Annotated in this window: 42 protein-coding genes, 1 pseudogene and 1 riboswitch (2 of these 44 running past the window's edge); of the genes and pseudogenes, 23 read left to right on the forward strand and 20 right to left on the reverse strand. The window is 64.7% G+C overall.

What is annotated here, in order from left to right; all coding sequences use genetic code 11:
- Both ACCQ09_RS04155 and ACCQ09_RS04160 read left to right on the forward strand, forming a co-directional pair.
- Positions 1 to 667: the 3' portion of a glycosyltransferase gene (locus ACCQ09_RS04155; protein WP_040940697.1), read on the forward strand. The gene continues 446 nt to the left of window position 1, outside the view; the window shows 667 of its 1113 coding nt (coding positions 447–1113); its start codon lies off the left edge, out of view; the stop codon is at positions 665 to 667.
- Positions 648 to 1982, forward strand: coding sequence for an O-antigen ligase family protein (locus tag ACCQ09_RS04160; protein ID WP_040940698.1), 1335 nt, complete (start codon positions 648 to 650; stop codon positions 1980 to 1982). The genes ACCQ09_RS04155 and ACCQ09_RS04160 overlap by 20 nt, the downstream gene beginning before the upstream one ends.
- Positions 1983 to 2227: 245 nt before the next feature.
- Here ACCQ09_RS04160 and ACCQ09_RS04165 read toward each other — a convergent pair whose 3' ends face one another.
- Positions 2228 to 3148 (reverse strand): LpxL/LpxP family Kdo(2)-lipid IV(A) lauroyl/palmitoleoyl acyltransferase, encoded by a 921-nt coding sequence (locus tag ACCQ09_RS04165; protein WP_223646555.1) that lies wholly within the window; start codon positions 3146 to 3148, stop codon positions 2228 to 2230.
- Positions 3149 to 3577: 429 nt separating this feature from the next.
- Between ACCQ09_RS04165 and waaA the strand changes: the two genes are divergently transcribed.
- On the forward strand, positions 3578 to 4897 hold the full coding sequence (gene waaA / locus ACCQ09_RS04170) for a lipid IV(A) 3-deoxy-D-manno-octulosonic acid transferase (RefSeq protein WP_228427750.1): 1320 nt from the start codon (positions 3578 to 3580) through the stop codon (positions 4895 to 4897).
- Positions 4898 to 5308: 411 nt separating this feature from the next.
- Here waaA and ACCQ09_RS04175 read toward each other — a convergent pair whose 3' ends face one another.
- From ACCQ09_RS04175 to ACCQ09_RS04185, 3 genes are all read right to left on the reverse strand, one after another.
- Positions 5309 to 6682, reverse strand: a complete 1374-nt coding sequence (locus ACCQ09_RS04175) for a TolC family outer membrane protein (RefSeq protein WP_012437435.1) — start codon at positions 6680 to 6682, stop codon at positions 5309 to 5311.
- Between the two features lie 20 nt (positions 6683 to 6702).
- The gene (locus ACCQ09_RS04180; RefSeq protein ID WP_040940699.1) at positions 6703 to 7359 is read right to left on the reverse strand and encodes a protein-L-isoaspartate O-methyltransferase family protein; all 657 of its coding nucleotides are present in this window, start codon (positions 7357 to 7359) and stop codon (positions 6703 to 6705) included.
- A gap of 128 nt (positions 7360 to 7487) precedes the next feature.
- Positions 7488 to 8141 carry a TetR/AcrR family transcriptional regulator gene (locus tag ACCQ09_RS04185; RefSeq protein ID WP_011038433.1) on the reverse strand — a complete coding sequence of 218 codons (654 nt, stop codon included), beginning with the start codon at positions 8139 to 8141 and terminating at the stop codon, positions 7488 to 7490.
- Positions 8142 to 8347: 206 nt separating this feature from the next.
- On the opposite strand from ACCQ09_RS04185, the pseudogene ACCQ09_RS04190 reads away from it, so the two are divergent.
- Positions 8348 to 11347, forward strand: a pseudogene (locus ACCQ09_RS04190) (two-component regulator propeller domain-containing protein).
- 19 nt (positions 11348 to 11366) lie between these two features.
- Here ACCQ09_RS04190 and ACCQ09_RS04195 read toward each other — a convergent pair.
- Positions 11367 to 12269, reverse strand: a complete 903-nt coding sequence (locus ACCQ09_RS04195; RefSeq protein ID WP_040940701.1) for a LysR family transcriptional regulator — start codon at positions 12267 to 12269, stop codon at positions 11367 to 11369.
- Between the two features lie 124 nt (positions 12270 to 12393).
- Here ACCQ09_RS04195 and leuC point away from each other — a divergent pair, with 124 nt between their 5' ends.
- The 4 genes from leuC to leuB all read left to right on the forward strand — a co-directional run bounded on the left by leuC (position 12394) and on the right by leuB (position 16438).
- Positions 12394 to 13833: a 3-isopropylmalate dehydratase large subunit gene (gene leuC, locus ACCQ09_RS04200; RefSeq protein ID WP_016944422.1), complete on the forward strand. Its 1440-nt coding sequence runs from the start codon at positions 12394 to 12396 to the stop codon at positions 13831 to 13833.
- 64 nt (positions 13834 to 13897) lie between these two features.
- Positions 13898 to 14545, forward strand: a complete 648-nt coding sequence (gene leuD / locus ACCQ09_RS04205) for a 3-isopropylmalate dehydratase small subunit (RefSeq protein WP_011038429.1) — start codon at positions 13898 to 13900, stop codon at positions 14543 to 14545.
- A gap of 32 nt (positions 14546 to 14577) precedes the next feature.
- Positions 14578 to 15327: a class I SAM-dependent methyltransferase gene (locus tag ACCQ09_RS04210; RefSeq protein ID WP_228427748.1), complete on the forward strand. Its 750-nt coding sequence runs from the start codon at positions 14578 to 14580 to the stop codon at positions 15325 to 15327.
- 37 nt (positions 15328 to 15364) lie between these two features.
- Positions 15365 to 16438: a 3-isopropylmalate dehydrogenase gene (leuB, locus tag ACCQ09_RS04215; RefSeq protein ID WP_050911280.1), complete on the forward strand. Its 1074-nt coding sequence runs from the start codon at positions 15365 to 15367 to the stop codon at positions 16436 to 16438.
- 1105 nt (positions 16439 to 17543) lie between these two features.
- Here leuB and ACCQ09_RS04220 read toward each other — a convergent pair.
- The 5 genes from ACCQ09_RS04220 to ilvC form a co-directional block, all read right to left on the reverse strand.
- A complete protein-coding gene (locus ACCQ09_RS04220) occupies positions 17544 to 19106 on the reverse strand; it encodes a 2-isopropylmalate synthase (protein WP_228427746.1) in 1563 nt (520 codons plus the stop codon).
- Positions 19103 to 20221: a threonine dehydratase gene (locus tag ACCQ09_RS04225; protein WP_011038425.1), complete on the reverse strand. Its 1119-nt coding sequence runs from the start codon at positions 20219 to 20221 to the stop codon at positions 19103 to 19105. The genes ACCQ09_RS04220 and ACCQ09_RS04225 overlap by 4 nt, the downstream gene beginning before the upstream one ends.
- Positions 20222 to 20296: 75 nt before the next feature.
- Positions 20297 to 20554, reverse strand: a complete 258-nt coding sequence (locus ACCQ09_RS04230; protein ID WP_011038424.1) for an ACT domain-containing protein — start codon at positions 20552 to 20554, stop codon at positions 20297 to 20299.
- Positions 20538 to 22259, reverse strand: coding sequence for an acetolactate synthase 2 catalytic subunit (gene ilvG / locus ACCQ09_RS04235; RefSeq protein WP_116901866.1), 1722 nt, complete (start codon positions 22257 to 22259; stop codon positions 20538 to 20540). The genes ACCQ09_RS04230 and ilvG overlap by 17 nt, the downstream gene beginning before the upstream one ends.
- A 45-nt stretch (positions 22260 to 22304) precedes the next feature.
- Positions 22305 to 23306, reverse strand: a complete 1002-nt coding sequence (gene ilvC / locus ACCQ09_RS04240) for a ketol-acid reductoisomerase (RefSeq protein ID WP_070689794.1) — start codon at positions 23304 to 23306, stop codon at positions 22305 to 22307.
- A gap of 639 nt (positions 23307 to 23945) precedes the next feature.
- Between ilvC and ggt the strand changes: the two genes are divergently transcribed.
- Both ggt and ACCQ09_RS04250 read left to right on the forward strand, forming a co-directional pair.
- On the forward strand, positions 23946 to 25655 hold the full coding sequence (gene ggt / locus ACCQ09_RS04245; protein WP_228427744.1) for a gamma-glutamyltransferase: 1710 nt from the start codon (positions 23946 to 23948) through the stop codon (positions 25653 to 25655).
- Between the two features lie 78 nt (positions 25656 to 25733).
- A complete protein-coding gene (locus ACCQ09_RS04250; protein WP_228427740.1) occupies positions 25734 to 27572 on the forward strand; it encodes a methyl-accepting chemotaxis protein in 1839 nt (612 codons plus the stop codon).
- A 12-nt stretch (positions 27573 to 27584) separates the two neighbouring features.
- Here the strand turns inward: ACCQ09_RS04250 and ACCQ09_RS04255 are convergent, their stop codons facing one another.
- Both ACCQ09_RS04255 and ACCQ09_RS04260 read right to left on the reverse strand, forming a co-directional pair.
- On the reverse strand, positions 27585 to 29519 hold the full coding sequence (locus ACCQ09_RS04255) for a S9 family peptidase (protein WP_228427737.1): 1935 nt from the start codon (positions 29517 to 29519) through the stop codon (positions 27585 to 27587).
- 41 nt (positions 29520 to 29560) lie between these two features.
- Positions 29561 to 30001 (reverse strand): hypothetical protein, encoded by a 441-nt coding sequence (locus ACCQ09_RS04260; RefSeq protein ID WP_228427731.1) that lies wholly within the window; start codon positions 29999 to 30001, stop codon positions 29561 to 29563.
- A gap of 115 nt (positions 30002 to 30116) precedes the next feature.
- A riboswitch (TPP riboswitch) is annotated at positions 30117 to 30215 on the forward strand.
- 114 nt (positions 30216 to 30329) lie between these two features.
- On the opposite strand from ACCQ09_RS04260, the gene thiC reads away from it, so the two are divergent.
- The 4 genes from thiC (at position 30330) to ACCQ09_RS04280 (ending at position 38861) form a co-directional block, all read left to right on the forward strand.
- Positions 30330 to 32207 carry a phosphomethylpyrimidine synthase ThiC gene (gene thiC / locus ACCQ09_RS04265; RefSeq protein ID WP_228427729.1) on the forward strand — a complete coding sequence of 626 codons (1878 nt, stop codon included), beginning with the start codon at positions 30330 to 30332 and terminating at the stop codon, positions 32205 to 32207.
- A gap of 394 nt (positions 32208 to 32601) precedes the next feature.
- A complete protein-coding gene (locus ACCQ09_RS04270) occupies positions 32602 to 34956 on the forward strand; it encodes a winged helix-turn-helix domain-containing protein (RefSeq protein WP_228427727.1) in 2355 nt (784 codons plus the stop codon).
- 119 nt (positions 34957 to 35075) lie between these two features.
- Positions 35076 to 35969 (forward strand): helix-turn-helix domain-containing protein, encoded by an 894-nt coding sequence (locus tag ACCQ09_RS04275; protein WP_011038416.1) that lies wholly within the window; start codon positions 35076 to 35078, stop codon positions 35967 to 35969.
- A 48-nt stretch (positions 35970 to 36017) separates the two neighbouring features.
- Positions 36018 to 38861 (forward strand): TonB-dependent receptor plug domain-containing protein, encoded by a 2844-nt coding sequence (locus ACCQ09_RS04280; RefSeq protein ID WP_040940705.1) that lies wholly within the window; start codon positions 36018 to 36020, stop codon positions 38859 to 38861.
- Positions 38862 to 39041: 180 nt separating this feature from the next.
- Here ACCQ09_RS04280 and ACCQ09_RS04285 read toward each other — a convergent pair whose 3' ends face one another.
- From ACCQ09_RS04285 to ppa, 3 genes are all read right to left on the reverse strand, one after another.
- Positions 39042 to 39335, reverse strand: coding sequence for a hypothetical protein (locus tag ACCQ09_RS04285; protein WP_012437450.1), 294 nt, complete (start codon positions 39333 to 39335; stop codon positions 39042 to 39044).
- 324 nt (positions 39336 to 39659) lie between these two features.
- Positions 39660 to 40772, reverse strand: a complete 1113-nt coding sequence (locus ACCQ09_RS04290) for an HDOD domain-containing protein (RefSeq protein WP_040940706.1) — start codon at positions 40770 to 40772, stop codon at positions 39660 to 39662.
- 146 nt (positions 40773 to 40918) lie between these two features.
- Positions 40919 to 41455 (reverse strand): inorganic diphosphatase, encoded by a 537-nt coding sequence (gene ppa, locus ACCQ09_RS04295; RefSeq protein ID WP_002804918.1) that lies wholly within the window; start codon positions 41453 to 41455, stop codon positions 40919 to 40921.
- A gap of 199 nt (positions 41456 to 41654) precedes the next feature.
- On the opposite strand from ppa, the gene ACCQ09_RS04300 reads away from it, so the two are divergent.
- Positions 41655 to 42137: a hypothetical protein gene (locus ACCQ09_RS04300; protein ID WP_012437452.1), complete on the forward strand. Its 483-nt coding sequence runs from the start codon at positions 41655 to 41657 to the stop codon at positions 42135 to 42137.
- A 309-nt stretch (positions 42138 to 42446) separates the two neighbouring features.
- Here ACCQ09_RS04300 and ACCQ09_RS04305 read toward each other — a convergent pair.
- Together ACCQ09_RS04305 and ACCQ09_RS04310 are read right to left on the reverse strand one after the other, a co-directional pair.
- Positions 42447 to 43245 (reverse strand): IS5 family transposase gene (locus ACCQ09_RS04305; protein WP_087942923.1). Its coding sequence is split into 2 segments (ribosomal slippage): positions 42447 to 42975 and positions 42974 to 43245, totalling 801 coding nucleotides; the frame shifts between segments, so codons are not numbered across the junction.
- A 141-nt stretch (positions 43246 to 43386) separates the two neighbouring features.
- Entirely contained in the window at positions 43387 to 45414 is a 2028-nt protein-coding gene (locus ACCQ09_RS04310; protein WP_040940707.1) for a sodium-translocating pyrophosphatase, read from the reverse strand.
- 268 nt (positions 45415 to 45682) lie between these two features.
- Here ACCQ09_RS04310 and ACCQ09_RS04315 point away from each other — a divergent pair, with 268 nt between their 5' ends.
- The gene (locus ACCQ09_RS04315; protein WP_040942239.1) at positions 45683 to 46171 is read left to right on the forward strand and encodes a hypothetical protein; all 489 of its coding nucleotides are present in this window, start codon (positions 45683 to 45685) and stop codon (positions 46169 to 46171) included.
- A gap of 429 nt (positions 46172 to 46600) precedes the next feature.
- Positions 46601 to 47272 (forward strand): PA4824 family protein, encoded by a 672-nt coding sequence (locus ACCQ09_RS04320; RefSeq protein WP_228427725.1) that lies wholly within the window; start codon positions 46601 to 46603, stop codon positions 47270 to 47272.
- 174 nt (positions 47273 to 47446) lie between these two features.
- Here the strand turns inward: ACCQ09_RS04320 and ACCQ09_RS04325 are convergent, their stop codons facing one another.
- Entirely contained in the window at positions 47447 to 48244 is a 798-nt protein-coding gene (locus ACCQ09_RS04325; RefSeq protein WP_040940709.1) for a hypothetical protein, read from the reverse strand.
- A 283-nt stretch (positions 48245 to 48527) separates the two neighbouring features.
- On the reverse strand, positions 48528 to 49784 hold the full coding sequence (locus ACCQ09_RS04330) for a 6-phosphofructokinase (protein ID WP_040940710.1): 1257 nt from the start codon (positions 49782 to 49784) through the stop codon (positions 48528 to 48530).
- Positions 49785 to 49943: 159 nt separating this feature from the next.
- On the opposite strand from ACCQ09_RS04330, the gene ACCQ09_RS04335 reads away from it, so the two are divergent.
- From ACCQ09_RS04335 to ACCQ09_RS04350, 4 genes are all read left to right on the forward strand, one after another.
- Complete coding sequence (locus ACCQ09_RS04335) at positions 49944 to 50507, forward strand: adenylate kinase (RefSeq protein WP_012437457.1); 564 nt, start codon at positions 49944 to 49946, stop codon at positions 50505 to 50507.
- A 355-nt stretch (positions 50508 to 50862) separates the two neighbouring features.
- Positions 50863 to 52221, forward strand: a complete 1359-nt coding sequence (mpl, locus tag ACCQ09_RS04340; RefSeq protein WP_012437458.1) for a UDP-N-acetylmuramate:L-alanyl-gamma-D-glutamyl-meso-diaminopimelate ligase — start codon at positions 50863 to 50865, stop codon at positions 52219 to 52221.
- Positions 52218 to 52817 (forward strand): LON peptidase substrate-binding domain-containing protein, encoded by a 600-nt coding sequence (locus ACCQ09_RS04345; protein ID WP_016944428.1) that lies wholly within the window; start codon positions 52218 to 52220, stop codon positions 52815 to 52817. Before mpl ends, ACCQ09_RS04345 begins: the two co-directional genes overlap by 4 nt.
- A 141-nt stretch (positions 52818 to 52958) precedes the next feature.
- Positions 52959 to 53843 (forward strand): bestrophin family protein, encoded by an 885-nt coding sequence (locus tag ACCQ09_RS04350; protein WP_228427724.1) that lies wholly within the window; start codon positions 52959 to 52961, stop codon positions 53841 to 53843.
- A 384-nt stretch (positions 53844 to 54227) separates the two neighbouring features.
- On the opposite strand, the gene ACCQ09_RS04355 is transcribed toward ACCQ09_RS04350, so the two are convergent.
- On the reverse strand, positions 54228 to 56309 hold the full coding sequence (locus ACCQ09_RS04355; RefSeq protein WP_040940711.1) for a bifunctional DedA family/phosphatase PAP2 family protein: 2082 nt from the start codon (positions 56307 to 56309) through the stop codon (positions 54228 to 54230).
- A gap of 148 nt (positions 56310 to 56457) precedes the next feature.
- Here ACCQ09_RS04355 and ACCQ09_RS04360 point away from each other — a divergent pair, with 148 nt between their 5' ends.
- Positions 56458 to 57117 carry a serine/threonine-protein kinase gene (locus ACCQ09_RS04360; protein ID WP_012437461.1) on the forward strand — a complete coding sequence of 220 codons (660 nt, stop codon included), beginning with the start codon at positions 56458 to 56460 and terminating at the stop codon, positions 57115 to 57117.
- A 173-nt stretch (positions 57118 to 57290) separates the two neighbouring features.
- Positions 57291 to 57671, forward strand: partial view of an SDR family oxidoreductase gene (locus tag ACCQ09_RS04365; RefSeq protein WP_011038387.1) — the 5' end (the start) only. 435 nt of this gene lie beyond the right edge of the window; the window shows 381 of its 816 coding nt (coding positions 1–381); its start codon is at positions 57291 to 57293; the stop codon falls past the right edge of the window.

Genomic DNA, 57671 nt, shown 5'->3' on the forward strand with positions numbered 1-57671 from the left:
GCATTACCCGCACACCGATACCGCGCGCCTGCGGGTGATCCCGCGCGGCGTGGAGATCGCGCAGTTCCCACGCCGTCCGCAGCCAGACCGGCGCGCACGCACGTGGGCGCAGACGCTGGTGCCCGGCTTGCCAGCCGATGCACCGTTGCTGTTGCTGCCCGGTCGCGGCACGCGCCTGAAAGGGCATGCCGATGGCCTGCAGCTGCTCGCCGCTGTGCGCGCCGCCGGTCTGCCGGCCTGGTTGTGGCTGCCCGGTGCGCGCGAGCCGGGGCGCGAGGCCTATATCCGCGAACTGGAAGCCGAGGCGGCCAGGCTGGGTGTGGCCGATGCCGTGGCCTTCACCGAACCCACTGCCCGCATCGCCGAGGCCTACGCCGCCAGCGACCTGGTGCTGCAACTCTCGCGCAAGCCCGAAGCCTTCGGCCGCACCGTGATCGAAGCGCTGGCCGTGGGCCGGCCGGTGCTGGGCTGGGCGCACGGCGGCGCTGGTGAACTGCTCGCCGAACTGCAGCCCGCCTGCGCGGTGCCGCCATTCGATGCCCAGGCACTGGCGCAGCAGACGCTTGCGTTACTGCACCACCGCCCGGCACCGCCGGCGCGGCTTCCCTACACGCTGCAGGCCATGCAAACGGCCACCTTGAAGGTCTATGACGAACTCCGCCGCTGAGGCCGCGCCGCGCGCGCCCGTGCTGACGCCCGATGCCGGCCGCTGGGCGCCGGTGTGGGTGCTGCTGTTTGTGGCCCTGTGGCCCACCCCGGGCCTGGCCGAAACGGTGCTGTCGCTGGGCGCCGTGTTCGCGGCCTACCGGCTGCTGCACACGCGCTTCCGCGGCGGCACCAGGCTCTTGAGCGGCGCTGCCTGGGCGCTGACCAGTGTGTTGTTCTTCGCCTACTGGTTGCCGCAGATGCTTTCGGCCGTGGATGCGGTGGACGTGGGCCGCGCGCTGCGCAAGTCCGCCACCGACCTGCGCTATCTGCCTTTCATGTGGCTGTGCGCCATCGCGGTGGCCAACGCGCAACGGCGGCGGCGCACCTTTCTCGGCCTGGCGGTGATCGCCGGGGTGTGGACGCTGGACGCCTTGCTGCAGGTCGCGCTGGGCAGTAGTCCGCTGTTCTTCGCACTGGATCAGGTCAAACAGCTGATCAGCGGGCACAGCCTGTGCACCGCGCAGGAGCTGGCCGTGGTCGACCGGCTCAGCGGCGTGCTGGGGCCGTGCAATCTCAAGTTCGGCCAGACCCTGGCCAGCCTGTCACCGTTCCTGCTGCTGGCGCTGGGCCGGCGCAGCGCCTGGGCGTGGGCCGGCGCGGCGGCGGCGGTGGGCGTGGTGCTGGTGCTGGCCGGCTCGCGCGCCTCGTGGATCACCTACGGCGTGATCGTGCTGCTGTCCGGTTGGCAGTTGCTGGGCGGCCGCAAGGTGATCGCAGTGGCGGCGCTGGGCGCGGTGTTGGCCGCAGGCGTGGTTGCCGTGGCACCGCAGGCCCGCGAGCGCCTGCAACGCACCACTTTGGCCTTTACCGATGGCGAGCAGGGCGTGGATCAGGCCTTGTCCGGGCGTGCGCAGATCTGGGGCGCGGCGCTATGCATGATTCGCGAGCATCCGCTCAATGGCGTGGGCGCGCGCGGCTTCCGTCAGGCGTACCCGGCCTGTAACCCCGCACCCGATCAGGCGCCGGCCTGGGGCGATGGCCCGGCCTTCCACGCGCATCAGATCCTGCTGGAAATCCTGGCTGAAACCGGGGTGATCGGCCTGCTGCTGTGGCTGGCCGGCGCGGCGCAGGCGTGGCGCGCATGGCGCTATTCGAGCCCGGCAGCCCGCGCGCAGGCACGCCCGGCGATGATCGCCCTGGTGGCCACGGTGTTCCCGCTTAACACGCATCTGGCGTTCTATTCGAGCTTCTGGGGCGGTCTCAGCCTGATGCTGGCCGGCCTGTATGCCGGTGCGTTGCTCAATGACGATGGGGATCGTTCGCCGCCTGCCTGAGTGGATGTTTGGTTCTGGCGAGGTGTGTGGTTTACGTCGGGGTTCAACCGGCTGAATGACTCTGCAGCTGTATGCGGCACTTATGTGGTGGCGCGGATGCCTGGCAAGAGCGCCGTATCCGTTTGACGCGCCATCGCTGCCTGCAATGCGCGTTCAACTACGTACGTCAGCGGCCCGCCTGGCTAGACGCTCGCCGCACTCAAGCACCTCAAGCACTCAAGCACGTAGTGCCAGCGCCAGCGCCCTCAGCGATAGAAGTCGCTCCGCCCACCGGGCTGCCGCTTGAAGCGGCGATGGATCCACAGGTATTGATCGGGCGCTTCGCGCACCATGTCCTCGATCGCCGCATTGACCTGCGTGGTATCGGCAATCACATCGTCGGAGGGGATGTCCGCCAGCGGCGGTGCGATCTTCAGCACGTAGCTGCCGCCTTCGCGACGATGGAAGTACGGCACCACCGCGCAGCCGGTGAGCCGCGCCAGCTGATGGGTCGCGGTAATGGTGGAAGCCGGATGCCCGAAGAACGGCACAAAGACCGTGTCCTTGCCGCGCATGTCCTGGTCCGGCGCGTACCACAGGAAACCACCGCGCTTGAGATGCTTGATGGTGGCGCGCAGGTCCTCGTTGGCGAACATGTGCGTGGCGTAGCGCAGCCGGCCGCGCTTGACCGCCCACTCGAACACCGGATTGCGGTGTTTGCGGTACATGCCGGCCAGCGGCACGTGGTCGCACAACAGGCGCCCGCACATTTCCAGGGTCATGAAGTGTCCGGACACCAGGAGCACGCCGCGCTTTTGTTCCTGCAGCCGCTGCAGATGTTCCAGGCCTTCGATCTGCACGCGTGGGCGGATGGTGGCGATGCTGCCCCACCAGGCGCGTGCGAATTCGAACAGGCCCACGCCCAGTGCGTCGAAGCTGTCGCGTAACAGCCGTGCCCGCCACGCATCGTCCTGCTCGGGGAAGCACAGTTTCAGGTTGACCTCGGCCGCGCGGCGGCGCGTGCCCGCCAGGCGCATCGCCACCCAACCAACGCCGCGGCCAAGCGCGCGTTGCAGCAGCCACGGCAGGCACCCGGCGAGCACCATCACCGCCAGGCCCAGATACATCGGCCAGTGCTTGGGGTTGCGCAGGGAAGGGCGGACGGCGACGTTGGCGGACTCGGACATGGCGTAATTCTAGAGCGTGCTCCGGGCTTTGAGGTGAGTGGGCGGTGGGCGGTACAGCCAACGTGTCGCTCGTACCGTGTTGTGAGCGCTACTGGCAGGGATTGTTCGCGCTCATGGTCTTTGCGCATGCGGCGGCGCCACGTCACGCGCAGCCTTCGCCGCACACCTGCCTCATGCGGGTAGGACGGGACCTTTGTGTCCAGCGTGTCGGTGGACTACTGCGCACCCGCGGTGTATCTGAGGCGGATGGACTACAGGTCGCGATGCAGGGGTAGCACGGCGATCGCGCGCACAGCCGCACTTGTGGCTGCACTGCGAACGACCGCACCAGTGTCTGCGTCCAGGCCGGGCCAGGCAGGCCAGGCCAATCACCAAGCAGGCAGGACGGCCACACATGCGCGCGCGCAACGCCTCCCGTATCCTGCACGCATGCGGAAAGACCCGATCGAATGGCTGTTGCGCGGGCTGTACTCGGCGCTGCTCTACCTGTTGCTGCCGGTGACGGTGTACCACCTGGTGTGGCGCGGCTTCCGCGTGCGCGAATATTTCAACCGCTGGAACGAGCGCTACGCCTCCTACACGCATGCCTGCGGGCGCCCGCGCGTGTGGGTGCACGCAGTGTCGGTCGGCGAGGTCAATGCGGCGGCGCCACTGGTGAACGCCTTGCGTGCGCAACGGCCGGACATCCGCTGGGTCATCACCACCATCACCCCGACCGGCTCCGAGCGCGTGCGCGCGCTGTGGGGCGATGCAGTGGATCACGTCTATCTGCCCTACGACGTACCCGGCAGTGTCGGGCGCTTCCTCGAACATTTCCGCCCGCGGCTGGCACTGATCCTGGAAACCGAGTTGTGGCCGAACATGCTGTTCGGCTGCCGCGACCGCCAGATTCCGGTGTACATCCTCAATGCACGGCTGTCGGCGCGCTCGCTGCGTGGCTACCGCGTGCTCGCACCGCTGATCAGCCGCGCCTTGCGCACCGTGACCTGCGTGGCAGCACAGTCGCAGGACGATGCCGGGCGCTTCATCACCCTTGGCGCGCGGCCGGATCAAGTGGTTGCGCTGGGCAATCTCAAGTTCGATATCGCCGCACCGGCGCAGCTACAGGATTTGGTGGCGCAGTTCCGCAGGCAGGTGCCGGCAACCCGTCCCGTGTGGATTGCAGCCAGCACGCACGAAGGCGAAGAAGCGGCGGTGGCCGACATCCATGCGCAGCTGCTGAAACAGTTCCCGGACCTGTTGCTGCTGTGGGCGCCCCGGCATCCGGAGCGCTTTCCGAAGGTGGAGGCGCTGGTGCGTGACCGCGGCTGGACCGTGACCACGCGCAAGGCGCAGCAGTGGCCGCAGGCCCGCGACCAGGTATTCGTGGTCGATACCCTGGGCGAGTTGATGAGTTTCTATGCCTGCGCGCAGGTCGCGTTTGTCGGCGGCAGCCTGCAGCCGATCGGGGGCCACAATCTGCTGGAGCCGGCGGCGGTCGGCACACCGGCCGTCACCGGCCCGCACCTGCACAATTTCTCGGAAATTTCGCGGCGCATGCGCGAGGCCGATGCAGTGACCATTTGCGAGGACGCCGCGTGCGTGCAACACGATCTGGCCCGCCTGCTCGGCGACCCCGCACAGCGCGAGGCCATGGCCGCTGCCGGGCTGGCCTTGGTGGCTAACGGCAAGGGCGCGGTGGCACGCACCCTGGTGCAGATTGCGCCGCACTTGCCACCACTGGCGAGCGAGATCGCTTCGTCGCAGTGAGTTGCGACGGCAGCGCGCAGCGCAAGTCGGCTTGCGCCCAGGTTGCGTGGGGTTCGGCTGTCGGTGTGCCAAGGCGCGCCCATGCGAGGCACGCGCTCCGCACGTGTGCCTCTCCGTTTCCTGCAGTTGAGCAGGCACTACGTAGCGTGCTCAGCAGGGTGGAGAGGTCGGCGCGACCTGCGTGCAAGCGCATCGTCAGTGAGGCGAAATCCGGACTGCTACTGATGATTGCAGACATCGCGGCATTGCCGCTGCGTCAGCCCTCACTCGGCAGCGCAGCGCACTGCCCAAGCGCACATCTGCACAAGCTCGTTGCCGTGATTCGAGACCGAAACATGACAACACCGGGTTTCACAGTGCAGACATGAAAAAGGCGGGCCATGCCCGCCTCTTCATTCACTGCGCACGTGCTTACTGCAACGAACCGCTGCCCTGCAGCTTGGCTTCTGCCTCTACTGACAGCAGGCGATTCACGTCCTGCAGTTCGGCGATATCGATCTTGCCGATGGCCTGAGCCAGGAGCAGGCGGTTCTGCAGGAAGGTGTAACGCGCCTGTGCATATAACTGCTGTGCCTGGAACAACGTGCGCTGGTTCTGCACCACGTCCAGCACGGTGCGCGTACCCACTTCCAGGCCGACCTGAGACGCGTCATAAGCCGCTTGAGCGGACACCACCGACAGGCGACGTGCTTCCACCTCGCTGATACCGGCTACTACGGTCTGATAGGCATTGCGCGTATTGCGATCCAGCGCGCGTTTCTGCTGTTCGTAGGTGTCCTGCTGGATATCACGCTGCGAAATTGCCTGACGTACTGCCGACTGCGTCGCGCCACCAGCAAAAATTGGAATCGACACACTGATGCCGATCGAGTCGGTGTCGATGTCACGTCCCTGAGTAGTGAAGACACCGCTTTCTGCGGCTCCGGTACCCCAGCTATTGCTGCGGCCCACACTGCCAGTCAAATTGACGGTGGGAAGGTGACCTGCCCTTGCCGCATTGATACTCGCTTCAGCTGCGCTGACCTGCAATTGTTGGGCCTTCAGCGCCGGATTGTCGGCGATAGCCGAGGCCACCAATTGGTCGACATTGCTGTAAGCGGCAGGAACTTCCGGTCGAAAGTTTTCTGGCAACGCGCGCAGGCCCACCACCGGCTGACCGGTGAGTTCGGTCAAGGCCTGGTAGTAATCCTTCAAGGTGTTGCGTGCATTGATGGTATCGGCGCGCGCCTGGTCGTACTGGGCACGGGCTTCGTGCACGTCGGTGATCGGCGCCAGACCCACTTCTAAACGCTTGTCGGCGTAGTCGAATTGCTTCTTGGCCGCTGCCTCGTTGGTCTCGGCCGCTGCCAGTGACTCGATGCCGACCAATACCTGAAAATATGCTGCCGAGGTACGGGTGATCAGGTCGTTGTTGGCAGACTCGAGCGTGAAGTCTGCTGCCTTGGCGACTTCACGCTGTGCACGTAGTGTGGAAAATTGCGACCAGTTAAAGATGGTTTGTGAGCCCTGAATCTGGCTGGAGCGTGACGAAGTTGTAATGCGCCCATCCTGACCCTCAATCTCGCGATGAGCTTTGCTGTAATCGAAAGCGCCGTTGAGCTGCGGCAACAACGCCGCACGCGCCTGCACTTGTCCTTCCCGATTCACCAACCGCGTGGACTCGGCAACAGCCAGCTGCGGATCGCCGTTGCGGGCCATTTCATAGACCTGCAGCAGGTCGGTGGCGTGCGCGGCCATCGGAGACAGGGCGGCGGCCAGCGCCAGGACGAGGGATCGGCGGATCATCGGGGAAGCTTCCTTGGGAATCAGAATTGGAATCGGGGCGTCGGTGCGGCGCCCTGGAGATAGGCGAGGTCGGTTTCGAACAACGATTCGATGCGCGGCGCGTTGACGTCACCACGGACCAGGACGGCCTCCATCACCGGATCGTGACCGCGCACCACAAACAGCCGTCCGTTCGGGCGCAGCCACTGCAGCCACTGGGTCGGCACCGTATCGACCGCGCCGGTCACGCAGATGGCGTCGAAGCGACGCTCGCTCTGCCAGGCGAACACGTCGGCGGTTTCGATGCGGACATTGCTGCCCAGACCGGTGGCGTCCAGGTTGGCACGCGCGGCGGCGGCCAGCGCGGGGTCGATCTCCAGGCTCACCACTTCGCGGGCCAGTGCGGCCAGGCAGGCGGTGGAGAAGCTGCTGCCGGTGCCCACTTCAAGCACGTCTTCGCCGGGCTGCAGATCCAGGGCCTGCAACATGCGGCCTTCGACCACCGGCTTCATCATCTTGTGGCCGGCCGACAGCGGAATTTCCACATCGACGTAGGCCAGGGTCTTGTAGGCCTCCGGCACGAAGGCTTCGCGCGGCATGCGCGCCAGCACGTCGAGCACGCGCAGGTCCAGCACATCCCACGGCCGGATCTGCTGTTCGACCATCTTTTCGCGGGCCTGGGTGAAATCGATCGTCATGGTGCGGTTATCCAACGCGGCGGGGCAGGCATTTTAGCGGGGCTTGGGGCAACTGGCGCATCTAGCATCGCCGGGCGCCGCCAAACCACGCAGTGCCGGAAGTCACCGCGACCAAAGGGCAGGCCCGATCAGCGCGGCACATAGGCTCTCAGGAAGAAATCCACGCTGGCGTGGATGTGCTCGTCCACCTGCGCGCGATCGGGCTGGCCGTGCAGGCCGCACATCATCAGCGCGTACAGCTCGCCCTTGAGCAGGCAGAAGAATTGCGCGGCGGCGCGGGCCACGTCGGGAATCTCCAGCTGCCCGTCGGCCACGCGCGCGCTGAGGAAATCCGCCAGCGCCTGTTGGGTCCGCTTGGGGCCAGCGTCCCAGAACATCTCCCGCACGTGCACGTCGCCGGTACCTGGCGCCATCATCATGCGGTGGGTGGCAATGGCCGAGTCGGAGCTGACCATGGCGAAGAAGGCGTCGGCGATCTCGATGAGCTGCTCGCGCAACGCGCCTTCGGGCGCATGGTCGAACAGGTCGTCGGGCATCATGTGCTGGCATTGTGCGCGGATCGCCTCGCCAAACAGGCTTTCCTTGTCGCCAAAGTGGCTGTAGACGGTCAGCTTGGAGACGCCCGCCAGGGCGGCGATGCCGTCCATGCTGACGCCCGCAAAACCTTGCTCCATGAACAGCGAGCGGGCGGCGCCCAGGATGGCGGCGCGTTTCCCAAGATCCTTGGGACGCCCAGGGCCGTTGCTCTTGGCCTTGGACTTGAGGGGGGGCGAGCTGGACATGCGCCAATACTAGACCATCGGGTTCTATATTTATATGGCGGCACCGCGCGGTCCATTAACCGTTGCGGTGAGTCGCTTGCGCTGTCGTGGTCTGCCCCGGCGCTGTGGGGAATCCACCTAGCGCGTCGCTGCTACCCCCGGTGATAAATTGCCGAACGGCCTGCAACACCCTGTTGACGGGCAGCCGAAGGGGCGAAGCAGGACGCGTGGACGGGGTCGGGGCGCATGCGCACACAGGCGAGCTCCGCAGTGCGCAGGCGCTGCGGAGTGCATCGCTGTGGCTGTGGCCGCTACTGTGCTGGGCGCTGCTGGCTGGCTGGCCGCTCGGCGCGCATCCGCTCAAGCACACCGCCTACCACACGGTCAGCCGCTGGGACATGGATGACGGCCTGCCGCACAACCTGGTGCATGCGGTCGCCCAGGGCAGCGATGGGGTGATCTGGCTCGGCACCTGGGAAGGCGTGGCGCGCTTCAATGGGCGCGATTTCACCGTGTTCGACCGTCAGAACACCCCGGGCGTGGAGCTAGGCGGGGTGTTCGTCGTGGTACGCGATGGCGACGGCATGCTGTTCGGCACCGCCTTCGACGGTGTGTACCGTCATCAGGACGGCCGCTGGCAACAGCTGGGCGATGCCTCCGCTAGGCATCTGGCTGTCAGCGCGCTGCTACGGCGCGTCGATGGTGCGTTGTGGGTGGGCACGCCGCAGACGCTGTACCGGATCGAGCTGGATGGGCGGGTGGTGGATGTCGGGCGTCAGGCCGGCCTGCCACGCGCACGCATCACCGCCTTGTCGACGGACGCGCGTGGCGACCTGTGGATCGGGACCGACGTCGGCCTGTATCAGCTGCCGCTAGGCGCCAGCGCCGCAACTGCCTGGGGGCAGGCGCATGGCATGGCCGACACCCCCGTGCGTCGGCTGGCCAGCGATCGCCAGGGCGGCTTATTGGTGGCTGGCGACGACGGGGTGTGGTGGTGGAGCCGGGGCGGGGGCCTGCAGCGCTTCCGCCAGGGCCAGCGGGTCGACTCGCTGGTGATGGACCGCAGCGGTCACCTGTGGATGAGCCTTTCCGCCGGCACCTTGGTGGTGCACAGCGGGCCGGATGATCCAGACGAACAGATCGCCATTTCCGGCGTGGCCAGCCCGGCATTGCTGGAGGATGCCGAGGGCCTGATCTGGGTGGGCAGCACGCATGGGCTGTTCCGGGTCGCCGAAGGCGCTGCGCATGGCGTCACCATTGACGACGGCCTGGCCTCGGACTACGTGCGAAGCGTGTTGCAGACCGCCGATGGCACCGTGTGGGTGGGCAGCGCGGTGGGCCTGGACCGCTGGCGCGACGGGCAGATCGCACGCGTGCCGTTCTCGCGGGGCAGTGCCGGGCGGGTGCTGGAGCAATCGGTGCTGGCGCTGGCCGATGCGGGCGATGGCGGGGTCTGGGCCGGCACCTATAGCCAGGGTGTGCTGCGTCTGGATGCGCAGGGGGCGGTGGTCCAGCGCATCGGTGCGGCCGAGGGCCTGTCCTCGTTATCGGTGCGTGCGGTGTTGCCGGACGGCGATGCGTTGTGGATCGGCACCACTGCCGGGTTGGTGCGCTGGCACGACGGCCGCGCGCGTCGTTACACCGCCGCCGACGGGGTGCCGGATGGCTCGGTGCAGGTGCTCTATCGCGATGCCCAGGGCACCATCTGGAGCGGAACCGACCGTGGCATGACCGCACTGTCGCCCGATGGCGGCACCCGCGCCTGGCTGGGCGAGCAGGATTTTCCGGGCCAGAACGCCTTCGATTTCCTGCGCGATCCCAGTGGCGATCTGTGGATTGCCAGCGACCGCGGGCTGCTGCGGCTGCGCGGCGAGCGCTTCCAGGTGTATGACCATCGTGTGGGCCTGCCGCGCGACAAGGTGTTCCGCGTCATCGATGACGGCCGCGGCTACCTGTGGCTGTCGAGCAATCACGGCGTGTTCCGGATTGCGCGGCGCGACTTCGACCAGATCGACGCCGGCACCCGCGAGCAGCTCAGTGTGGAAGTGGTGGACCGCAGCGACGGCATGCCCGGCAACTAGGGCAACGGCAGCAGCGCGCCGGCCGGCTGGCTGACGCAAACCGGCCAGTTGCTGTTTCCCACCGCGGCCGGCCTGGGCGTGATCGACCCCGCCCGGGTCGGCACCCTGCAAGGCCACCGCGTGCCGATTGTGATCGAGCGCCTGGTGGTGGACGGCATGGTGCAGCCGCTGGACGGCCCGCATCGTCTGAGTGCAGATACCCGACGCATCGCCATTGGCTATGCCGGGCTCAATTTCCGCGGGCCGGACAAGGTGCGTTACCGCTACCGGCTCGACGGCTTCGACCCGGATTGGGTGGACGCCGACAGCGCGACCGAAGCGGTCTATACCAATCTGCCGCCGGGGCGGTTCCGTTTCCGCGTGCAGGCGATGTCGCTGCCGGTGGATTGGCGCCAGGCGGCGTTGCTCGGTGAAACCAGCGTGGTGCTGGAACTGGCGCCGCCGTGGTGGCGGCGTGGCGAAGTCATCGGCCTGGGCGTGTTGTGCCTGGCCAGTGTGATCTACGGGTTCTATCTGTGGCGCACCGCCAGTTATCGCCGCCGCCAGCGCGAGCTCAACGTGGTGATCGACAAGCGCACCCGCGAATTGAGCGACAAGAACCTGGCCTTGCAGCAGGCCAGCCAGGAGCGCGAAGCACTGATGCGCCAGCTCGAATACCGCGCCAGCCACGATGTGCTCACCGCATTGCCCAACCGCCGCGAAGCCGAGCGCGTGCTGCAGCAATGGCTGGACGAGGCGCAGCAGGGCGGAGCGCCGTTGGCATTGGCGCTGGCCGATATCGACCACTTCAAGCGCATCAACGATGCGCATGGCCACGAGGTCGGTGATGCGGTGTTGCGTGCAGTGGGCGAGGTATTGGCAGACCAGGAACACGCGCACTGTTTTGCCGCGCGCCACGGCGGCGAAGAATTCCTGCTGGCCGTGACCGGCCTGGAGGCTGCGCAAGCGAGTGCCTTGTTCGAACAACTGCGCCAACGCCTGGGCACCATTGCGATTGCCGCAGACGAGACCACCGTGCAGTGCACCGCCAGCATGGGCATGGCGATGAGCGACGAAGCGCCCAGCCGGCGCGAGTTGCTGGCGCTGGCCGACCGCAGGCTGTATCACGCCAAACGGCAGGGACGCGATCGGTTGATCGATCAGTAGCGTGCGGTCTTGCGCAGCGTCAGCGGGGCAGCCCCCGCAGCCCTGCCGCCTGATCCGCCTGCGCATGCAACAGCGCCACGAACGCCTGCGCCGCGCGCGACAAGGTGCGCCCGCCGTGGGTGACGCATCCCAACGCACGCGATAGCGCCACATCGGCCAACGGCAGCGCCATGATCTGGTGATCGATCATGCGCTCGGGCAGCACGCTCCAGGCCAGGCCAACCGACACCAGCATCTTGATCGTCTCCAGATAATTGGTGGTCATGCGCAGGCTCGGCGCCAGGCCGCGTTCGGCGAACAACCCGGCCACGATGCGATGGGTGAAGGTGCCCGGATCCGGCAGCACCGCTGGGTGGGCGACCACGTCATCGAGCGTGACCGTCTCCAACGCGGCCAACGGGTGATCCGGCGCCACCACGAACTGCAGGCGGTCTTGCCAGATCGGCTGCGCGCGCAACGGGGCGCGGGTGTCCGGTGCCAGTGTGGTCACCGCCAGTTCCACCTCGCCGCGCAACACCGCCGCGTAAGCCAGTTCCGAATCCAGGAACTGGATGTCCAGGGCCGCCTGCGGATGCTCGGCGGCGAAGCGTCGCAACAATGCCGGCAACCGGTGCAGCCCCACGTGGTGACTGGTGGCCAGGCTCAGCCGCCCGCCGACCGCCGCGCCCAGGTGTTCCAGCACGCGGCGTGTGTCGTCCAGCTCGGCCAGGATGCGCTGCGCACGTGGCAGCAGCGCCAGCCCGGCCTCGGTCAACACCACCTGGCGGCCCAGGCGGTCGAACAGCCGTGCCGACAATTGCGCTTCCAGTAGAGCGATGCGCTTGCTCACCGCAGGTTGGGTCAGATGCAACGCTTCGGCCGCTGACGAGAAGCTGCCGTGGCCGGCAATCGCCACGAATGCGCTCAGATTGGCGAGGTCCATGCCATTCCTAAATTTCATTTGTTAAATAAACAATATGAATTTGCGTTATCGGACGCAAGCTCCTAGCATCGGACTCAGCCAGGCGGTGCATCCGCCGTCCGCCACCGCATCGGAATCTCAAGCGATGACTGCAAAGACCCTGTACGACAAGTTGTGGGAGATGCACGAGGTCACGCGCCGTGACGATGGCTCGTCGCTGATCTACATCGACCGCCACATCCTGCACGAAGTGACCTCGCCGCAAGCCTTCGAAGGCCTGCGTCTTGCCGGGCGCAAGCCGTGGCGCATCGATGCCAACATCGCCACGCCCGACCACAACGTGCCCACCACCCGTGCCGAGCGCCAGGGCGGGCTGGAGTCCATCTCCGATGAAGTCTCGCGTCTGCAGGTGCAGACATTGGACGAGAACTGCGACGACTTCGGCATCCTTGAGTTCAAGATGAACGACACGCGCCAGGGCATCGTGCACGTGGTCGGCCCCGAGCAGGGCGCCACGCTGCCGGGCATGACGGTGGTCTGCGGCGATTCGCACACTTCCACGCATGGCGCGTTCGGCGCGCTGGCGCATGGCATCGGTACCTCTGAAGTGGAGCATGTGCTGGCCACCCAATGCCTGATCGCCAAGAAGATGAAGAACCTGCAGGTGCGCGTGGAAGGCACGCTGCCGTTCGGAGTCACCGCCAAGGACATCGTGCTGGCAGTGATCGGCAAGATCGGCACGGCCGGTGGTAACGGGCATGCGCTGGAATTTGCCGGCAGTGCGATCCGCGCGCTGTCGATGGAAGGCCGCATGACCATCTGCAACATGTCCATCGAAGCCGGTGCGCGCGTGGGCATGGTGGCGGTGGACGAAAAGACCATCGCCTACGTCAAGGGTCGCCCGTTCGCGCCGAAGGGCGCGGATTGGGACGCGGCCGTGGCGCTGTGGCGCACGCTGGTGTCCGACGCCGATGCGTCCTTCGACATCGTGGTGGAACTGCGTGCCGAAGACATCAAGCCGCAGGTCAGCTGGGGTACCTCACCGGAGATGGTGGTGGCAATCGACCAGCAGGTGCCCGACCCGGCGGCCGAGCAGGACCCGACCAAACGCGATTCGATCCAGCGCGCACTCAAATACATGGGCTTGCGGGCAAACCAGCCGATCACCGAGATCCATCTGGACCGCGTGTTCATCGGCTCATGCACCAACTCGCGCATCGAAGACCTGCGCGCTGCCGCGGCGGTTGCCAAAGGCCGCAAGGTGGCCTCCACCATCAAGCAGGCCCTGGTGGTGCCGGGCTCGGGACTGGTCAAGGCACAGGCCGAGGCCGAAGGGCTGGACAAGATTTTTCTGGATGCCGGTTTCGAGTGGCGCGAGCCCGGGTGCTCGATGTGTCTGGCGATGAACCCGGACAAGTTGGGCAGCGGTGAACATTGCGCGTCCACGTCCAATCGCAACTTTGAAGGGCGCCAGGGCGCCGGTGGGCGCACGCATCTGGTCAGCCCGGCGATGGCTGCGGCTGCGGCGGTGAGCGGGCACTTTGTCGATGTGCGTGAGTTGCAGGGAATCGAGACTCGGGAATAGGGAATCGCCACCTCCCGCCTCCACCCTGCCACACCATTCTCTACTCCCAATTCCCGGTATTCCGATGACCCCTTTTACCCAACACACCGGACTGGTCGCGCCGCTGGATCGTGCCAACGTCGATACCGACCAGATCATTCCCAAGCAATTCCTCAAGTCGATCAAGCGCACCGGTTTCGGCCCAAATCTGTTCGATGAGTGGCGCTATTTGGACATCGGCGAGCCGGGCCGCGACAACAGCACGCGCCCGCTCAACCAGGAGTTCGTGCTCAATTTTCCGCGTTACCAGGGCGCCAGCGTGCTGCTGGCACGCGAGAACTTCGGCTGCGGCTCTTCGCGCGAACATGCGCCGTGGGCACTGGACGAATACGGCTTCCGCGCAGTGATTGCGCCGAGTTTTGCAGACATCTTCTACAACAACAGTTTCAAGAACGGCCTGCTGCCGATCGTGCTGGCAGAGGCGGAAATGGATGCCTTGTTCGAGCAGTGCCTGGGGAATGAAGGCTACCAACTCACCGTCGATCTGGCCGCGCAGCGCGTGCGCCGGCCCGATGGTGTGGAGTACGCGTTCGAGATCGATGCATTCCGCAAGCACTGCCTGCTCAATGGGCTCGACGATATCGGCCTGACCTTGCAGGACGCCGACGCGATTGGCCGCTTCGAGCAAGGGCATCGCGCGCAACAGCCGTGGTTGTTCGGCGCGCTGCAGTGAGCGCTGCGTCGCCATTCAGCGGGATTGACGCGTTGAGCACGCACGTTGCGGCGCAGTTCGGGCCGCAGGCGCAGGCGTATCTGCAGAGCGAGGTGCATGCACAGGGCGCCGAATTCGCTGAACTTCGCGCGGGCCTGGCAGGTCATCGCAACGGGCGCTTGCTCGACCTGGGCTGTGGCGCCGAGCATGTGAGTTTTCAGCTGGCGCCGTTGATGGATGAGGTGGTCGCCTACGATCTATCCGCCGACATGCTTGAAGTCGTGGCGGCCACCGCCGCCGACTGCGGCCTGATCCAGGTGCGTACCTTGCAGGGCGTCGCCGAGCGGCTGCCGTTCGAGTCCGGCAGTATGGACGTGGTGGTCAGCCGGTATTCGGCGCACCACTGGAGTGACCTGGGCCAGGCACTGCGTGAGGTGCGGCGGGTGCTGCGCCCCGGCGGAATCGCCGCACTGATCGACGTGGTGGCACCAGGGCTGCCGCTGCTCGATACGCATCTGCAGGCGATCGAGTTACTGCGCGACACCAGCCATGTGCGCGACTACAGCGTGGCGCAGTGGCTGCAGGTGGTGGGCGATGCTGGCCTGCACGTACAGCGTCATCATTGCCAACGCCTGCAGCTGGATTACCTGACCTGGGTCGATCGCATGCGTACGCCGGAGGTGCTGCGCGCAGCCATTCGCGCGCTGCAGGACACGGCGGTGGATGACGTGCGCGATTACTTCCAGATTGGCGCCGATGGTTCTTTCAGCACCGATGTGCTGGTGCTGTGGGCGACACGTTGATTTTCATGGCGCCGCGGCGCCAACTCACGAGGATTGCATGAGCAAGCAGATTCTGATTCTTCCCGGCGACGGCATCGGCCCGGAAATCATGGCCGAAGCGGTCAAGGTGCTGACGCGTATCGATACCCAGCACACTCTTGGCGTCACCCTGGTGTACGACGAACTGGGCGGCGCCGCATACGACAAATACGGCAGCCCGCTGGCCGACGAAACGCTGGAGCGTGCGCGCGCTGCCGATGCCGTGCTGTTGGGCGCGGTCGGTGGCCCGCAGTGGGACACCATCGATCCGGCACTGCGTCCGGAACGCGGCTTGCTGAAGATCCGTTCGCAACTCGGCCTGTTTGCCAACCTGCGCCCCGCGTTGCTGTATCCGCAGCTGGCCGATGCCTCCACGCTCAAGCCCGAGGTGGTGTCCGGATTGGATCTGCTGATCCTGCGCGAGCTTACCGGTGGCATTTACTTCGGCCAGCCGCGCGGCACGCGCACGCTGGACAATGGCGAGCGCCAGGCCTACGACACGTTGCCTTACAGCGAAAGCGAAATCCGCCGCATCGCCAAGGCCGGTTTCGAGATGGCCCGCCTGCGCGGCAAGAAGTTGTGCTCGGTCGACAAGGCCAATGTGCTGGCGTCCAGCCAGCTGTGGCGCGCCGTGGTCGAAGAGGTGGCCAAGGACTATCCAGATATCGCGTTGTCGCATATGTACGTGGACAACGCGGCGATGCAGCTGGTGCGCGCGCCCAAGCAGTTCGATGTGATCGTCACCGACAACATGTTCGGCGACATCCTCTCCGACCAGGCCTCGATGCTCACCGGGTCCATCGGCATGCTGCCCTCGGCTTCGCTCGATGCCAACAGCAAGGGCATGTATGAGCCCTGCCACGGCTCTGCACCGGATATTGCCGGGCAGGGCATTGCCAACCCGTTGGCCACGATTCTGTCGGTCGCCATGATGTTGCGTTACACCTTCGCCCAGGGAGCAGCGGCGGATGCGATTGAGGCAGCTGTTGGCAAGGTGCTCGATCAGGGACTGCGCACGGCCGACATCTGGTCGGAAGGCACCACCAAGGTGGGCACGGCTGCGATGGGTGATGCGGTGGTGGCTGCGCTGTAACGGCTTGCGGGCCAATTCGGCTTGGTCTTCAGTGTCCACGGCGAGCCGCCCTTGTTGGCTTTGCTGAGGGCTTTTGATTAGAGAGGCGGCCATCGTTCGTTGGGGCGGTGGCCGCTTTCTTGTCTGCGTCTCACGATACGAGTGCAAGTGCAAGTGCAAGTGCAAGTGCTTGCGTGTGTAGTTGTGTACGTATGGTGCACTTGCACTGCACGTTGGCCGTGTGCGCGGCGGTGGGTCCGGCCCCGGGACACGCCGTGAATCCGTCCATGGAGGCTCAGTGGCGGCATCCATGCCGCCACATGGTCCCGCCGCCAGACCCACCGCCGCTCTGTCGTTATCGCGCTGTCCGGGCGAAGAGCGAAGAGCGAGGAACGAAGAGCGAAGGGCTGCTTGTGTAGCTTCTGCTCACGCTATTTCGAGGCAAAAATGCAGTGCGCCGCGTGCAGAGATGCACCTGTGCCGCTCGGCTGCGCAAATAATGACGAAGCCATGTCTACGTAGGAGCGCACTTGTGCGCGATGAAGCCTTCCCATCAATCCCATCGCGCACAAGTGCACTCCTGCAAAACGCTAGGTCCAGGTGCCCCATGCCGCATACGTGGATGGCCGATAGTGGCCTGTTCGCCTCTCCAGCAATCGTGGCAGGTCAGCACGTCGCGCTGCAGGCACGCCTTAATGATCAGCAACATTTCTCCGCCACGCTGACCGCGAAATGCACCACGGGGCTGCGAGCGCCTTTGCTGATCGGTTATGCACAGCCATGCAGAAACCATGACCTCGTAGGAGCGCACTTGTGCGCGATGAAGCCTTCCCATCAATCCCATCGCGCACAGGTGCGCTCCTACGAAACGCAAGGGAATGGCCCGTGATGGCCTTCTCCCACCGCAAGCAGTGCGCCGAAGCACAGCACATGTTGTCCGCAGGCGCTATGCGCGAACATGCTGGTTGCTGTGGCAAAGAATCCACTCGCCGCTGCGAGCTAGCGTCATCACCCTCCTTGAGCACCCAAAAACTAGCGGAAGCACAAACGCAAAACGGCCAGCGTATGACTCGCTGGCCGTTTTACTGACGTCATCGTGTCGCCGACGCTGTACCCAAACCGCGCGTTACGCCACCGCCGCCGTCTTCCCCGCCACCACGCCACGCTCGCGCTGACGCAGCAGGCGGTTGGCAACATCGAGCCAGGCCAGGGCACTGGCCTCGATGATGTCCTTGCTGGTGCCGGTGCCTTCGTATTCCACGCCGTCGTGGCGCACGCTCAGGCTGGCTTCGCCACGGGCATCGGCGCCGATGCCTACGCTGTGCACCTGGTAGCTGTCCAATTCCAGCTTTACCCCGGTGGCCGATGCCAGCGCACCGAATAGCGCGTCCACCGGGCCATTGCCTTGCGCTGTTTCTGCGACGCGATTGCCGTCTGGGTCGGACAGTTCGACCAGTGCATTGGCGCGGCTGCCGACATCGCTGATGGTCATCGAGGCCAGGCGGTAGCCTTCCTGCACGGTGGCGTCCTGCATCAAGGCTTGCAGGTCTGCGTCGGCGACGACACGCTGCTTTTCACACAATGCCTTGAACTGTTCGAACACCAGCTTGGCCTCATCTTCCTCCAGCAGGTAACCCAGCGCACGCAGGCGCTGTTCCACTGCCGCGCGGCCGCTGTGGCGGCCCAGCACCATCTGCGACGACTCCCAGCCCACATCTTCCGGGCGCATGATTTCGTAAGTGCCGCGGTGACGCAGCATGCCATGCTGGTGGATGCCCGATTCATGCGCGAACGCGTTGCCGCCCACCACCGCCTTGTTGCGCTGTACCGGCATGCCAACTAAACGCTGCAACAGCTGCGAAGTGGAAACGATGCGCGGCGTATTGATCGCGGTGTCCAGGTTGTAGAACGCACCACGCACCTTCAGGGCCATGGTGATTTCTTCCAGCGCGCAATTACCGGCGCGTTCGCCAATGCCGTTGATGGTGCATTCCACCTGGCGTGCGCCGCCTTCGATTGCGGCCAGCGAGTTGGCAACCGCCAGGCCCAGGTCGTTGTGGCAGTGCGCGCTGAAGATCACCTTCTCGGCGCCTTCGACGCTGGCGATCAGTCGCGAGAACATGCCGCGGATTTCTTCCGGCGTGGTGAAACCCACCGTGTCCGGCAGGTTGATCGTGGTCGCACCGGCGGCGATGGCCACGCGTGTCACTTCGGCCAGGAAATCTTCTTCGGTGCGCGTGGCATCTTCAGCCGAGAATTCGATGTCGTCGATGTAGCCGCGTGCCAGCGTCACGTGCTTGTGCACCGATTCCAGCACCTGCTCGCGGCTCATGCGCAGCTTGTGCTCGCGGTGCAGCGGGCTGGTGGACAGGAACACATGCAGGCGCGGGTTGGCGGCCGCTTCCAGTGCACGGGCAGAGATCTCGATATCGGCCTGCAGGCAGCGCGACAGCACCGCCAGGGTGGGGCGGCGCAATTCGCGGCCCATCATCGCCACCGCTTCGCGGTCGGAATACGAGCTGGCCGGGAAACCGGTTTCGATGATGTCCACGCCAAGCGCGTCCAGCGCGCGCGCCATGACCAGCTTTTGTTGGGGCGTCATGCTGCAGCCGGGGGATTGCTCGCCGTCGCGCAGGGTGGTGTCGAAAATTCGGATATGCGGGGTCTGGTTGGATACGGTCGTGTTCACCAGGAAGACTCCTCTACTGCGATGGCGGTGACAGGCGTTGATGCGACTGCGGATGGGCGGGGAATAGCAATGGATGGCGGTGATGCTTTGGTGCTGCGTTCGTTGCGGAGCCGCTCGGTATTGCGACGGCGCGGCTTGCGTGGCGGACGCGGCCGCACCTCGGATAACAGGGTGGCCAGGACAGTCGCGTCGATATTACCGCCAGAGACCACCGCACATTTACGTTTGCCGGAAACACGGCGACCGGCGGCCAGCGCGAGTGCGCCGGCGCCTTCGGCAATGACGTGTTCTTCCAGTGCCAGACGCACCAGCGTCTCGCGCAATTCGGCCTCGCGCACGATCACCACGTCGTCGAGCAGGCTCGAGCACAGACGACGGGTCAGGAAGCCGGGAATCTTGACCTTCACGCCATCGGCCAGGGTGGCGACCGGGGTGATTTCGCGTAGGTCGCCGCGCACGGCGCGAGCCATGGAGTCCACGCCTTCCACCTGCGCGCCGACGATGCGTACGCCCTGTGACTTCAGCGCCAACGCCACGCCGGAGGCCAGGCCACCGCCGCCGATCGGCACGATCACCACATCCGGTGCATGCGCGGCCAACTCGATACCCACCGTGCCTTGTCCGGCGATCACATCCGGGTCGTCGAACGCAGACAGAAAGCGATAGCCGTTCTGGTCGGCCAGCTCGCGCGCAAAGGCGAAGGCTTCGTCGTAACTGTTGCCGTGCTGGCGCACCGTGGCGCCCCAGTGCGCCACGCCGGCGATCTTGGTCTGCGGCGCACCGTGCGGCATCACCGTGATGGCCTGCACGCCCAACCGATACGCCGACCACGCCACGCCCTGGGCATGGTTGCCGGCCGAGGCGCAGATGACCGGGCGCTCATCGCCGCGCTCCAGTCCGGCCAGCAGCGCATTCAATGCGCCACGTACCTTGTAGGAGCCGGTGCGCTGCAGATTTTCCAGCTTCAGCCACACGCCGAAGCGTTCGGCGTAATGCAGTGGTGTGGGCGAGAGGTACTTGCGCAGGCGTGCCTGCGCGGCCAGCACGTCGGCTACGCTGACGGCGACCTCGCCTACGTCTGGCTCCTGCGTGGTCGGGCGGCCGGAATCAGGCATTGCGGCACGCGCGCGGCCGATCCGGAAGAAGACACCTCCGAACAGCCATCTGGTCATCCCGCGAGGTCTGCAGGCTCATGCGGCCGCCTCCACCGAGTCCAAGGCCGTGATCGCCACCGACTCGCAGTCGTACACTTTTTCCAACTGCAGGCGCAGCGTTTCCGGCGGGCGCGTGCTGTCCACGTCCAGTTGCAGATGCCAGCGGCCGGCATCGTCCGGCGCGGCGGCGCCCTGGATGGCGCACGGGCGGAAGCCACGCCGTTCGGTCATGCCGATCACGCGCACCAGCGCGCCTTCGGCCGGCTTCAGCACCAGATCAAGCCGGTAACGCATGAGGGGTCTCCTTGGCCGCATGTGCGGGATTGCTGTCCAGCATGGTGCTGTTGGCGTTGTTGGGCGGCACCAGCGGCCACACGTTGGCGCGTGCATCGATGGCCACATGCAGCAGGCCCGGGCCGGGCTGCGCCAGCAACTCGGCCAGCGCGGCGTCCACATCGCCGCGCGCAATGATGCGCTTGGCCGGGATGCCGAATACCTGCGCCAATGCGGCGAAATCCGGGTTGTCGGAGAGGTCGATCTCGCTGTAGCGCTCGGCGAAGAACAGTTCCTGCCACTGCCGCACCATGCCCAGCGAGCTGTTATCCAGCAGCACGATCTTCACCGGCAATTTGCAACGCGCAATCGTCACCAGTTCCTGCACATTCATCATGAAGCTGCCATCGCCGGAGACCAGCACCACGGTGCGGTCCGGGCAGGCGAACTGCGCGCCCATCGCCGCCGGCAGGCCGAAGCCCATGGTGCCGAGCGCGCCGCTGGTGAGATGGTTGCGTGGGTCGTTGAAGCGGCAATGCTGCGCAACCCACATCTGATGCTGGCCGACATCGCAGGCAATGATGGTGTCGGCCGGGGCCACTTCGCTCAGGCGCTTCAGCAGCGCCGGTGCGTAGATATCGGTGCCCGGTGCGTCATAGCGCGCGCCGAACTTTTCACGGTTGGCAAAACACCGCGTGCGCCAGGCCTGGCAATTGGCACGTGCCGCGCTCAACGCCTTCAGGCTGGTGGCTACATCGCCGGGCACCGCCACATCGGCGGTGCGCAGCTTGGAAATTTCATACGCGTCGGCATCCAGGTGGATGACGCGCGCAAATGGTGCAAATTCGCTCAGTTTGCCGGTGGCGCGGTCGTCGAACCGGGCGCCGACCACCACCAGCAGATCGCATTCCTGGATGGCCATGTTCGCCGCGCGCGTGCCATGCATGCCCAACATGCCCAGGTAGTCCGGATGGGCGTGCGGCAAGGCGCCCAGGCCGCGCAAGGTCAGCGCGGTCGGCATGCCGGTGGCTTCCACGAAGCGGCGGAAAGCCTCCACCGCACCCGCCAGCGCAATGCCGCCACCGCCGTAGACCACCGGGCGTTCGGCGCTGGCGATCGCCGCCAACGCTTCGGCCAATTTGGCGTCCTGCGGCGCCGGCGGAGGCAGCACCTGCGCCGGCACGTGGTCGGGCAGATGCGAGGCATCGGCAATCTGCACGTCCTTGGGCAGGTCGATCAGCACCGGCCCGGGACGCCCTTCGCGTGCAATCCGAAACGCCTCGCGCACCATCTCCGGCAACTCATCCACGCTGCGCACCAGAAAGCTGTGCTTGACGATCGGCATGGTCATGCCGAACACGTCCAGTTCCTGGAACGCATCGGTGCCCAGCAACGGCGTGGCGACCTGGCCGGTCAGGCACACCATCGGCACCGAGTCGAGCATGGCGTCGGCAATGCCGGTGACCAGGTTGGACGCGCCCGGGCCGGAGGTGGCCACGCACACGCCGACACGGCCACTGGCACGGGCGAACCCGTTGGCCGCCAATGCGGCACCTTGTTCGTGACGCACCAGGATGTGCTTGAGCTTGGAATCCACCAGGGCGTCGTAGAACGGCATGATGGTGCCGCCCGGATAGCCGAACAGCGTTTCCACGCCCTCGGCTTCCAGGGCCTGCGTCAGCCAGCGCGCGCCATTGCGGGGCTTGCTGTGTGCGGAGGTGTTCATGCGTTGTGCGGACCTTTCGGTTAAACGGTGGGGGAGGCGGCGGCGTTACGCCGCTTGTTGCTTGGCAGGTGTAGCGGTGGCCTGCTGCTCACCATTGAGCCATACCATCTTGGCGCGCAATTTCTTGCCCACTTCTTCGATCGGATGCTCCAGATCGGCCTGCTTGAACTTGGTGTAGTTCGGCAGGCCGGCTTCGTATTCGGCCACCCAGTTCTTGGTGAAGGTGCCGTTCTGGATGTCGGTCAGCACATCTTTCATGCGTGCCTTGGTGCTGGCATCGATGACGCGCGGACCGCTGACGTAGTCGCCGTACTGCGCGGTTTCGGAGACGAATTCCAGCATGCGGGTGATGCCGCCTTCGTAGAACAGGTCCACGATCAGCTTCAGTTCGTGCAGCACTTCGTAATAGGCGATTTCCGGCTGATAACCAGCTTCCACCAGCACTTCGAAACCGGCCTGCACCAGCGAGGACGCACCACCGCACAGCACCGCCTGCTCGCCGAACAGATCGGTTTCGGTCTCTTCCTTGAAGGTGGTCTTGATGATGTTGGCGCGCGCGCCGCCCAGGCCGCCAGCGTACGTGAGCGCGAACTGCTCGGCCTTGCCACTGGTGTCCTGGTAGACCGCATAGATGCACGGCACGCCGCGGCCGATTTCATATTCGCGACGTACCAGTGCGCCCGGGCCCTTCGGCGCGACCAACACCACGTCCAGATCCGCGCGCGGCTTGATCATGTCGAAATGCACGTTCAAGCCGTGCGCGAACAGCAGGCAGGCGCCCTGCTTCATGTTCGGCGCAATGACCTCTTCGTAGAGCTTCTTCTGCACCATGTCCGGGGTCAGCACCGCGACCAGATCAGCGGTCTTTACCGCTTCGGCCGGCGCAACGACGGTGAAGCCATCGGCCTGGGCCTTGGCTTCGGTCGGGCCACCGGGGCGCAGGCCAACGGTGACGTCGAAGCCGGAATCGCGCAGGTTCAGCGCATGCGCGCGGCCCTGGCTGCCGTAGCCGATGATCGCGATGGTCGGTTGGGTGTCGTTGCTCATTGAAAATCCTTGCGGTGTGGGCAGTGGGAAAGGAATCAGCCGGCAGTGGAGATACGTACTGGCCGAACAAAGCGGGGAATCACAACGGCGTCGTCCATGCAGGAATGCACCGCGCCGCGTGTTGCGGCATTTGTGACGCACTCTGCGGTGGTGGAGATGGCGTTGTTCATGTCATTCGAAACTTTTGGTGGTCCCTGAAACGCGAAACCCCGCGCCGTTGCCGGTGCGGGGTCTGATCGAAGCCTTGTGTGTCTGTTGCCTACACGAAGCCGCGTCCCGCACCGGTTGGCGAGGTAATAAGTACGAGCACGAGAAGCGACGCCGGCGCGCCGATGGGCGCGGGCAGTGAAGCGTTCAAGGTGGCGGTGCGGTTCGGCATGGATCTGAGATAACCACCGCCGCTGCGGGGGTGTCAACCCTTGCGGCTGAAACTTCGGTCATCGTGCGAAGTGGCGCGCGCAAAGCCGCGCCACAGCAGCATGGTTACCGCTGAAACCGCAGCGACGCGCGGCACGCGGCGGCAACCGGCGTCACCAATTGCGCGGCTTTTGCGCCCGGTTGCTGCGGTCTGGACGTGGCGCGCTGGTGCACTGGTATCGTTGGCAACTCATCATTGATGTGCTCCTGGGGGCTCCTGCCATGCGTTGCGTACCTGCCTTGTTGGTGTCTGCTCTGGCGTTGCTCGCGCCACCGTCTGGTGCGGCCGACCGCATCACCGGGCAACCTTTCGCCACCCGCTCGGAAGTGATCGCCCCGCATGCCATGGCCGCGACCTCGCAGCCGCTGGCCACGCAGATCGCACTGGATGTGATGAAGGACGGCGGCTCGGCGGTGGATGCTGCGATCGCTGCCAATGCCGCACTGGGCCTGATGGAGCCGACCGGTAACGGGGTGGGCGGGGATCTGTTTGCGATCGTGTGGGACCCCAAGACCAACAAGCTCTACGGCTACAACGGATCGGGCCGCTCGCCGAAGTCGCTCACACTGGCCGAGTTCCAGCGCCGGGGGTTGAAGGACATTCCGCCGACCGGGCCGCTGCCGGTGTCGGTGCCGGGCGCGGTGGACGGCTGGTTCGCGTTGCACGGCCGTTTTGGCCGCAAGCCGATGGCGCAGGACCTGGCGCCGGCGATCCGCTACGCGCGTGAGGGACACCCGGTTGCCGAGACGATCGCTTATTACTGGGACCGCTCCGTGCCGCGGTTGTCGCAGTACCCCGGCTTCAAGGAGCAGTTCACCCTCGACGGGCATGCCCCGCGCAAGGGCGAACTGTGGAAGAACCCGAACCTGGCCAATACCTTGCAGCAGATCGCCGATGGCGGGCGCGACGCGTTCTATAAGGGCGAGATTGCGCGCACCATCGGTGCCTACTTCAAGGCCAATGGCGGCTTTCTGAGCTATGAGGATCTGGCCAGCCACCAGGGCGAATGGGTCGAGCCGGTCAGCACCAATTACCGCGGCTATGACGTGTGGGAACTGCCGCCCAACAGCCAGGGTATCGCCGCGTTGCAGATGCTCAATATCCTGGAAGGCTACGATTTTTCCAAGATCGGCTTCGGCTCGACCGAGCATGTGCACCTGTTCACCGAGGCCAAGAAGCTGGCCTTTGCCGACCGCGCACGCTTCTATGCCGACCCGGCCTTCCAGCCGGCGCCGCTGGCCAAGCTGATTTCCAAAGACTATGCCGCGCAGCGCCGCGCGCTGATCTCGATGGACAAGGCCTTGAAGGAAGCGCAGCCGGGCACGCCCAAGCAGCTGGAGGAGGGCGATACCATCTACATGACCGTGGCCGATGCCGACGGAATGATGGTTTCGCTGATCCAGTCCAACTACCGTGGCATGGGCAGCGGCATGGCGCCGCCGGGACTGGGCTTCATCCTGCAGGATCGCGGCGAGATGTTCGTGCTGAAGAAGGACCACCCCAACGGCTACGCCCCGGGCAAGCGCCCGTTCCAGACCATCATCCCGGCGTTCGTCACCAAAGACGGTAAGCCATGGCTGAGCTTTGGGGTGATGGGCGGGGCGATGCAGCCACAGGGGCATGTGCAGATCGTGATGAACCTGGTGGACTTCCATATGAATCTGCAGGAAGCCGGCGATGCACCGCGCATCCAGCATGAAGGCTCCACCGAGCCCACCGGCCAGGCCACGGCGATGAGCGATGGCGGCGAAGTCAATCTGGAGACTGGCTTCTCCTACGACACCATCCGCGGGCTGATGCGCAAAGGTCACCGGGTGATCTTTGCCGACGGACCTTATGGCGGCTACCAGGCGATTGCGCGTGATCCGGTCAGCGGCGTGTACTACGGCGCCTCGGAGAGCCGCAAGGACGGGCAGGCCGCCGGTTACTGAGCGGCTGCACGCGATGATGCGCGCTCAATTCCACGCCGCGCGCGCCGCTAACGTGTTCGATGGATTCGGAGGAATCCCATGAATTCGATGCAACAGTCCGATCTGCCGGCGCATGCGCCGGCAGCCCTGCTTCCCGATGCACCGGTCGCCTTGTTGCGGCTTTCGGCCGAGGCATGCCTGGTGGCCTGCAATCGCGCCGGGCTCGATGTGCTGGGCATCACCGGCGCCGAGCTGCAGGGCGCGCCCGCCACGCTGCTCTGGGGCTTGAACGCAGCCGATCTGGTCGGCGAAGAAGGCGTGTGGGCCGCTCCGGGCGATGACCCGGCGCGCCGCGTGCGCTACACGCGCGACCGCGTGCATGGCGGCTGGCTGCTGTCCTTGCCGCACGTGGAAACCGCCACCTTGCTGCGCGAGGCCACACGTCTGGCCGAAGACAGCCGCCCGGTGCCGATCTCGCCACTGCTGCAACCGCTGGTGGCCCGGCTGCAGGCCGAGCACGAGGACCGCACGGTGCTCGAACGCACCGCGCAGGCGCTGGCCGGCTGCGAGCTGGAACTGTTGCTTCCTGCTGGCCTGGCCGAGACCGAGATGGGCCGCCGGCTACAGGCGGGTTTCGGCAATCTGGCCGAAGCGATCCGCCAGGCGGTGGCCTTGTCGGTACAGATCGCCGCCGAAGTGCCGCCGCTGGTGGCCGAGAACGATGAAATGGTGTGCCAGTCGCAGGCGCAGACCGAGGCGCTCGATGGTGCGCGCATCGCAGTGGAACGGCTGGCGACCAACCTGCATGACGTCAACGCCGAGCTGGCGCAGGTGATCACGCTGGCCGGTAGCGCGGATGAAAGCGCGCGCCAGGGCATGGCCGCGGCGCGTGCGCTGGGCCAGGCGATGCAGGAAGTGGAACGGCGCGCCGCACGCGCAGGCGAAGTCATCGAAGTCATCGACTCGGTCGCCTTCCAGACCAACATCCTTTCCATCAACGCGAGCATCGAGGCCGCACACGCTGGCGATGCCGGACGCGGCTTTGCGGTGGTCGCCACCGAAATCCGCCGCCTGGCCGAACGCGCTGCGGCGGCTGCGCGCGATGTGCGCGCAATCCTGGCCGAAACCAGCGCAGCCATCGGCGAAGGCGCCGCTTCCGCGCGCGGCACCGAAGCCGTGCTCGACGGCATCACCGGCCTGCTCGGGCGTGCCAGTGGCGCGATGACCGCAGTGGCCGGTCGCATCCAGGCGCAGGACGGCGAGATCCGTGGCATCGAAAGCGCCGTGGAGGGCGTAGTGGCGCTGGGGCGCAGCAATCTGCAGCATGCCGCGCATGTGGCCGAACGCAGCGAAGCGCTGGAGCGCGGCACCGAAACGCTGCGCGACTGCGTGGGACTGTTCCGCCTGCCGCCCGATCCATTGCAGGTGCCCCGGCACGCGCGGGTCAAGGAACTTGCTGTCGCTACGGCGGGCAAGATCGGCACTGCACTGGCGCAGGCCATCGCGCGCGGGCAGATCGACGAAGCGGCCTTGTTCGCGCGCATCTATACGCCCATTCCGGGTGTGGAGCCGGCCAAGTTCAGCACGGCGTTCGATGGCGTCTGTGATCAGATTCTGCCTGCCTTGCAGGAACCGTTACTGGATGCGCACGCGTGGATCGTCTTTGCGATCTGTGCCAATCCCGACGGCTATGTGCCCACCCACAACCTGCGCTTCACCCAGCCGCTGACCGGCGATGCCAAGCGCGACCTGGTCGGCAACCGCACCAAGCGCAAGTTCACCGACCGTGTCGGCCGCAGTGTCGGCGCGCATACCGACCCGTACCGCCTGCAGGTCTATCGCCGCGACACCGGGCAGATCATGTTCGATCTGTCCGCGCCGATCTTCGTCGGCCGCAAGCACTGGGGCGGCCTGCGCGTGGGCTATACGTTGGAGTAACTGCAACCGCGCTTACTGCGGCGCGGCAGAGGCCGTGCTGGCGGGTGATGCAGGCACGGCGTTGCCCAGCTGCTCGGCAAGGAAACGTTCCAGCGTGCGATAGAACGCAATTTGATTGGCGTCCTTGTAGAAACCGTGCCCTTCTTTTGGGACGGCCATCCACTGCGGTGCATTGCCACTGCGCGTCAACGCTGCACGCAAGCTCTTGGCCTGCGCGAATGGCGCACGCTCGTCTTCTTCGCCGTGTACCAGCAACACCGGGACCTTGATGCGGTCGGCCAGGCTCACCGGCGAATGCGCCGCAAGATCGGCGGCGTCACGGCCGATGGCGCGCTCCAGATAATTGATGCCGTAGTCGCTGCGGTTGATGTCGCCCTTGCTGTACATCATCTGCAAATCGTAGATGCCGGCCAGGCCAACTGCGCAGCGGAACAACTCTGGCGCCTTGACCTGCACCATCATCGCTGCATACGCACCAAAGCTGGCGCCATAGCTGCAGATGCGTGACTGATCGGCCAGCCCTTGCGCAACCGCCCAGCGCACGCCGTCGACCAGATCGTCCTGGATGCGTTCGCCCCACTGCCGGTAGCCGGCGCGCTCGAAGTTGTGGCCGCGGCCGTGGCCGCCACGGTAGTTGACCTGCAACACCAGATAGCCGCGGCTGGCCAGGAACTGCGCGTCGGTATCGAACGCCCAGCCATCGCCGTCGGCATGCGGGCCGCCGTGCGGCAGCAGGATCATCGGCAACCGCGTGCCCTTGGCGGCAGTGTTCGGCACGGTCAGCACACCATCCAGGGTCAAACCATCGCGTGCCTGGAAGGTCACCATGCGCCGTTCGCTCATCTGCGCCGGCTGCAGCGCGTTGCGCGCCTTGACGACCAATTTGAGGGTATTGCTCGTGCGGTTGAAGATGTACCAGTCTCCGGCATTGCGATCGCTATAGGCGTGCAGCAAGAGGCCGTTGCCGTCTTCGGTGAAATTAATGAAATCCACGTACTGGCCGGCCAGCGTTTCACTCAGGCTGCGGTGCAGTCGCGCTTCGGCGCTGTCGTCGAGGTACTGCAGTTTCGGCTTTCCCGGCCCGAGCCTGGCCGCAAACGGCGGTTGCGGCATAGGCCCCCACTGCAGGTCGTCCACCGTGTAGAACGGGTCCGCTGCAAGCACGCTGCGTTGCTGGCCATCGGGCGTGCTGGACACCAGCGCTGCAGGCCCACCGGCGTCGTTGTACCAGCCGTACACGCGGCCCGGCTGGCTGGCGAATGCAAACGGGCGCCAGTTTGCCTGCACCTGTTGCAGGGCGGCCCAACCGTTGCCGTTACGGCGGTACAACAGCGAATTGTCGTTGTCATCGGTGCCGTAGGCGTACTGCGCGACACCGGCATTGTCGAGCACGAAGCGCAGGCCGGGCACGTCGATGTCGGCCATCAGCCGATGCGTGGTGGTCGTGGTGTCGACGTCGTAGAGCATCGAGTGGCGCGAATCCAGCGACAGGCGACGCATGTAGAAGTGGCCGTTGGGATGGGCCGGCAACCCTTCGATATAGCCGAAGCCGCGCTCCAGGCCGGCATTGCGGGTGCTATGCAGGTAGCCGTAGACATAGCGCTGGTTGCTGCCATCCAGATCGGTGGCAATGATTTCGCCCATCGGCAGCGGTTCTTCCAGCGAGCCGAGCTTGCGGCCCTTGCCGATGACCAGCCGCCTGTCACTGACCCAGGCAATCCGCACCGGCAGCTCATAACGCGGCAGGCGCAGCATGGTGGTGGATTGCATGTCCGCAATCCGGTAGACCACCAAGGCGTAGCTGCCTTCGCCGAGATCGGCGCTCACCGCCAGATGTTTCCCGTCCGGCGACATCGATGGCGAGGAAATCGGGCCGGACTCGACGAAGGTCTCCGCCGGCGGCACGGGCTCGGCCCACGCCTGACCGCCCATCCACATCAACAGCATTGCTGCCGCCCAGGCACACCTCTGCGTTCCCTGCATTTGCGTCATCCATCCCTGTTTGCTGAACGATAGCTAAGCGAGCCGGGTGGTGACAAGTAGGACGGCAAAAAAAAGCCACCGAAGATCGGCGGCAGGGAGAGAGAGCTGGTTTCTTGTTGTAATGCGGGCAGGCTAGCGCTATGGCGTGCCGTGCAAATGCCGGTGGATGCCGTCGATTGCGTGTTGCATTGCACGATGCGCGTCGCTTGTCGGCCGTGGCATGAACGCGGCGGCTTTGCGAGAGACACGCAGCGTTCCAGCTGCGTCATGCGGCCCGTCCGATCAGAAGCGCTGGGTGTAGTGCGGGCAGCGTTAACGGCCGGGAAGACGGACGCTGAGTCGAGCGAGTTGGCAACGGCGCTGAGCACCGCCGGCGAGTCGCGATCGAACAGGTTGTTGACGTCCACGCCCGCGGTGGTGTTCCACGGCACTGGCAGGACCTGCATGGCATTGAAGCTGATGGGGCGACGTGGTGATAGTTGCCGGTGTCATCCAGCAGCAGAGCCGCGCGTGATGATCGCCGCAGACACATGTCGCCCGAGCGGCGATGTGGTTTAATCGCCGCCGAAGTGGGGGTACCACAGCACTGCTGCGGTTGAGATAGTCCCTTCGAACCTGATCCGGCTCATACCGGCGTAGGGAAGCTTCGTTAGATGCGCTGCTCCGTGCCTGCACGGGCCTGCGCCATTGAGCGCCGCCGCTTCGTCCGCACTGCGACCCCTCGCAGCGCCAGCACCCTTGGTGCTGGCTTCTCAGCACACAGGACGAACGCCAATGAATGCCGCGCCCACCGTTTTGCTGCAACAGACCCAGACGCTCTCGGCAGCTGTGACCCAGCCGATTCCCGGTTCCCGCAAGATCTTCGTGCAAGGTTCGCGTGCAGATCTTCAGGTGCCGATGCGCGAGATCGTGCTGACCCGCACGCCGACGCTGTTCGGTGGGCAGGACAACCCGCCGCTGAGTGTCTACGACACTTCCGGCCCCTACACCGATCCGCAGGCGGCGATCGATCTTGCTGCCGGCCTTGCGCCGTTGCGTGCCGACTGGATTGCCGAACGTGGCGACACGCTGCCATTGGAGGCACTGAGTTCCAGCTTCGGTCGTGGTCGCGAGCATGATGCGCGGCTGGATGCGGTGCGCTTCCCGTCGCGACGGTTGCCACGTGTGGCGCACAGCGGTGCCAATGTGACGCAGATGCATTACGCGCGCCGCGGCATCATCACCCCGGAGATGGAGTTCGTTGCCATTCGCGAAAACCAGCGGCTGGAAGCGGTCACCGATGCGGTGTTGCGCAAGCAGCACCCGGGCGAAGCCTTCGGTGCGGCAATCCAGCAGCGCATCACCCCGGAGTTCGTACGCGAGGAGATCGCGCGCGGCCGCGCAATTTTGCCCAATAACATCAACCATCCGGAAAGCGAGCCGATGATCATCGGCCGCAACTTCCTGACCAAGATCAACGCCAACATCGGCAACAGCGCGGTGTCGTCTGGCATTGCCGAAGAGGTGGAAAAACTGGTGTGGTCGATCCGTTGGGGCGGCGACACGGTGATGGACCTGTCGACCGGCAAGCACATCCATGAGACGCGCGAGTGGATCATTCGCAATTCGCCGGTACCGATCGGCACCGTGCCGATCTACCAGGCACTGGAAAAGGTCGACGGCCGTGCGGAAGAGCTCACCTGGGAGATCTTCCGCGACACCTTGATCGAGCAGGCCGAGCAGGGTGTGGACTACTTCACCATCCACGCGGGCGTGCTGCTGCGTTATGTCCCGCTCACGGCCCGGCGTGTCACCGGCATCGTGTCGCGTGGCGGTTCGATCCTGGCGAAGTGGTGTCTGGCACATCACAAGGAAAACTTTCTCTACACACACTTCGAAGACATCTGCGAAATCATGAAGGCTTACGACGTGGCGTTTTCGCTTGGCGATGGCTTGCGCCCCGGCTGCATTGCCGATGCCAACGACGCGGCCCAGTTCGGTGAACTGGAGACGCTTGGCGAGTTGACCAAGCTCGCCTGGAAGCACGATGTGCAGACCATGATCGAAGGGCCAGGCCATGTGCCGATGCAGCTGATCAAGGAGAACATGGACAAGCAGCTGCGCGAGTGCGGCGAGGCGCCGTTCTATACGCTGGGCCCGCTCACCACCGATATCGCACCTGGCTACGATCACATCACCAGCGCCATCGGTGCGGCGATGATCGGTTGGTTCGGCACTGCCATGCTCTGCTATGTCACACCCAAGGAACACCTGGGCCTGCCCAACCGCCAGGATGTGCGCGATGGGATCATGGCCTACAAGATCGCCGCGCATGCGGCCGACCTTGCCAAGGGCCATCCCGGTGCGCAGGTGCGTGACAACGCCTTGAGCAAGGCGCGCTTCGAGTTCCGCTGGGACGACCAATTCCATCTCGGTCTGGATCCGGAGAAAGCCAAGGAGTTCCACGACGAGACCCTGCCCAAGGACGCCCATAAGCTGGCGCATTTCTGCTCGATGTGCGGCCCGCACTTCTGTTCGATGAAAATCACCCAGGATGTGCGCGACTACGCGGCTGAGCACGGCATCAGCGAGGACCATGCGCTAGAGGCGGGCATGCAGGAGAAGTCTGGAGAATTTGTGGCACAGGGCGCACAGGTGTATCGGGCGTCGTAGCCGCGGGGCAGCATGCGGCTGCAGCGGATCGCTGTGGTCGCTTAAGAAAAGTTCAGTTTTGAATGGTGCAGATTGGCGCTTGCATCGCAAGTGCCGTCTGAAAAATTTTCGCGTCGAGGCAGCAATTCCAAGCAAATTCGGCGCGTCTAGCTGAATTGCAGATAAAAAAATCGCGCCAGAGGCGCGAAGGGTACGTCGTAATTGTTTGAATTCTTCGGCGAGAGAGAGAGCCTGACGTCGCCGCCTGTCATAGGAAGCAACGGTGCATAGCGTAAAATTTGCGCCAATTAGATGCATGACACAGTTGGTTGTCGTGCTTTGCTGAATTTGGCGTCTCGCGCAGTGTGCGTGATTGGTCTTGTTGTCCTTGCCGGCGTGTGTGTCCTTGTTGCCCATGAGTTCTTCCTCCATCCCTTCATCGTCCATGGGCCGGCTGCGCGTCGGTGTCTGCACGGTCGATGTGGCCTCGCGCGAAGTGCATGTTCCTGGTGCAAAGCGCACCCCGCGACTGGCGCCCAAGGCGTTGGCAGTGTTGCTGGCGCTTGCCCGGCAGCCGGGGCAGGTGGTGACGCGCGAGCAGCTGCTGGCCGAGGTCTGGCCGGACACGCTGCCGACCAACGATGTGGTGACACAGGCCATTACCCAGGTGCGCAAGGCGCTCGCCAGCGATGGCAGCGAACGCTCCGCGCATATCGAAACCATTGCAAAGACCGGGTACCGCTTGCTGGCGCCGGTGACGTGGGAGACGCCGGAGACCGTTGACAGTGCTGCTGCAAACGCGGCGCCCCTGGACCCTACGCAGTCACAGGCAGATGCGAACGACAACGCGCAGAGGGAAGACAGCGCTAGCGTGCACGTGGCCGTCGGCAACATTGTCGACGCCCGCACGCCACAGCCCACGCCCAGCGCTCAGCTGCCACGTGCCCGGCGCCGTGGCGTGGCGCTGGTATTGGCCTGCGTCGCCTTGCTGGTGGCGTTGGGGTTGGCGGCAAAAACCTTGTGGCAGCATGCATCCAGCACCGACGCAGTGTCGGTCGGCACGGTGGTGGGCAGTCCCAAGCGCCCGTACCAGGTGATCACCGCCGGTGGTGGCTTCGACCTGACGCTCAGTCTGTCGCCTGACGGGGCCATGGTGGCGTACGCGTCCCTGGTCAACGACCGCCCCGGGACCTCGATCCTGGTCAAGACCACCAATAACGCGTATCCGCGCGTGCTCGACACTCCGGGCCCCGGGGCGGCCGACCGGCTTCCGGCGTGGTCGCCGGATGGCCGTGCGATCGCATTCGAGCGCGATGGCGCAGATGGCAGCTGCCGCATCATGATTGCCGCCGCCAACGGCCAGGCCGCGGCCCACGAGGTTGTGCGGTGCGATGGCGCGGACATGCTGAGTTTCAGCTGGTCGCCGGACGGGCGCGCCTTGTTGTTCGGCACCATGACCGGTGCCCATGGCGCGCGGCGCATCCGTCGTCTGGAGCTTGAAACCGGGCAATGGCAGACGTTGGCGTACAGCGCGCACCCGGACGACTTCGATTACATGCCGCGGTATTCACCCGACGGTGCGTGGATCGTGTTCATGCGTAACCCGCAGATGGGCGACTTGTGGCGCATGCCTGCGCAGGGTGGTACCCCGGAACGGTTGACCGACGACATTGCCGAGATTCGCGGCTGGAGCTGGCTGCCGGACAGCAGTGGGGTGATCTTCGGGCGGCGCGTGGACAGCGAGGCGCGCCTGTACCGGCTGGAGTTGCACGACCGTAGCCTGCACGATCTTGGTGTGGACGACGCACAGGCACCGGATGTGGCTGGTACGCATGCCGTGTTCGTGCAGCGCAAGCCACAGTTTGGTCTGTATCAGGTGGTCCGCGACCCCATGAACGGCGGTTACCTGCGACGTCGTCTGTTTCCGTCCAATGGGCGCGACGATCAACCGATGATTGCGCCGGATGGCCAGCAACTGCTGTTCACCTCCAATCGTTCCGGCGCCTATGGCCTGTGGTGGGGCGATGTCACCAAGCCCGGCTCGGTACGCTTGCTCGAAGGATTGCGCCCGGACAGCCGGCAGGCCGCGGACTGGTCGGCCGATTCGCAGCACGCGTTGGTGACCGGCACCGATGCCACCGGCCGCCGTGGCATCTACGAAGTCACCCCTAGCAACGGCAAGGTCACGCGGCTGGCGGTGCCGCAGACGCGACCTTTGCAGGCGATCTACCTGCCAGACCCCAATCAACTGCTGGTGGTTGCGGCTTCGGACGACGGGCGAACCTCCGCCACCGTCTATGACCGCCGCACGCAACCCTGGCGCATGCTGAGCGTCTTGCCTGATGTATCGCAGCTGCGTCTGGACCGCGCCTCAGGCGAGGTGTTGTTCACGCGCTTGTCCACTGGCGGACTGTGGCGCATCGCGCCGTCGCTGGCCGCCGACACTTTGCAGCCGATCGATCGCACGCAACCTTCGCGCTGGCGTTACCGCAGTTGGGCGCCGGGTGCGCATGCGCAGGTGCATTACCTGTCCTCCACGGACGCGTGCTCCACGCATGACAGTGAACTGCGCAGTGGGCAGCAGGGCCAGTGCATGGATGTTGCCAAGTACACCGCCATCAACGGCTTCAGTATCGATCAGCGCAGTGGCGCGATGTATGTGTCGCTGGCTGAGGAAGATGGCAGCGCCATTGCCTTCATGCCGCTACCCGCAACACCCGCCACCTCGCTCGGCATCGTCTCCAACCTGTTGTTCAAATTGAAGAAATAGGCTTCGTAAGTTCTTCGGAATCTCTTCGTGGCGATTTCGGGACACCTTCGGCAAAACATCCTGACTGCCGCCAGATTCGGCAAAACACTGTGCGCTCTTTTGTACAGCGAGCTGCCAGCATGCAACAGGTCATCACTGCCGATCGTGGCGTTGCACTCTCCATCGACGGTGCTGGCGAGCACACGCCGACCACGTGTCTGGCAGTTGCGCGGCTCGGCAGCCTGCGCACGGTGGCGGCGACCTTTACGTTGTGGGTGCAGCTGCGCGGGCGTTCCTGGGTAGAAGCCAAGGAAGGACGTTTCCGCCTGCATGCAGGTGACTGGATCGCCTTCGACAAGGATTCCCATCCCACGGTGCAGGCGGACCGCAGTGCCGTCTGCGTCGGCGTCAGCCTGGATGGCGACAGCCTGCAGTCGTTGGCCGAGCTGACCGACGCCACGTTGTATCCCGGCCGCAGCCATCTTGCGCGCAGCGACTTGCGTATCGCATTGCGGCTGTGGCGCAATGCCGCCGCGCAGAGTGGTAGCGCTTCGGCCCGGCCGTTGCTGCTGCATCTGGCCGGGATGCAGCGCGAATTCGTCGAACAGGAACAGCGCTGCCCGGGCCGCTCGCGTAGCCGTCGCCGTCAGGTGTTCGGGCGGATGCAGCGGGCGCGTCTATATCTGGAAGGCAACAGCGACCGCGTGGTGCGCATCAGCGAGCTGGCGCAACTGACCAACTTCTCCAGTTGGTATGTCTCCAAGACCTTCCAGAGCCTGTATGAGGAAAGTCCGCAGGCGTTGTCGGCACGCTTGCGTCTGGAACGCGCATCGGACCTGCTGCGCGATACCTCGATGATGATCGGTGAGGTTGCGGCCGCCAGCGGCTTCGACAACTGCTGCAGCTTCGCGCGTGCATTTCGTGCGCGATTCGGCGTTTCCGCTTCGCATTACCGCGACCAAGCAGCAAATCCGCCAGATTCGGCAAAGCCACGGAACGTGACGCGCAAAGCGACGGCGTTCACGCAAACGTAATTTGCACAGGGGCGCTTAACGCGCCACTAACGAACCCTGGAGAGATTGATGAACCTTCGCACCTCCGCAGTGCGGCTGGGCCTGTTGCCCGCCGGTATTGCGATCGCGTTGACGCCGGCATTTGCCGCCGCGCAAGAGTCGACCACCACGCTGGACCGTATCGAGATCACCGGCTCGCGCATCCGTAGCGCGGACGTCGAAACCCAGCAGCCGATTCTGACGCTGGACCGCCAGGCGCTGGAGAAGCAGGGCCTGACGTCGGTCGCCGACGTGCTGCAGAACCTGACTTCGGCGGGCTCGCCGGCCATCTCGCGCGCCGACGCGCTGTCGTCGGGCGAAGACGTGGGCGGTTACTACGTCGACCTGCGTAACCTCGGCGCGCAGCGTACGTTGGTGCTGGTGAACGGCAAGCGTCTGGGTGCATCGACCTCCGGCCTGCAGGATCTCAGCCAGATCCCGATGGCAGCGATCGAGCGTATCGAAGTGCTGAAGGACGGCGCCTCGTCGATCTACGGTTCCGACGCCATTGCCGGTGTCGTCAACGTGATCACCCGTAAGCGCTTCGACGGAGCTGAAGCCAGCGTGCAGTTCGGCCAGTTCGGCCAGGGCGACGGCGATACCACCCAGTACTCCTTCACTGTGGGTACGCAGGGCGAGCGTGGCGGTGTGACGCTGTCGGCCGAATACTCCAAGCAGGATCCGGTGTTCGCCAAGAACCGCTGGTTCAGCCGCGACGGTTCGCGTGGTCCCAACTCGACCCCGAACAGCTGGAGCCCGATCAGCCAGAACGGCTCGTGGTGCAACCCGCTGCAGGTCGACTGCGCTGACCCGGATGCCGCGGTGTGGCAGACGCTCAATGCCGGCGGCAACCCGAACAATCCCGCTGACTACCACCCGCTGACGCCGGCTGAGTACGCCAACTCGAACCAGCAGATGATGGTGCAGACCGGCATCGAGCGTAAGTCGGTGTTTGCGAACGTCAACTACGACGTTGCCGACGCGATCACCTTCAACGCCGACATCGCCTACAACGAGCGCACCACCGACGGCCAGATCGCGGGTTACCCGTATCAGTCCGGCGCATTCGGTACGCCGCTGGAAGCCGGTAGCGCGTTCAACCCGATCGGCCAGGACGTCGACTTCCGTCGTCGTCTGTGGGAAATGCCGCGCGCCAGCGAAAACCAGCTGAAGACGCTGCGTTTTGCGCCGACCTTGAGCGGTTACTTCGATCTCGGTGGCAAGACCTGGGATTGGGACGTGGGCGCGTTGTGGAACCGCAACGAGAACACCAAGCGTAGCCGCGGCGACATGAGCCTGATCGCTTCGCGTCAGGCGCTGGGTCCGTCGTTCATCAACGGCCAGGGCGTTGCGCAGTGCGGTACCGCTGCTGACCCGGTCTCGCTGTCGGCTTGCCGTCCGTGGAACCCGCTGCTGCCGTACAACGTTGCAGGTCAGGGCTCGCTCGCCGACCCGGCGCTGCAGGAATTCCTGTTCCCGACCTTCACCGACACCGGTCTGACCAAGACCACCAGCTTCACCGCCAACCTGTCGGGTTCGATTGTCGAGATGCCGGCTGGCGATCTGGGTATTGCGGTGGGCTACGAGCACCGTAAGGAAGAAGGTCGCTTCTCTCCGGACGCATTTGCGCAGTCGGGCGAGAGCACCGGCCTGGGTGCCAAGACCACGCAGGGTCAGTACTCGCTGGACGAGGTCTACCTTGAGTTGAACGTGCCGCTGCTGAGCGATGTTGCGTTTGCCAAGGAACTGACCTTCAACGCGGCAACCCGTTACTCCGATTACAGCAACTTCGGTAACACGCTGAACTCCAAGTTCGGCCTGACCTGGCGTCCGCTGGAAGACCTGCTGGTGCGTGCGACCTACGCCGAAGGCTTCCGCGCTCCGACCATCAGCGACCTGTACGGTGGCCTGAGCAGCAGCTTCGAGGATTACATCGATCCTTGCGGCGTGGGTGCCCCGAACAGCGTGAACGGCAATGCCGCATGTAACGCCGCTGGTGTCCCGCTGGGTTACACGCAGCTCGGTCAGGGCTTCGTGCCTTGCACGACCTATCCGTGCCAGACGCCTGATGAATTCATCAGCGGCGCGAACCCGAACCTGAAGCCGGAAACCTCCACGAGCAAGACGGCTGGTCTGGTGTGGAGCCCGCGCTGGGTGCAGGGCCTGGACATCTCGCTGGATTGGTACCGCTACGAAATCAATGACATGATCATTGCCGATAGCGTCGACCGCATCCTGCGTGATTGCTACGTGCTCGGCGACACCTCGCGCTGCTCGAGCCTGACGCGTGCTGCAGACGGTCATATCTCGTCGATGACCTACGGCGTGGCCAACCTCGGCCAGATGGAAACCGAAGGCTACGACCTCGGCGTGAAGTACCGCTTGCCGGAAACCGCGATCGGTTCGTTCACCTTCGACTGGCAGACCAGCTACGTCAGCAAGTACGACGAAGCCGGCCAGGACAGCGCAGGCAACGCGATCATGATCGGCCGCGTCGGCGAGCCGGGCATCTTCCGCGTGCGCTCCAACGTTGGCGTGAACTGGACGCTGGGTGATTTCGGCGTCAACTACACCCTGCGTTACTACTCGGGCATGAAGGAAGGCTGCATCACTCTGGCTGAGGGCTACTGCGACGCGCCGGATCATTTCGCCAACGGTGAATCCGATCCGCTGCGCCACACCGGCTCCAACACCTTCCACGACCTGCAGGTCAACTGGAAGGCCCCGTGGGATGCAACGATTGCTCTCGGCGCGAACAACGTGTTCGATCACCGCGGTCCGCTTCAGTACTCGGCACCGAACAGTAGCTTCGCCTACTACGGCGGCTTTGAAATCGGTCGTTTCATGTATATGAAGTACACCCAGCGCTTCTGATCGATCGACGCGCGCATTAGATAATAAGGTTGTAACTAAAAAAGGGTGGATCGTAAGATCCACCCTTTTTTTTATTTAGTTTTTTTGAGGCGCGTATCTAAGAATGACAAATTCCCCAATTGAAACGCGGCTAATGTCCATGAACTGAAAAGCCCAGCCACGTGTTTCTTGAGGCGTTACTTACATCGCTTGGCAAATAACAGTTCCTGAGCCTACGGTGTAGCAGCGTCCGCCCGTGCCCGGAACTCCGCCACCTCCTTTGTCCGAAGGCGGCTTGAAGTCATTGCGGCTTGCGTCTAGGGTAGACGAGCGAGAATATTTTAAGTCGCTGGTATCGTCTTGAAGCACTAAATCAACAATCTTCTGTACGAACGATTTGTCTGAAGTGGTAGGTAGACTTTGTGCTGCTAATACAGGCGAAGAATTCATCGCAATAATCACTGCAACCAATACTGTTGCTTTTTTTATTTTCATTTTCATTCCTTGTAAATGTTGGTCGTTGGCCAAAGGCCAGCTAGAACGTAAGGCTTTCCATAAGAAGGGATGAAAATTTTTTGTAAAATTTCAAGTTGTATCGAACTTCCCGCCATATTTAGCAAAGTCCGAGGAGCCAGGGCACGGCGAGCCCTCAGAGCGACACGGCACCTAGTGGTCGGTCGATAATCGTGGCCGAGCATGCGCCCCGCCGGATTAGCAACGTAGGCTCGTTTACGCTGAAATCCAGTAGCCCTTCCTTAGTCCTGTGTCCTCAAAAACATCGGGCAGGATGAGAAGGCGGCTAGTGGATGTGCCGGGACCTTACGCCTCAGCAAGACCCATCAAGGTATCGGCCTGCTCGCGCCAATTTGGCAGGCGGTTGATGACGCCAACCTTGGTCAGGTATTCCTCGTCCACGGTCTCGCCGCTGGCCAATGCAGTCGCCACGTGTACGGCGCCGGTCACCCAGAAACTGCGCAGGCTGGAGCGTTGCGGGTGGCGATGGAAGGCCACTGCTTCGATGATCGGCATCGGCAGGCCCCACAGGCCCAGCAGGTAGGCGCCCGCCTCGGTATGGCCTAGACGCTCGTCGCCTTCCACGGCCGGTTCGCGTTCATCACGCACACCGGGCAGCAACAGGCCGATGTCGGCCAGCAGCGCGGCGGTGGAGCCCAGTTCGGCGCTGGTCGGTGGCAACACCTTGGCCGCCAGGCGCGAAGACAGCAGCGCGCGGCGCTGCATCGCGGCGCGCTCGGCCGGGGTCAGGGTCTGCACCGAGAATACTTCGCTGGCCAGCACCAGGTCACGCAGCGTCGCCACGCCCAGGCGCGTTACCGCAGTGCGCAGGTCGGTGATGCTGCGTCCGCCGGAGAAGAACGCCGAGTTGCACAGCTGCAGCACCTTGGCCGCGATCGCCGGGTCGCCGGCGATCAGCTTGGCGATGTCGGCCGCGTCGGCGCCATCGTCCTCTTCCAGCGCGTGCATCAGGCTTAAATACAGGTGGGGCGGGGAGGGCAGCTTCTCGATCCGCCCAATGGCCGCGCGCAGGCGCGGATCGCTGAGCAGGTCGCGCAACTCTTCCAGGCTGGTGACCGCTTCCAGCAGCACTTCCGGTGCCAGCGGCATCGGCAGGAAACGGTGCGCCACCCCGATGATGCGCGCCGGTGGCGTGCGCTGCCCGTCCTGGGCATCGATCAGGGCAATGCGGATGGTGTCGGGCCGCAGGGTGCGGATTTGCCCGAGCAAGGTCGCGGCGGTCAAGTCCGGCAGGACCGGGGCAACGATGACGGCATCGAAGGGCGACAGCGCGGCGGCTTCGATGGCAGAGTTCCCGTCCGGGACCTGCTGCGCCTGCCAGTTGTCGCCGAGTTCGGCAATGTAGTCGACAAGGTCGGACGGAAGACTGGCTTCGTCCCCAACAAACAAAATACGCAAGGCACTTCCCCAAGAGTCACCGGCGATAGGCGCCGGCCAAACGCTGTCGGCAATGTACCCAATCTGCCGACAGCGGTCACCGGCATCACGCCAAAAGCGTGATGCCGATCGCCCCGCGCGTGCGGGGCAGCGTCACGGTCGACGGCTCAGGGCGCGTCGGAATTATAGCGTTCCACCGACTCCACCAGGATGCGCTTGGCTTCCGCCGCGCCGCCCCAGCCGTCCAGCTTGACCCACTTGCCTTTCTCCAAGTCCTTGTAATGCTCGAAGAAATGGCCGATGCGCTCCATCCAGTGGCTGGAGACCTGATCGATATCTTCGATATGGGCGTAGCCGGAGAAGATCTTCTCGATCGGCACTGCCAGGATCTTCTCGTCGCTGCCGGCCTCATCGCTCATGCGCAGCACGCCGACCGGGCGGCAACGCACTACCGAACCGGGCACCAGCGGCAGCGGCAGCACCACCAGCACGTCGGCCGGGTCGCCGTCGCCGCACAGAGTGTTGGGCACGTAGCCGTAGTTGCAGGGGTAGCGCATCGGGGTCGACAGGATGCGGTCGACGAAGATCGCGCCGCTGGCCTTGTCCACTTCGTACTTGACCGGCTCCGAGTCCTTGGGGATCTCGATGACGACGTTGATTTCTTCCGGCAGGTTCTTGCCGGAGGTGACCAGTTCCAGGCCCATGCGCGTAGCTCCGAGGCTTCAGCTGTGTGTGGAGGCCGATTCTACGCGTTCGGCTGTTGCGGTGCAGCGACACTGAATAGGCCTCCGTCTGACAGCGGCGCACGGCATAGTCCGCGTTCATCACGGGCCGCTTCCCGATGCTGCTAAGCATGCCCGGGCGTCACGCTGCAGGCTCATCCACAGCCACGGAGTTGGCCCCATGTCCAGGTACCTGCGCGTCATCGTTCTCTTGATGTCATCCATCCTCGCCCCGGCGGCGCTGGCTGCGGATCCGCCGCCGGCGTTCGTGGATGCGGTGGACTGGCCGGTCAACGGCGAAGGTTGGGAGCCTTTTGTCGATCTGGAACAACGGCTGGACCGTGATTTCGACAATATCTGTGGCGATACGTTCTGTGGCGGCGAGTTCAGCGATTACCAGCCGCTGCGGTTCCGCTGCTCGGTCAATCGGGTGAGCGGGGTGGTGCGCAGCTGCATCTGGACCTTTGGCGCGAGCGAGGTGAGCGTGGATCCGCGCAGCGGTCATTTGCGCTCGGACAGCCGGGTCTGGCGCTGCACCGCGCCTCTGAAGGCCGGAACGCGCCTGGACGAGATGTATCGCGTGCTTGCAGTCACCAATCCGCTGTTCGAGCCGCTGCCCGGTGGTGCGCCGCCGATCTATGACGGGCTGATCGGCTGTCTGTAAGGCGCTGACGGCGTCTTGCTCATGCTGTTGGTCGAGCGATCATCCATGACGACCTAGCAGATTCTGGTGCAGCGCCTTCGGTGCTTGCGCGGCTTACCTCCAAGACGCGTTTGATGCACCAAGTAACGAACACCCTGCGCAGCCTGATGGCTTGTGGCGTGATCCTTGCTGACTTGTTGCACGCGGAGATGCGCTGCGCCACTGGCCCGTAGTGATCAAACGGGCCAGTGGCGTCTTTCCGGTCTCCGCAGTGGTCTTTGCAGCAGCACGCATTGCGATGCTGGCAGCCTCAGGAGCCTTAGAACCTGTTCACGATCTTCTGAGTAATAGCGCCAAGAAGGCCAAATGGATGAACTGCAGGCTGGTGTTGAGTTTGCGCTCGCAGTTCTTCCATAGCCTTCGGTTCTTCTCCAGCCAAGCAAAACTACGCTCGACGATCCATCGCTTGGGCATGACCTTGAAGGTGTGCAGTTCGCTGCGCTTGGCAATCTGCACCGTGAGCTGCTCGCCTAAAATCTCTCGCACGCCGTCGGCAAACCGTACGCCGGTGTAACCGCTGTCGCACAGTAAGCTTTGTACATGCGTCAAGTTTGACTGGCAGCGCTCCAACGCCTGCAGCGCACCTTTGCGGTCGGTCACCTCCGCCGTCGTCACCGCGATTGCGTGGGGCAATCCCTGAGTATCAACAGCGATATGCCGCTTGATGCCCGACACCTTCTTGCCCGCGTCATATCCCTTTTGCCCCGCTGTGTCGGTGTTCTTTACGCTCTGCGCGTCCACGATCAAGAACCTGGTGCAGGCGTTGCGCTCCTGTCTGGCGCGGGCCACGCCAACCTGATTTTTTAAGTGCCTGCTCCAGCAGGCTCACTCCCTCATCGTCGCACTCGCTCCACTTGGCAAAGTACGAGTGCACGGTCCGCCACTTCGGAAAGTCGCTGGGGAGCGCTCGCCATTGGCAACCGGTTCGCAGCACGTACAACACTGCGCACCACACCTCATACATATCCACACGGCGTGGCTTGGTGCGCTTACGCGCTTGTTCCAGGATCGGCAGCACGTGTTCGAACTGCTCCCGGCTCATGTCACTTGGATAGGTCTTTTGGCGCATCCGCATAGTCTGCACTGATCAGGAAAGATCGTGAACAGGTTCTTAGAGGCCAGGCGCCGTCGCCAGCCGACAAAGGCCCGGGCCCGGAGTCACGCATCGCTCCGGGCCCACGAGGTCCGCAGATCGCCTCAAGCACAGCGCTTAAAGCAGCGGCACCAACAGCAACGCGACGATATTGATGATCTTGATCAGCGGGTTGATGGCAGGCCCTGCGGTGTCCTTGTAGGGGTCGCCCACGGTGTCGCCGGTGATCGCGGCCTTATGTGCTTCGCTGCCCTTGCCGCCGAAATGACCATCTTCGATGTACTTCTTGGCGTTGTCCCAGGCACCTCCCCCGGTCGTCATCGAAATCGCAACGAAGAGCCCGGTCACGATGGTGCCGATCAACAATCCGCCCAGCGCACGCGGCCCAAGCAACAGCCCGACGATCACCGGGACCACCACCGGCAACAACGAGGGCACGATCATTTCGCGGATTGCCGAGCGAGTGAGCATGTCCACCGCGCGGTCGTATTGCGGCTTGGCGGTGCCGGCCATGATGCCGGGGATGTCGCGGAACTGGCGGCGTACCTCTTCGACTACCGCACCGGCAGCGCGCCCCACGGCTTCCATCGCCATTGCGCCGAACAGGTAGGGAATCAGTCCGCCAATCAGCAAGCCAATGATCACCGTGTGGTCAGACAGATCGAACGCGAATACTTCGTTCGGATTGGCGGCCTGCAGGTTGTGGGTGTAGTCGGCAAACAGCACCAGCGCGGCCAGTGCAGCCGAGCCGATCGCATAGCCCTTGGTCACCGCCTTGGTGGTATTGCCGACTGCATCCAGCGGGTCGGTGACGTTGCGTACTTCTGGCGGCAATTCGGCCATTTCGGCAATGCCGCCGGCGTTGTCCGTGATGGGGCCATAGGCGTCCAGTGCCACGATCATGCCGGCCATCGACAGCATCGCCGTGGCCGCGATCGCAATCCCGTACAGCCCGCCAAAATGGAATGCGCCCCAGATCGCCGCGCACACCGCAATGACCGGGAGTGCGGTGGATTTCATCGAGATGCCCAGGCCGGCAATGATGTTGGTGCCATGACCGGTCGTGCTTGCGGCGGCCACATGCTGCACGGGCCCATACTGCGTGCCGGTGTAGTACTCGGTGATCCACACGATCAGCCCGGTCAGGACCAGGCCGATCAATGCGCAGGCATACAAGGACATCGCTCCATGCGCGTTGTCGCGCATCAAGGCCTGCGTGATCGGCCAATACGCGAGCGCCGCCAACACACCGGACACGATCACGCCTTTATAGAGCGCGCCCATGATCGAGCCGCCCGGCTTCACCTTGACGAATGCTGCGCCAATGATCGAAGCGACAATGGACACGCCGCCCAGCACCAGTGGATACAACACCGCATGCGGTCCGGTTTCGGCCAGGGTCAGGCTGCCGAGCAGCATTGTGGCAATGACGGTGACCGCATAGGTCTCGAACAGGTCCGCCGCCATGCCTGCGCAGTCCCCGACGTTGTCACCGACGTTGTCTGCAATCACGGCCGGATTGCGCGGGTCGTCTTCGGGGATGCCGGCCTCGACCTTGCCCACCAGGTCGGCGCCCACATCGGCGCCTTTGGTGAAAATGCCGCCACCCAGGCGCGCAAAGATCGAAATCAGCGATGAACCGAACGCCAGGCCGACCAAGGCATGCAGGTTCTGCTCAAGCGGCAGGCCGATGGCTTGCAGGGCGGCGTAGTAGCCTGCAACACCCAGCAAGCCCAGGCCGACCACCAGCAGGCCGGTGATGGCGCCGCCGCGGAAGGCAACGTCCATGGCCTTGCTGATCCCGTGACGGGCTGCTTCTGCGGTGCGCACGTTGGCGCGTACCGACACGTTCATGCCGATGTAGCCGGCCAACCCCGACAGCACCGCACCAATCGCAAACCCGATCGCGGTGTACCAACTCAGAAACAGCCCGACCAGCACGAACAACACCACGCCCGCGATGGAAATGGTCAGGTATTGCCGGTTGAGGTAGGCGCGTGCGCCCTCCTGGATGGCAGCGGCGATTTCCTGCATGCGTGCATTGCCGCTCGGCTGCGCGACCACCCAGCGCGCCGACAACATGCCATAGACAATGGCCAGGACCGCACAACCCAGCGCGAGCATCAATCCGTAGTGTTCCAGCATGACCCCTCCCAAAAGAATGGATGTCGTCCGGTCGGGACGAACGAAGGGCGGTGCGCGACGAGTGGAACGGCGAAGACGGACTCGACGGCCTGACTAGGCCTGCTGCGCGTCGCGATGTTCATGTGGCCGGATTGCGGCCGAGTATGCGCCGCGTCCTGCATGCCTGCCAGCACCGCGGCTTTGGCGCCGCGTTCAGTGATGGCATGACAGCCTGCCGCCACCGTGATCGACCCGATCCAGGAGCCTATGTATGTTGAAATCCGCCTTGATGATGACCGGCCTGCTGCTGAGCGCTCCTGTGTTTGCCGCCGAGCCCGCACCGGAAATGCAGCGTGCCCCTGGCACGGCGCAGGCGATTGGTGCACCGCACACCTTGCGTCAGATTCCTGAAGCATGTGCCCGTCTGGAAGGCGTTTTCACCGGCAATGCGGCGCAGCCATACACGTTTTCGGTGACGCGCAGCAGTCCTACCTGTCAGCCGCGCGCTCGCTTCGTCGACTACGCCAAGGCTGCACCCAGCGTGGCCTCCGGTTGGATTTTCAATGATGTGATCCGCTTACCGAGCGCGGCCTGCCCGTCACAGCAGGCGGTCGTGCGCGTATGGCGCAAGCCGGTTGCGGCCAAGCCGCAGCTGGATGGACAAGGGCAGTCGCGTATCTATCTGGAGGAGGCCAAGCAGCAGGCCGCGGCCGGCAAGATCCCGCAGGTTCCCATGTTTACCGCGCAGCAGACGATGGAAGGCAAGGCCTGCCAATAGAGCGGCTAATGCGGCCGCGCGTGCCTTGGGGTGTGAGTTCGGTCTGCGCGCCCAACTTTGCGGCGCTACATGCATGCATGTAGCGCACGCGGCACCGATGGTGCAGTGGGTCAATCATCAATGCCTGCTTCCGTGTTGCATAGCATGCATCAGCGACAGGTCAGGTAGTGGCGGGTCGCTCACCAGTGCGCCGCCGTCGGGGTTGCCAGCGAGCCAAAGGCCGATTGGGCTTGATACCGACGCTTTGCTGAGAACAAGTCGTGCCAATGAAGTCGCGTCAGCCACATCAATCGCATCGGAGCATGCGCTGCATCTTCGATACACGGCGCTAACGCGGCGCAGCGTGGTTTGCCGCCTGCGTGCCATGCGGCGTTCTCCGTCCTAGTGGTGTTCAACGCCAACGGCGCTGGCGCTTTTCTTGAGAAGCCTATGAAGGTATTGCGTCACTCCCCGGGACTGCTGGCCGTGTTCGCGTTATGGCACCCGGTGCCCGCACGTGCAGCAGCCAGCATGGTGGTCGACGATGCTGGCGTGACGCCACGCGGCCAGTGCCAGCTCGAAGCGTGGTGGCGTGCGACGCCCGGCGGTGCATCGGCCACGGCAGTGCCTGCCTACAACCTCTGGGGCACCGAATTCGCGTTGGGAATGACCGACGTCCGGCACGGATCGGCTGCGCTCGACATCGGCGCAAAACGCATGCTGCGCGATCCGGAGCAACACGCATGGGGGCTGGCGGTGTCAGTGGGCCTGCAACGCGCCTGGCAGGAGCCTCAGCAACGCGCCAGTTACATCACCGTGCCGATGACGTGGTCGTTGGGAACGGAAGCGAACACGCTAATTCACGTCAATTTCGGCGCGCTCGTCACGCACGCTGGCCCGGACACCACGACTGCAGGTGTCGGCCTGGAGCACGTGCTCACCCCCGCCTGGACGGTCCTGGCCGAAGCATCGGGAGACGATCGCAACGGTCACGGTGCGCAACTTGGACTGCGCGGACTGGTAGGCAAGGCCTCCAGCATCGATCTCGTGATTGGACGTGATCACGCGACCGCGCCGCGCGGGTGGATCACGGTCGGGATCAACCTTGCAATGTTGCCGTGATGAGATGCCAAGCGTCAGGCGCGCGCATGCGGCTGCGGAACTACGCTGCGGTAATGGCAGGGCCGGCCAGTTGGCCAACGAAGTACGGTAGGGCGTTGGCTGCGGTGATACCTGGGCAAAAAACAAACCCCGGCCAGGCCGGGGTTTGTTTTAGTCAGGTGGGAGCGTACTGAATCAGTTGCCGCGGCAGTCGCGTAGCCAGAGCACTTTCAGAATCTGGTCGTAGTGATCCACAACACCCGTCAACGTCACCTTCTCCTTCGGGCGCAGCGACAATGCATAGGCAGCCTGGTTGGCAGCAAACGAGCAAGTAATGGCAACGGTATCGAACTGATTGTCGCCCTGAAGCACGTCGAAGCCGATGTTATAGCGGCCGCTGTCTTTCAGTACGCCACCTTGATTGATCTTGCCCGTGATGCGGTAGACCTTGTCGGCGTAGCGCGCTTCGATGGCAGCCGGATTGTCTTTGTGCTGGTTGCGCAGCTGGAAGCCAAACTTCTCGGCGGTGATTTCCACCGGTGCAGTGTCCAGGGTCTTCTTTGCAAACTGTTCGCCCGCCGCGCCGGGCTTGACCTGGTTCAGCAGTTTGCACATCTCGGTACGGGCGCTGTCAGTAGATGCGATAGCTCCCTTGTTGACCTTGAAAAGCAGATTGACCGTGCCGATGCCATCGACTGCGCTTGCCGAGACGATCATCGGGAGCGGCTTGTGCGACATGGTCTCTGGCTCTTCGATCAACATTGAGCCTGCGTCAGCATCTTCGCTCAGTACATCCATCTTGGCCTGCTTGGCGATCACGCGCATCTGGCCGATGGCGCTGCGTACGGTCAGGCCCGGGTGGCTGACCGAGACAGAAAACTGGGTGCCGACGAAGGGGTTGCCCTTCTTCTGGAAGCTCTCTTCGCAGGTTGCAGCAAAGACGGGAGCCGAGGCTGCAAGCAGCAGGGCGGCGCCGAGGTAGCGGGATTTCATGGATAACATCCTTGATCGGAGATGGGCAGCTGCAAAGGCTGTCGCCCGCTGGAAGCGGACGTTAGAGGCGCAGATGGCGTTCCCCAGCATCCTTGCGCGGCGGATTATGTCAGCGGGCCCGCAGCCCGGCAATCGGGGAGTTCCCTATACCGGTAGGCCTGTGGGCGAGCACATGTTCAGCAGGTGCTCGCGATATACCAAGGTCAGAAGCCGTAGTTGCTGCCAGGAATAATGGCGCCCCGGCAAATATGGGTTAGAAGGCCGGCGCGCTGCAGCCTAAAACTCACCCCTCCCACGCCGCTAACTTCTTGACCACGGCAACGTTCTTCAACGTCACGTACTTGGGAAGTCCATCGCTGCCGTAGGCCAACGGGGCTTCGCCCTTGATCAGTGGGGCGAAGTAGCGGCGGGCGCGTTCGGTGAGGCCGAAGCCGTCCTTGCGCAGGAAGCTGGGCGGCATCTTCTTTTCGTGGTTGGCCACCTTGTGCAGCGGGGCGGGCACGATCTTCCAGCGGTACGGGGCGTCGCTGACACGTTCGATCACCGGGATCACCGCGTTCATGCCCTTGAGGGCGTACTGCACGGCGGCCTTGCCCACGGCCTGGGCCTGTTCCCAGTCGGTCTTGGAGGCGAGGTGGCGTGCGGAACGCTGCAGGTAATCGGGTAGCGTCCAGTGCACCTTGTAGCCGAGTTCCTGTTTGACCTGCGCCGCGAGGAACGAGGCCACGCCGCCGAGTTGCGCGTGCCCGAACGAATCGGCCGCGCCGCCGGCATCGGCGACGAATTTGCCCTGTGCGTCCTGGATGCCCTCGCTGGCCACGACCACGCACCAGCCGACCCGTTCCACCACCTGGCGCACCTTGGCCAGGAACGCGGCCTGATCAAAGGCGCGCTCGGGCAGCAGGATGATCTGCGGCGCGTCGTCGGGCCCCTGTCCGGCCAGCCCGGCCGCTGCGGCCAGCCAGCCGGCGTGGCGGCCCATCGCTTCGTAGATGAAGACCTTGGTCGAGGTGTCGGCCATGGCGGCCACGTCCAGCGCCGCTTCGCGCACCGAGACCGCGGTGTACTTGGCGGCCGAGCCGAAGCCGGGGCAGGTGTCGGTCACCGCCAGGTCGTTGTCGATGGTCTTGGGCACGCCGATGCAGTGCAGCGGGTAGCCGAACGCCTTGGCCAGCTGCGAGACCTTCAATGCGGTATCGGCCGAGTCGTTGCCGCCGTTGTAGAGGAACCAGCGCACGTCGTGTGCGCGCAGCACCTCCAGCAGGCGTTCGTATTTGGCGCGGTCCTGCTCCAGCGATTTGAGCTTGTAGCGGCAGGACCCGAACGCGCCGCCGGGGGTCTGCGCCAGCGCGGCGATCGCTGCGGCCGATTCTTTGGAGGTGTCGATCAATTCCTCGCGCAGCGCGCCCAGGATGCCGTTGCGTGCAGCCAGCACCTTGATCTTGCGTGCGCGCGCTTCGCCGATCACCCCGGCAGCGGTGGCGTTGATGACGGCAGTGACACCGCCGGACTGGGCATACAACAGGTTGCCGTTGGTCATAGGGGGACACACTCCTCAGATGGCGACATGGCGCGGGGGACATTGCGGGGACATTCCCCGGATGCGGTAAGCTGCACGACCATACGGTCAGCGCTGGCGAAGGCTTGAGTCTAACGCCGCCCACCGCAACGCGTTTTTATTCGAAAGTGGAGTCCACTGATGCGATTGGTTCTGTTGGGACCGCCCGGTTCGGGCAAGGGCACCCAGGCGGCACGGCTCAAAGACACGTTTCAGATCCCGCACATTTCCACCGGCGACCTGCTGCGTGCCGAAGTGGCCGCCGGTTCACCGCTTGGCGTGAAGGCCAAGGAAGTGATGGCGCGTGGCGATCTGGTGTCCGACGAGATCCTGCTCGGCATGCTGGAAGCGCGGTTGGGCCAGGCCGATGTGGCCAACGGCTTCATCCTGGATGGTTACCCGCGCAACGTGGCCCAAGCCAATGCACTGGACAGCTTGCTCAGCAAGATCGGCCAGCCGCTGGATGCGGTGGTGCAGCTGGATGTGGCCAGCGAATTGCTGGTAGAGCGGATCGCCGGCCGTGCCAAGGCCGAGGGCCGCGAAGACGACAATCCGGAATCGGTGCGCAAGCGTCTGCAGGTCTATACCGATTCCACCGCACCGGTGATCGGCTTCTACGAGCAGCGTGGCAAGTTGGCGCGCGTGGATGGCGTCGGTTCGCTGGATGAAGTGCTTAAGCGTATCGGCCAGGCCCTGGGCCGCTGAGCCGTCGGGCCGGGCGGCAGCGCCCGGTCCTTCCTGCCAGTGGAACAGTCGCTGGCGGGGCACGTGATCGGTACCAAACCGTGCAAAAGAAAAACCCCGGTCGTACATGACGACCGGGGCAGTAATGGCGCCAGTAATGAGCTTGCTCAAAGCCCCACAGCATGAGCTCCCTGGGGATTTGGCCTCTTGGGGAGTAGGACCAAAGGGGTGCTGCGACTGGCGTTCAGCATAGTGACGGATGCAGCTACCCGCGTGTATCGGTAAGTTCCCGACAGCCCGGTAGGGGTTTCCTGACGTTTGGGTGCGGTGCGGATTCGAATATCCCGCAACTCCGGCGATCGGCGACAATGAGGCCATGAGCAAACTCCACATCCTCGGCATTGCCGGGACCTTCATGGGCGGCGTTGCCGCGCTGGCGCGCGAACTGGGTTGGCAGGTGGAAGGCAGTGACCAGGCCATCTACCCGCCGATGTCCACGCAGCTGGAAACCCTGGGCATTCGGCTGGCGCAGGGCTATCTGCCCGCCAACATCTCCGCCGATGCGCAGGACGTGGTCATTGGCAATGCGCTTTCGCGCGGCAATGCGGCGGTGGAAGCGGTGCTCGATGCGGGCCGCCGCTACAGTTCGGGCGCGCAATGGCTGGCCGAGCACGTGCTGCCCGGGCGCAACACCCTGGCCGTGGCCGGCACGCACGGCAAGACCACCACCACCACTATTCTCAGTTATCTGCTGGAGGCCGCCGGGCGGGCGCCGGGCTTTCTGATCGGTGGCGTGGCCGAGGACTTTGGCGTCTCGGCGCGGCTCGGGCAGGGCCAGGAATTTGTGGTGGAAGCGGACGAGTACGACACCGCGTTCTTCGACAAGCGCAGCAAGTTCGTGCACTACCGCCCGTTGGTGGCGATCCTCAACAATCTTGAGTACGACCACGCCGACATCTTTCCGGACGTGGCCGCGATCCAGCGCCAATTCCATCACCTGGTGCGGACGGTGCCGGCGCGCGGGCGGCTGATCGTCAACGGCGAGGATGCGCGGCTGGCCGAGGTGCTGGCGATGGGCTGCTGGACGCCGGTGGAGCGCTTTGGATTCGATCCGGCGCTGGACTGGAGCGCGCAGCTGTTGGCCGACGATGGCAGCCGCTTCGCCGTGCTGCACCGGGGTGAGGAGATCGGCCAGGTGCAGTGGCCATTGCTGGGGCGCCACAACGTGCTCAACGGGTTGGCGGCGCTGGCCGCGGTGCAGGCGGTGGGCGTGGACCCGGCAACGGTGATGCCCGCGCTGGCGCGCTTTCAGAGTGTGAAGCGGCGGCTGGAAGTTTTGGGGCAGGCGCAGGGCATCACCGTCTATGACGATTTCGCCCATCACCCCACGGCGATCGCCACCACGCTGCAGGGGCTGCGCGCCAAGGTCGGCACTGCGCGCGTGCTGGTGGCGATGGAGCCGCGCAGCAATTCGATGCGCCTGGGTGCGCATGCACAGGCACTGGCACCGTCGTTGCACGATGCCGATGCTGTGGTGTTCCTGCATCGGCCGGAACTGGCCTGGGACGCGGCGCCGATCATTGCGCAGGTGCGGGGTCAGGCGCATGTCGCGCAGGATGTGGATACGTTGTTGCGCATGCTGGGGGAGATCGCGCAGCCGGGCGACCATGTGGTGTTCATGTCCAATGGCGGCTTCGATGGTGCACCGCGCCGCTTCCTGGCAGGCCTGGCATGACCGTGCAGCCCACGATGCCGGCCGAGATCACCTCGTTGCCGCTTTTCCCGCTGCACAGCGTGTTGCTGCCCGGTGCGACGATCGGCTTGCGCGTGTTCGAGCGCCGCTATCTGGATCTGGTGCGCGATTGCGGGCGGACCGGCAGCAGTTTCGGCGTGTGTTTGATCCTGGATGGCAGCGATGTGGGGGCGCCGGCGGTTCCTGCGGCGTACGGCACCGAGGTGCGCATCGAGGATTTCGATGTGGGCAACGATGGCGTGCTGGTCTTGCGCCTGCGTGGTACCCGGCGCTTTCGCGTGCAGCGCTCGCGCGTGCGAGACAACGGCCTGGTGGTGGGGGAGGTGAGTTGGTGTGAGCCGGACAGCGACGACGAGCTGCGCCCCGAGCATGGTCTGCTCGCCACCGTGCTCGAACGCATGCTGGAGCAGGTGGGTGGCGAATTTGCATCCGCTGGCCCCGGCCTGCTCGATCAAGCTGCCTGGGTGGGCTGGCGCCTGGCCGAGCTGCTGCCGTTGAGCGAAGGCCAGCGGTTGTCGTTGTTGCAGGAGGACGACCCGCATCGCCGCCTGGAGCAACTGCTGGCCTGGATGCCATAACCGCTGCGGAGTGTGATGTGTGCGCGTGATTCCTCACCGCACTTGCACCGCTGCAACGGCAGACTCCGCACGCTTGAGTGCGCCAGTGTGCATCCCGCAGGGAATGCGCTTGGCGCGGTTGGTTAACGACCGGGGTGTGCCGTGATCATCGATGTAAAACCGCGTGTGACCGATGTCTTCCTGCAGGTGTGGCGAACGCTGGCGGTGCTGTTCGTGTGGGACGTGCTGGTCACCATCATTTATTACGTGTTGCCGTTCCGCGCGCCGGCGCTGCCGCTGACGATCTTCGGTTCGGCGTTGGCGTTATTCCTGGGGTTTCGCGCCAATTCCACCTACCAACGCTGGTGGGAAGGCCGCGTGCTGTGGGGGCAGATGATCAATGCTTCGCGCAATCTGGTGCGCCTGTGCGTGAGCGTGTTGTCGGCGCAAGACGCCGCAGCGGTGGGGCGCAGCATCGCGCTGTGCCAGGTGGCCTATGTGCACGCGCTGCGCTGTCAGTTGCGGCGGCTGCCGGTGGGCGTGGAGCTGGAGCCACGCCTGGGTGCGGACGAAGTGGCTGCCGTGGTGACGCGCACCAATGTGGCCAACGGATTGCTCGACACCACCGGGCGCGCAGTGGAACAGGCGCGGCGCGATGGCTGGATCGACAGCATCCAGCAGGCCAGTGTGGAACGCATCCTGGTGGACATTGCCAATGCGCAGGGCGGCATGGAACGCTTGAAGAACACGCCGCTGCCGTATCAATACCGGTTCTACCCGAACCTGTTCACCCGCGTGTTCTGCATCCTGTTGCCGATCGGGCTGGTGGAAACCCTGCAATACGCCACGCCGGTGGGCTCCACCGTGGCCGGGCTGATGTTCCTGGCGGTGCTGAAGATCGGCGACGAGCTGGTCGATCCGTTCGCCAACACCATCCACGACCTGCCGTTGGACAGTATGTGCCGCACGGTGGAAATCGATGCGTTGCAAGCCATCGGCGAGCGCGCACCGGAGCCGCTGCAGCCGGTGGATGGAGTGTTGTGGTGAGGCGAGGGCACCGGTCACGTCGCTGCGTACGGTGGTGCGTTGTCTTTGGTGGTGCGGCAAATCGCTGAGCGGATGCGTGGTGTCTGCATGCCGAGCATGCCGCACGCGTGCGGATGCCAACTACACGTGCACTGCCAAATGGCTTCGCGGAGATAGACGCGATCGCTCGGCAGCAAACATTGGGTGTCACCAAGAGCGCGACGCGGATGCTTTAGCCCGGCGCTACTTTCGCTCCGTCGCCGCGCTCAACCTGCGCAGTGCAATGCGCACCTCTTACCAAACTGGTGTGCGAGAAAAATCCACACACAGTGGCTCTACGGTGCAGCCATCAACGTGGCGCGGCTGCTCACCGCCTCCGCCTGCTTCCCACGCGTCAGCCACGCATCAGCGCGGTGACCCATCGCGCTGTGCAGCAGTCTGTTCGGACTGAGCGGCGGTGGCGGGGTGCGCTGCAGAGGGCTCACGCCGCGGGCCGCCGTGCGGTGTTGCGTCGATCAGCATCACCGGCACCTGCGAGCGCCGACGTTGTTCCACCCGATACGGCAGCGGCCCCAGTGCATCGCGCAGGGCGCTCAGCGCCGGGTCCACGCCACGCAGCGGGTACCACAGCCCGACCAGGCTGAAATGCCGGCTGTAACGCAGCGTCTGGGTGCTGCCGACCCACAGCGGTTGCGCGTCTGGCAGCAGTCGCGCGGTGGCCGGCCAGAGCCGCAATACATGCACATGGCCGGGTGCGGCCGGGCGCACCATCAGCAGGGCTTCGACCTGGGTATCCAGCGTGGCCGGCAGGATCGGCACTTCATCCGGGCGCCCGCTCACATCCAGCAGATGCAGCGCCTGCTCCCAGCCGGCTTGCGGTTGCGCCCGCCAGCCACGTGCTTCGAGCTGACGCTGCAGCGGTGCCAGCGGGCCGGCGAGTTGCACATCCAGCGGCCAGCGCTGGTCGTCGTCGAACTCATTGCGGCGGGCCGGAAGCAGACGCCACTGGCCGCTCCACCAATCACTGGCCTGCAATTCCATCAACAGCGGCGGTGGCGGTTCGAACTTGGCGAGTTTGGCCACCAGATTGCGCGGCGCGAACGCGATCGCACAGGCCAGGAACACGCCGTAGAACAGCCACGACACCGGCTTGACCCAGAACGCGCGGGTGGCGCGGCGGCGATAGGCAATGCCCAGCACCAGCAGCCAGAAGATGCCGAACAACATGCCGCCGACCACGTCGCTGAGCCAGTGCGCGCCCAGGTACAGCCGCGCGAAGCCAATGAGCGAGACGATTGCGCCGCTGACCAGATACGGCCACACCCGTCGCCGGCCGGGCAGCTCGCGCGCGATCAGCAATGCGAAGAAGCCGAAGCCAATCGTGGCCATGGTGACGGCCACCGACGGGAACCCGAAGCCGCTGCTGGCCGCAGGCGGGCGCACCACCTGTACGGTGGCGCCCAGCAACTGGGTCAAGGCGAGCCCGAACGCCAGCGCGATCACCCAGTGGGTCACGGCCATCCAGCGCCCACGCCAGGCCAGGTAGCCCATCGCTGCGGCGATCGCCGGCAGCAGCACCTGCCAATCGCCGAGCGAGGCCAGCGCCACCATCGGGTAGTCGGCCAGCGGGTTGCGCAGGGCCAGCATCAGATCGTGCACGGCCAGGTCCACGCGCAGCGGCTCGCCGTGTGCCAGCACCACCATCAACAGCACGAACCAGCCCCAGCCCAGCAACAGCAGCATCAGCGCCATCATCGCCAGCGGCACCGACTCGCGGCGGCGCGGGTCGAACACGCTCACCGACCAGTTGCCCAGCACCGGGTGACGGTGCGACCACTCCAGCAGCCGTGCCAGCAGTGCGTCGAGATGGCCGGCCGACCAGCGGTACGAATACAGCACCACCGCCCAGGCCAGGCCGATCACCGCTGCCAGCAAGGCCACCACCACGAACAACCGGCCGGCTACTGCGGCCACCGCGTCATAGGCGGTGCCCAACACCCAGCCGGGCACCAGGAACAGCAACGCCCACGAGATGCAGGCCAGCCCGCTGGCGATCAGATAGCGTTTGAACGGCATGTGCGACATGCCGGCGATGGCCGGCACGAACGGCCGCACCGCCCCCACGTAGCGCGCGATCACGATGCTCTTGAACGCATTGCGTCGGAACAACAATTCGCCGCGCTCCAGCAATTGCGGGTAGCGGCGGAACGGCCAATAGGTGTGCAGTTGGTGGCCCCAGCGATGGCCCACCCAGAAGCTCAGCGCGTCACCGATGAAGGCGCCCAACGTGGCGCAGATCACCGCATAGGGCCCGTTGATCTGGCCAAGCCCGATCAACACGCCAATGGCGAACAACAGCGGTAATGCGGGCACGATGGCGCCCAGCACGATGACCGCATCGCAGAAGGCAATCGCAAAGATCACCACGCCAGCCAAGGTGGGGTGGTGTCCGATCCACTCCAGCGTGGCGTCGATCCATGAGTTCATCCCCGAATTATAGGTGGGCCTGGCGGCGGCTGACTTGCGTGGCCCTCACATCGGCCGGCGCGCTTCACCTGCGGTTGCGACGCTGCGCGTGAAGGCGCGCGTGCTGCGCGCGTCGCTGTGATGCTGCGAGCGCCGCCTACAATGGGGGATGCATCCAGATCCTTCCGGCGAGCTGCCACTCAAGTCCGACACCTTCGGTCGCATCCTGCTGGTGCACGAGGGCGAGCGCATGTTCGTGCGTCGCGATCTGAGCGCTGCGCCCTGGCTGCTGCGCGGCGTGGCCTGGTGGCTGGCGCGGCGCGAGGCACTGGCCTTGCGGCAACTGGACGGGATGGCGCGCACGCCACGGCTGCTGGGCTGGAACGGCCGCCAGCTGGATCGCAGCTATCTGGCCGGCGATGCGATGTACCAACGCCCGCCGCGTGGCGACCTGGCGTATTTCCGCGCCGCCCGCCGCCTTTTGCAGCAACTGCATCGGCGCGGGGTGGCCCACAACGATCTGGCCAAGGAAGCCAACTGGCTGGTGCAGGACGATGGCAGCCCGGCGGTGATCGATTTTCAGCTGGCGGTGCGTGGCCCGCCGCGCGCGCGCTGGATGCGTCTGCTTGCACGCGAGGACCTGCGTCACCTGCTCAAGCACAAGCGCATGTACTGCCCGGCGGCCATCACCCCGGTGGAGCGCCGCGTGCTCAAGCGCCGCTCCTGGATCCGCGAGCTATGGTTCGCCACCGGCAAGCCGGTCTATCGCTTCGTAACCCGCCGCGTGCTGCACTGGGAAGACAACGAAGGGCAGGGGCCCAAGCCCTGAGGGGCTGGGAATCGGGAGTGGGGAATCGGGAATGGGTATGGGCATGGGCATGGGCATGGGCATGGGCATGGGCATGGGCATGGGCATGGCAGAGCGTGGGCTCTGATGATGACTTGCGCACAGTGCCGAGGCGCTAAGCTCTTGCCATTCCCGATTCTCGATTCCCGACTCCCATGACGTTATCCGGCAAAACCCTGTTCATCACCGGTGCTTCGCGCGGGATTGGCCTGGCGATTGCGTTGCGTGCGGCGCGCGATGGCGCGAACGTGGCCATTGCGGCCAAGTCGGCGGTGGCCAATCCCAAGTTGCCGGGCACCATCCACAGTGCGGCGGCGGCGGTCAACGCGGCGGGTGGGCAGGGGCTGGCGCTCAAGTGCGACATCCGCGAAGAAGACCAGGTGCGCGCGGCGGTGGCCGCAACCGTGGACACCTTTGGCGGCATCGACATCCTGGTCAACAACGCCAGCGCGATCTGGTTGCGCGGGACCCTGGACACGCCGATGAAGCGCTTCGACCTGATGCAACAGGTGAACGCGCGCGGCAGCTTCGTCTGC

Source organism: Xanthomonas sp. NCPPB 2586, from assembly GCF_041475775.2.
GTDB lineage: Bacteria > Pseudomonadota > Gammaproteobacteria > Xanthomonadales > Xanthomonadaceae > Xanthomonas > Xanthomonas campestris.

Excerpts from the sequence above, each read along its gene's own strand:
- ACCQ09_RS04160 (WP_040940698.1), top strand. The coding sequence starts at position 648 with ATGACGAACTCCGCCGCTGAGGCCGCGCCGCGCGCGCCCGTGCTGACG.
- ACCQ09_RS04165 (WP_223646555.1), bottom strand. The coding sequence starts at position 3,148 with ATGTCCGAGTCCGCCAACGTCGCCGTCCGCCCTTCCCTGCGCAACCCC.
- waaA (WP_228427750.1), top strand. The coding sequence starts at position 3,578 with ATGCGGAAAGACCCGATCGAATGGCTGTTGCGCGGGCTGTACTCGGCG.
- ACCQ09_RS04175 (WP_012437435.1), bottom strand. The coding sequence starts at position 6,682 with ATGATCCGCCGATCCCTCGTCCTGGCGCTGGCCGCCGCCCTGTCTCCG.
- ACCQ09_RS04180 (WP_040940699.1), bottom strand. The coding sequence starts at position 7,359 with ATGACGATCGATTTCACCCAGGCCCGCGAAAAGATGGTCGAACAGCAG.
- ACCQ09_RS04185 (WP_011038433.1), bottom strand. The coding sequence starts at position 8,141 with ATGTCCAGCTCGCCCCCCCTCAAGTCCAAGGCCAAGAGCAACGGCCCT.
- ACCQ09_RS04195 (WP_040940701.1), bottom strand. The coding sequence starts at position 12,269 with ATGGACCTCGCCAATCTGAGCGCATTCGTGGCGATTGCCGGCCACGGC.
- leuC (WP_016944422.1), top strand. The coding sequence starts at position 12,394 with ATGACTGCAAAGACCCTGTACGACAAGTTGTGGGAGATGCACGAGGTC.
- leuD (WP_011038429.1), top strand. The coding sequence starts at position 13,898 with ATGACCCCTTTTACCCAACACACCGGACTGGTCGCGCCGCTGGATCGT.
- leuB (WP_050911280.1), top strand. The coding sequence starts at position 15,365 with ATGAGCAAGCAGATTCTGATTCTTCCCGGCGACGGCATCGGCCCGGAA.
- ACCQ09_RS04225 (WP_011038425.1), bottom strand. The coding sequence starts at position 20,221 with ATGCCTGATTCCGGCCGCCCGACCACGCAGGAGCCAGACGTAGGCGAG.
- ACCQ09_RS04230 (WP_011038424.1), bottom strand. The coding sequence starts at position 20,554 with ATGCGTTACCGGCTTGATCTGGTGCTGAAGCCGGCCGAAGGCGCGCTG.
- ilvG (WP_116901866.1), bottom strand. The coding sequence starts at position 22,259 with ATGAACACCTCCGCACACAGCAAGCCCCGCAATGGCGCGCGCTGGCTG.
- ilvC (WP_070689794.1), bottom strand. The coding sequence starts at position 23,306 with ATGAGCAACGACACCCAACCGACCATCGCGATCATCGGCTACGGCAGC.
- ggt (WP_228427744.1), top strand. The coding sequence starts at position 23,946 with ATGCGTTGCGTACCTGCCTTGTTGGTGTCTGCTCTGGCGTTGCTCGCG.
- ACCQ09_RS04250 (WP_228427740.1), top strand. The coding sequence starts at position 25,734 with ATGAATTCGATGCAACAGTCCGATCTGCCGGCGCATGCGCCGGCAGCC.
- ACCQ09_RS04255 (WP_228427737.1), bottom strand. The coding sequence starts at position 29,519 with ATGCTGTTGATGTGGATGGGCGGTCAGGCGTGGGCCGAGCCCGTGCCG.
- ACCQ09_RS04260 (WP_228427731.1), bottom strand. The coding sequence starts at position 30,001 with ATGCAGGTCCTGCCAGTGCCGTGGAACACCACCGCGGGCGTGGACGTC.
- thiC (WP_228427729.1), top strand. The coding sequence starts at position 30,330 with ATGAATGCCGCGCCCACCGTTTTGCTGCAACAGACCCAGACGCTCTCG.
- ACCQ09_RS04270 (WP_228427727.1), top strand. The coding sequence starts at position 32,602 with ATGAGTTCTTCCTCCATCCCTTCATCGTCCATGGGCCGGCTGCGCGTC.
- ACCQ09_RS04275 (WP_011038416.1), top strand. The coding sequence starts at position 35,076 with ATGCAACAGGTCATCACTGCCGATCGTGGCGTTGCACTCTCCATCGAC.
- ACCQ09_RS04280 (WP_040940705.1), top strand. The coding sequence starts at position 36,018 with ATGAACCTTCGCACCTCCGCAGTGCGGCTGGGCCTGTTGCCCGCCGGT.
- ACCQ09_RS04285 (WP_012437450.1), bottom strand. The coding sequence starts at position 39,335 with ATGAAAATAAAAAAAGCAACAGTATTGGTTGCAGTGATTATTGCGATG.
- ppa (WP_002804918.1), bottom strand. The coding sequence starts at position 41,455 with ATGGGCCTGGAACTGGTCACCTCCGGCAAGAACCTGCCGGAAGAAATC.
- ACCQ09_RS04300 (WP_012437452.1), top strand. The coding sequence starts at position 41,655 with ATGTCCAGGTACCTGCGCGTCATCGTTCTCTTGATGTCATCCATCCTC.
- ACCQ09_RS04310 (WP_040940707.1), bottom strand. The coding sequence starts at position 45,414 with ATGCTGGAACACTACGGATTGATGCTCGCGCTGGGTTGTGCGGTCCTG.
- ACCQ09_RS04315 (WP_040942239.1), top strand. The coding sequence starts at position 45,683 with ATGATGACCGGCCTGCTGCTGAGCGCTCCTGTGTTTGCCGCCGAGCCC.
- ACCQ09_RS04320 (WP_228427725.1), top strand. The coding sequence starts at position 46,601 with ATGAAGGTATTGCGTCACTCCCCGGGACTGCTGGCCGTGTTCGCGTTA.
- ACCQ09_RS04325 (WP_040940709.1), bottom strand. The coding sequence starts at position 48,244 with ATGAAATCCCGCTACCTCGGCGCCGCCCTGCTGCTTGCAGCCTCGGCT.
- ACCQ09_RS04330 (WP_040940710.1), bottom strand. The coding sequence starts at position 49,784 with ATGACCAACGGCAACCTGTTGTATGCCCAGTCCGGCGGTGTCACTGCC.
- ACCQ09_RS04335 (WP_012437457.1), top strand. The coding sequence starts at position 49,944 with ATGCGATTGGTTCTGTTGGGACCGCCCGGTTCGGGCAAGGGCACCCAG.
- mpl (WP_012437458.1), top strand. The coding sequence starts at position 50,863 with ATGAGCAAACTCCACATCCTCGGCATTGCCGGGACCTTCATGGGCGGC.
- ACCQ09_RS04345 (WP_016944428.1), top strand. The coding sequence starts at position 52,218 with ATGACCGTGCAGCCCACGATGCCGGCCGAGATCACCTCGTTGCCGCTT.
- ACCQ09_RS04355 (WP_040940711.1), bottom strand. The coding sequence starts at position 56,309 with ATGAACTCATGGATCGACGCCACGCTGGAGTGGATCGGACACCACCCC.
- ACCQ09_RS04360 (WP_012437461.1), top strand. The coding sequence starts at position 56,458 with ATGCATCCAGATCCTTCCGGCGAGCTGCCACTCAAGTCCGACACCTTC.